This is a genomic window from Microcoleus sp. PH2017_35_SFW_U_B, from assembly GCF_020737865.1.
Classification (GTDB): domain Bacteria; phylum Cyanobacteriota; class Cyanobacteriia; order Cyanobacteriales; family Microcoleaceae; genus Microcoleus.
Map to the genome: position 1 here is coordinate 1 of NZ_JAEQDE010000045.1, position 57,671 is coordinate 57,671.

Genomic DNA, 57,671 nt, shown 5'->3' on the forward strand with positions numbered 1-57,671 from the left:
GAGGGCGGGTTTTTGAAATTGTTAGTTTTGGGGCGATTATTGTTGGTGAACCCGCCCCTACGGGAATTATGTATATAGCCCGCCAATAATATTCAAAAAGCGTTTAACTTGTTTTTCCCAAGTCCAATCGAGCATAAAATTCGCCGCAGCTAAACCCCGACGTTTCGCTTCTTCGCGATTAGTATAAACTTGCTCCAAAGCCTCGACAACTTCCTCAACATCTGACTCTCCCCAACCTTCTACACCGGGAAAATGAGCAGTCGGTTTAACTCGTCCCTGATGCGACAAAGGATAGCAAATATTGCTGTAAATCAAGTCTAAATGTCCGGTATTTGCTGATAAAATAGTAGGAATTCCGCAGGCCATACTTTCCATTGCGACTAAATTAGTGCCGCCTTCGCAGCGATTGGTGAAAACAGCGCAGTCAGCTTCTCGCAATATTTGTCCGGCGAGGTGATTGGGAATTAAACCGATGTCGATAAAAGAGTCAACTGGTAAGCCGTTAGCCGCCAACCATTGCGAAATTCCTAAACTTCCGTCGCGGTTGATATTGGGAAGTCCCGCAACATTTCCGGTTTGTTCGATTCCTAGCATATATTGAGGCCAGAAATTGTGCCAGGTTGTTAGTAGTAAAGCTTCTGGATGTTTGGCGCGAAATCGTTTGAAAGCGGCGATTACAATGTCTTGGCCTTTGCGATATTCGAGTTTGCCGCCGGAGAAGATGACGAAGCGATCGCCAAATAAGTTAGATTTAGGTGCAGGATGGAAAATTGTGGGGTCAATTCCTTGATTTACCATCGCGACGTTAGTCAAGCCGCAGCTTCTCAAAACATCGGCATTCCAGTGGGAGCCGGCGACAATGGCGCGATATTTTTTGGCTGTTTCTAGGGCTGCTGCGGTAATGCGGGTGTCTTCAAAAAAGATGACTCCTACTTGACAAGGGCTGATTAGGTGATTTTCAACTCCCGAGGATGCTAAGTTATTCCCCAAAGCGTAAAGTACAGGAAAGTTACAACTGATCTGTTTGTCGGAATTTGCTGTTACTAATTCCTGAAATTGTTTCTGCTTTTCTACTGCGGGTGACAAGAGTGATTTGTGCAGCGGATTGATGGATTCTGAGGTGATGGACGGCGGTACTAAAAGTGCAACTTCCCAGGCAGGATTTCGCAGCAGTTGCAGTGTTAAATTCATGCCGTAAATGCCCCAGCCGCTGGTGATGCTGACTGGCCAACTGATGCCGATTCCTGTTATTTGTGGCGGGGTTTCTGGGGGGATATTTTGAGGAAGAACTTCTGGATATATATTACCAGGTAGAGTCTGGGAATGAGTATTTTCTATTATTTGTAGCGGAGTTTGTGAGAGGGGATTTTCAGTTTGAGCCTCTGGATATGCGTTAGTAGGTAGAGCCTGGAAACGGGTAATTAGCTGTTCTAGGGCTGCTTTTATACGATCGCCCACGGCATCCCAATCACCCGCCTGTGACTGCCGAAACAACCGCGCAGTGGGATACCAAGGGCTGTCTTCCCGTGTCAGCATCCACCGCCAATCGGGCATGAAAGAGAGCAAAATCCAGACAGGTTTGCCCAACGCACCAGCTAAGTGGGCGATCGCAGTATCAACACAAATTACTAAATCCAGTTGCGAAATAATCGCTGCGGTGTCGGCAAAATCGACGCAATGTTCGCTTAAATCAGAGATTTGCTGTTGATTCAATAAAGTTAAATCGCCCGCCGACAAGTCTTTCTGAAGGCTGTAAAAAGTCGCGCCCCTAACATCTAAAAATTTCAGAAAATCGCTCAATTTACAGGATCGCTCGTGATTGTTGCGGTGCAGCGGCCCGCCCGCCCACACAATACCTACTTTTAGTTTATTGTTCGATCCTAGGGAAATTTTACAATCATCGGGCGGAGCTAAATAAGAAATATTTGCAGGTATGTTTTCCAAAGTCGTTCCCAGAATTCGCGGCAAACTTAGCAGCGGCGCTTGCACTTGAAAATCTAGCAAATTCTGCGGGTTTGTGACTACATTATCTACGCCTGCCACTTTTTCAAACAAACGCTTCAGCGATTGATGACAAGCAACCATAACTTTGCCGCCTTTTTGCTTGACTAAAGGTGCGTAGCGGATAAAATGAATCGCATCGCCAAAACCTTGTTCTGGGTGCAATAAAATTGTTTTTCCCTGCAAATCTGAACCATCCCAAAGCGGGTAATTGGTATATTGTTGTTCTAATTCTTGAGTTTTCCAGCGCGATTCGTACTCGGCAAAACCATGCTGGAAATTGCCAGTCAACAGCAAAGCAAATGCTAGTCTCAAACGCAAATCTGGAGATTCTGGAGATAGTTGAATTGCTTTAGTATAGCAGTCGATCGCCTCCGCAACTCTTCCTTGTGATTCCAGGGCATAACCTAAATATAAGTTGGTTTTGCCCAGGTTGGGATTGGTTGCGAGTGCTTGCTGGTAGTGCGAAACTGCCTCGGCTATTTGTCCGTTTTCCTGTTTGAGATAACCTAAATAAGTGTGGGCTTCGGCGTGGTTGGGTGAGGTGGCAATTATTTGTTCGTAGCGCGCGGCGGCTGCTTTGTTACCTTGTTTTTGTAATGCCTTTGCTATGTGAAACTGTACGTCTATTTCTGCGATCGCACTTGATGATGATTTAGCCTCAGTGGGAGTGGGAATTAACTCTTGTAAAGCGACTTTTATACGATCGCCCACGCCATCCCAATCACCCGCTATTTCCTGCCGAAACAACCGCGCAGTGGGATACCAAGGGCTGTCTTCCCGTGTCAGCAGCCACCGCCAATCGGGCATAAATGAGAGCAAAATCCAGACAGGTTTGCCCAACGCACCGGCTAAGTGCGCCACAGCGGTATCGACGCAAATAACTAAATCTAGTTGCGATATCACCGCCGCAGTATCGGCAAAATCGTTCAAATTGTCGCTCAAATCTATGACAGAAGTTTGAGTTAACAAAGTCATGTCATCCGCCGACACTTCTTTTTGCAGACTGTAAAAACTGACACCGGGAATATCTAAGAATTTCAAGAAATAGCTGAAATCGCTCGATCGCACAAAATCCTTCAAATGTTCCGAACTTCCCGCCCAGACAATCCCTACTTTGAAATTGCGATCGCAATTTAGCGAAAATTGCCAATTCGGCGGCGCCGCTAAATAAGGAACATTGGCGGGTATATTGTCTAAAGTTGTTCCGAGAATGTGCGGCAAACTCATCAGCGGTGCTTGCACTTGAAAATCGGGCAATTCTTCCACCCGCACCGCCACTTGTTCGATACCAGGAATCTGCTTAAATAAACGCTTCAGTTCTTGATAGCAAGATATAATGACTTTGCCGCCCTTTTGCTGGACAATTGTGGCGTAGCGGACAAATTGAATTGCGTCGCCCAAACCTTGTTCGCAGCGGAGTAAAATAGTTTGTCCGTTCAAATCTGAACCGTCCCAAACTGGCTTGTCAAAATTCAAGCGCTGCAATTTTTTCGCCTGATCTGTGTGCCACCGCCACTCGTATTCTGCTAAACCGCGCGGCAAGTCACCTGTCAACAGCAAGACTAAGCCTAAATTGAAGTGAGCTTTAACACAGTCTGGAGCTACTGCGAGAGCTTGATTGTAACATGAAATTGCCCGATTTACGTCTCCCAATAGTTCCACGGCACTGCCTAAATTAGTCAGGGCTTCTACATAATTTGGCTGCAAAGATATTGCTACCTCAAAGCTAGAAATTGCCTGCTCTATTTTGCCCGCAGCCAAACATGAATTTCCCAGGTGATAGTGTCCTTTAGAATTGTTCGGTTCTGCTTCAATTGCACGCTGGTAAAGCCGCCCGGCCTCCGCTGGCTGACATTTTGCTTGCATCGCCACGCCCAAATTTACGAGGGCGGGTACGTAATTGGCATTGAGGGAAAGTGCTTGCTGAAAATAGACGATCGCACTTTGAATCTCGCCCTGCTGCTGGAGAGTCGCGCCGAGATTGTTCAAAGCTTTGACATAAACGGGATTTAGGGCGATCGCCTTTTGAAAGCAAATTACTGCCTCGGCGATATTTCCCCGATCTTGCAGCAAAATACCCAAGTTATTTTGCGCTTGGGCGCAGTTCGGGTCAATTTCGATCGCGCGCTGATAATACGTCGCAGCTTCGGCTAAATCGCCTGTTTGGTGCAGCGTGACGGCTAAATTAGTAGCGGACTCGATGGAATCTGGCTGCAAAACCAAAGCATTCTTGAAATATGCGATCGCCTCGGCAAGCTTTCCTTGGGATTTCAGCAGATTTGCGCGATCGAATTGTTTCTTAGCTAACTCAATATTAGACTGAATTTCTATTGGTTGTCGAGCTTCCTGATGCTCATGAATTTTTGCTTCAAGCGCCAAAGTAGCCCGATCTAAAACTCCATCCCAATCCCCCGCTGCTGACTGACGAAACAGCCTTGCACTGGGATACCAAGGAGTATCTTCGCGCTCCAACATCCACCGCCAATCCGGCACAAAACACAGCAAAATCCACACGGGTTTGCCCAAAGCACCCGCCAAATGCGCTACAGAAGTATCTACCGAAATGACTAAATCCAGAGCCGAGATTACCGCAGCAGTAACTGCCATATCGTGCAAATTAGAGCTTAAATCTGTGACGGGCATTCGATCTAACCAAGCACGCTCGTCTGCTGTCATTTGCTTTTGCAAATTGTAAAAATCTGCTCCGGGAATCTCTAACAGTTTTGCCAACAAATCTAGCGGGAACGATCGTACCTTATTTTGTGAATGTTGAGTATTTCCAGACCACACAATCCCTACTTTCAAATTAGGAGTGTTCGGAAGAGCGCATTCCAAACCGGGTGGCGGAGCTAAATAAGGAACATTAGCTGGTATAGTGTCTAAAGTGGTTCCCAGAATGTGTGGCAAACTCATTAACCGCGCATGAACTTGAAAATCAGGCGCATCGTCGGGATTAATTATTAACTCATCGATTCCCGAAACTTGGGCAAACAACCGCTGCAAGTGCGGCAAACACCAAACAATTACCTTGCCGCCTTTTTGCTTGACTAAATCTGCGTAGCGGATAAACTGAATTGCATCGCCCAAACCCTGTTCCGGGCAAAGCAAAATAGTTTTTCCCTCCAAATCTTTGCCGTCCCAAATCGGCTGAATAAAGTTGTGGCACGGAAACTCTTTTTCTTTAATTAGGAGCCGCCATTCGTACTCGGAAAAACCGCGCTGCAACTCTCCAGACAGCAGCAAAGCCAAACCTAAATTTAGGTGAGATTCTGGGTTAGTCGCATTGAATTGAACTGCTTGACTGTAGCAGGTGACAGCATCCGCAAATTGGCCGCCTTGGTGCAACACTTTCCCCAAACCGTTGAGGGGATTCATATTACCCGGTTTCAACTCGATCGCCCTACGGTAACAATCGATCGCCTCTGCCATATTTCCGGCTTCCTCAAAAGCTTTACCCAGATTGTTCAAAGCTTCGGGAAAGTCGGGTTGCAGGCTCAAAGCTTGCTGGTAACAGGCGATCGCACCTGCAATTTTGCCCTGTTTGTGCAGCACAATTCCCAGATTGCAGCGAGCGCCAGCATGGGATGGCAACTGCTGAATTGCTTGCTGGCAGACGGCTAGAGCCTCATCTAACTTATCTTGCTGTTGCAGGGAACTCCCCAAACCGATCAGAGTTTCGGCTAAATCTGGTTGCACCGCCATAGCGCGATCGTAATAGGCGATCGCATCTGCAATTCTGCCCTGTCGGATCGAGGCGTATCCTAAGTTGTGCAAGGCGTCTACATAATTGGGTTCGAGAGCGATCGCCCGTTCGTAATTTGCGATCGCGCGATCGTAATTCGCGCCCGTTTCCTCTCCTCGTTCCTCCAAAGCAATGCCCAAATTCAAATAAGCCACAGCACAATCAGGATTGACTTGAATCGCTTGCTCGTACAACCTGACAGCCTCCCCCACATCCCCTTGCTCTTCCCGCAGCAGGCCCAAATTAACCAGCGCTTCCGCGCAATTCGGGTTCAAAGACAGCGCCCGCTGGTATTGGGCGATCGCACCTTCATTCTCCCCTGCTTCCGCCAGCGCGCTGCCCAAATTGCTCGCAGTTTCAGCCAAATTCGGGTCGATTTCTAGGGCTTGTCGGTAATGCGCGATCGCCTCTGTTAACCGCCCGCTTTGCTGTTTGACAACACCTAAATTGCTGTGGGCTGCTGCATAATTCGGATCGATCGCGATCGCCCGCTGATAACATTCGATCGCCCCGCCCAAATTGCCCTGCTGTTGCAAATCTCGGCCCAACTGCAACTCCCAATCCGCCGCCTCCGACGGCACAAATCCAGCAGAAACAGCGCCTAGAGCCTCCGCCACCCTAGCGAAAACGCCCTCCCAGCCTCCCCTTTCCCGTTGCCGAAACAGCCTTGCACTGGGATACCAAGGACTGTCTTCGCGCTCCAACAACCACCGCCAATCCGGGGAAAACGCCAGCAAAACCCACACCGGTTTGCCCAAAGCGCCCGCCAAATGGGCGACAGCCGTATCGACAGTAATTACTAAATCCAGTTTGGCGATCGCAGCAGCAGTATCAGCCAAATCACCAAAATGCGGGCTCAAATCGACGATCGGCGTTCCATTCAACAGCGCGCGATCGGCCTCTAAAACCTCCTTCTGCAAGCTGTAAAAAGTTACCCCCGAAACGTCCAAAAGCGGCAGAAACTGACTTAAACCGCAAGAACGCTGCATATTTTTGCGGTGTTTGGGATTCCCCGCCCAGACAATCCCAACTTTCAAATTGCGATCGGGCAAAAGCGCAAATTCAGCATCCGCAGGGGGAGACAAATAAGCAGTAGTTGCCGGAATTGTTTCTAGCCTTGTACCGAGAACATAGGGTAAACTCAACATCGGCACTTGCACGTCAAATTCCGGCAGCGGTTCACCTCTAACTATCAACAAATCAATGCCATCAACCATGGCAAACAAACGGCGCAATTGCGGGTAACAATCAACAATTACCCTACCGCCTCGATTTTTGACAATCTCAACGTAGCGAATAAACTGAAGCGAATCGCCTAAACCTTGTTCCGCGTGCAGCAAAACAGTCTTTCCCTGCAAGTTGGAACCGTCCCACAGCGGCCGGTATTCTCTTGCCGAAAGTGTATTTCCCGGCGCCGTCAAATAACAGGAATGGCCTGTTTTAAATTCTTTAATCTGCCAGCGCCACTCGTATTCGGCGAGGCCATTTGCAAAATCTCCCGCCAACAGCAAAGCCAAGGACAAATTCAGGTGAGCGCTAGCATGATCCGGATTCAAATGAATCGCCCGTCTGTAGCAGGCGATCGCATCTTCAACCGCGCCTTTTTCCAGAAAAGTCCTGCCTAAATTGTTGATAGCTTCCACAAAATCCGGCAGCAATTCCAACGCTTTGTGATAATACTCCAGCGCCTCTTCTAAATTGCCCTGTTCTTGCAAAACAGTTGCCAAATTGTTGTAAGCTTCCCAGCTATGGGGTTGAATTTCCAGCGCTCGGCGGTACAGATCGAGTGCCCTTAACAGTTCGCCCTTTTCTTGCAGCGCCACCGCTAAATTAATCAGTGCGGGCACGAAATCCGGTTCAGCAGCCAGAGCTTGTTCGTAAAGTGCGATCGCCTGTTCCACTTTACCTTGTTCCTCAAAAATCTTTGCCAAGTTGTAAGCTGTTTGAGGAATATTGGGAGCGAGCGCTAAAGCTTCTTGGTAATGCGGAATGGCTGCATCTAATTCCCCATTTTCGTGTTTGAGAAAACCATAATTAATTCGCGCTTGGAAACAATTGGGAGCGAGAGATATAATTTGTTCGTAAAGGGCGATCGCCTCTAGCTTATCGCCTGTTTCCATTAAATGTTCTGCTTGTTGCAATAAATCATCTACAACAGCCGAATTTTCGTCGCCCGTTGCGACAACAGATATCTCAATTCCCTGCAAATGCTTGGCTGCTGAGTCATTTCCTAAAGCTTCGCCCGCAGTCACAAATATTTGTTTGTTTTCCTCAACCAAGCTAGCGCCTGTCATTTCCAGAGGTAGATTTTTGGCAGCATCCTCAGCAGAAGTAGCAGAATTTGCGATCGCAAATAAACTCAAAGCCGCCTGCACATCCTGAAACAATTCTTGCCAACTTTCCGGCTGACTTTGGCGGAAAAGCCTTGCAGTTGGATACCAAGGATTGTCTTCGCGATCCAGCAGCCAGCGCCAGTCAGGAGCAAAAGACAGCAGCACCCAAACCGGTTTACCCAAAGCACCAGCCAAGTGTGCCACAGAAGTATCGACAGTAATCACTAAATCCAATTGAGATATAGCAGAAGCCGTATCAGCAAAGTCGTTCAGATGCGCGCTCAAATCCGGGACTAGATGCTGGTGCAACAAAGTGCGATCGCACTCCGACAAGTTTTTTTGTAAACTATAAAAAGCAATTCCCGGAACATCCAAGAATTGCATAAAATCGCTTAAACTACAAGAACGTTGATTATCTTTACGGCGCTGCGGACTTCCCGCCCAAACAATCCCCACCTTTAACTTTGCATCAGAAGCAAGTGCAAAACTGCACTCAGCAGGCGGAGCTAAATAAGGAACATTTGCGGGAATTGTTTCCAGAGTTGTCCCCACAATCCTCGGCAAACTCATCAGCGGTGCGTGAAAGTCAAATGCTGGCAAATCCTCAAAACAAACTGATAAATATTCAATCCCGACAACAGTCGCAAACAACCGCATCAAATCCGGATAGCAAGCCACGATAACTTTAGCACCTCGGCTGCGAAGCATCGGCGCGTAGCGAATAAACTGAATCGAATCGCCGAAGCCTTGCTCGACGTGGAGTAAAATAGTTTTCCCCTGCAAATCCGCACCATCCCAAAGCGGCTGTGGAAATTGTCTCGCTTCTACTTGCGAAGTGCACCACCGCCACTCATATTCAGCAAAACCGCGCTGGAAATCTCCAAACAATAGCAAAGTCAAGGCTAATTCCAGGTGTGCGATGGCGTTGTCTGGCTGCAATTCCAAGGCTCGATGGTGACAAGCAAAAGCTTCTTGAAATTCTCCTAAATCGACCAAAGCGTGGGCGAGGTTGTTAATAGCATCCACGAAGTCCGGCTTAAGTTTTAATGCTTGTCGGTAGTGGGAAATTGCTGCTTTAGTATTACCTTGTTCGTGGTAAAATGCTCCCACATTGTTCTGAGATTCGGGATTGTTAGGTTCTAATGCTATAGCTTGCTGGTAGCAGTCGAAAGCTTCGGGCAATTTACCTTGCTGCTGAAAAATTCTTCCCAATCCGATCAGAGAATATGTCAAATTAGGATTAATTTTTAAAGCGTGCAGGTAACAGGCGACTGCCTCATTTAATTGATTTTTGTCTTTTAATAAGCCTGCTAAATTGTGTGCAGTTTCCAGCAAGTTTGGATCGAGCTGGAGCGCTGTTTGATAATATGAAATTGCCGAGTCAATTTCGCCCAAGTGCTGTTTGAGCCAGCCCAAATTGTTGTATGCTAGTGCGGTATTTGGTGAAAGTTGGATGACTTGTTCGTAACTGGCGATCGCCCTTTGAGTAGCGCCAACATCCATCAAAACATGGGCTTTGTTTAAATGTGCCTCTACAAAATCGGGGTTTTGGGCGATCGCGCGATCGTAAAAGTCGATCGCCTCAGCCACTTTTCCCTGCTGTCTGACTGCAATTCCCAACAAACACAACACGTTTGCTGACTCCGGCTGCGCTTCCACAATTTGCCGGTACAAATTTTCAGCTTCTAACAAACGCCCCGCTTGATGATATTCCCAAGCTATCTTCAAAGAATCTTCAGCACGCATTTTGACGGCAGATTTTTGGAATTTTTTCTTAGAAGCCATAGTTGTCTTTGTTGTTTGTTGTTTGTTATTTGTTGTTTGTTATTTGTTGTTTGTTATTTGTTGTTTGTTATTTTTTACTCTAACAATAACCGCCAACTGCCAACTGCCAACTGCCAACTGCCTTCATCCCAACAAACAAGCTGCGGGAAAAATCAAATATTCTAAGAAAAACAACTTCCAAATAAACTGATAAAAATCAGCAATTTCTTTCTGCTCGTCCAAATCAACTTTGACACTCCAAAACCACATCAAACCCAAAGCCACCAAATGAGCAACCGTCAAAAACACTAAATTAACATTAGACAACACGACTGCTCCCGCCAAAGTAGCGCCCAAATAGCAAACCGTCAACACCCAGCGAGACAAATTAAACACAGCCTGCTTGCCCAACTCGATCGTCAACGTAGTAATATTGTATTGCTTGTCGCCCTCCATGTCAGGGATATCTTTGAAAATGGCGATCGCAAAAGTAAACACGATCACAAAAACCGTCAGCACCCAAACTTCCGCCGGAATCGCCAAAGACAGACTATTTAAGCTCCAGCCCGTAAAAACGCTTTTCGCCCTTCCCAAACCCAAAACCCAATTAAAGTGTAGAAACAGCCCTAAATTGACGATCGCCCCGCGCACCGTAAAAATGCACAGCGCCGCCCAAAAAGGAAACCGCTTCAACCGAATTGGTGGCAGAGAATAAGCAGTCCCAATCGCCAAACTAACGCCAACTGTAGCCAGCAAAAACGGGCCTTGCAAAACAGCAGTCACAACCGCTATAATTCCCGTTGCAATTACAATCAACTCCCCAGTTTTGCGAGAAAACGCTCCCGAGGCGATCGGCAAATACGGCTTATTAATTTTATCAATTTCAACATCTTCTAACTGGTTCAATCCCACAATATAAATATTGCCACAAATGCAAGCCAACCAAGCAAATGCTAGCGGCAGAAATATCGGATTCACAAATAATCGAGTGCTTTGAGCGATCGCATACAAAGCCAGTACACTCAAGGTAGTGCCGATAATCGTATGCGGCCGAGAAAACTCCCAAAAAGCGCTCACCCAGCTTTGCGGAGCCGAGCCATTTTCATCAATCCAAGACTTACCAATCGAATCGTTGCTCATAAATCCTACAAACGCACCAGAAATAATATTAAGTAAGATGGAAATTGTCCACCTTACTTGATTGAACTTGCCGCCAGAAATATCATCAACCGAACTTCTTCATTCCTTCTTCCTTCATTCCTTCCTTCTTTCTTCCTTTTTACTTCATTTCTTCGGTCAACTGTCAACTCTTCCTTCTTCCTTCCTTCTTCCCTCTTCCTTCTATCCGTTACATCCGTTACATCCGTTGCCGAACTTCCTTCTTCCTTCGGTCAACTGTCAACTGTCAACTGTCAACTGTCAACTGTCAACTGTTCCATTTATTTTACAGCACAAATCAGCCCGAAACGAATCAATCCGCTCTCATATCCCCGACTCATCAACCCCAGAGCAAGTGCAGCTTGAATAGTCGTCCAACCGCTCGTCAACAAACCCCAAATCGCGCTCGGAGTCAAAGCAGAATCGATCACCACATCCCAAAAAGGAGCCACAGCTTTTGACCAATCAGCACTGCGAATACTTGTCAGAGGCAAACTGCGGACAATCTCCTCATATTCCGGCAAAGAAATCACATAAGGCAAAGCATAAACTCGGTAAATTTCTGCCAATTCCTTCCTCTCTGCATCAGTCAATTCTCCCGCTGTTTCTCCCAGCGGGCGGTGACACCAAGTTGCCAAAATCAAAGTTCCTCCCGGCTTGAGCACGCGGCAGCATTCCTCTAAAAACTTAATTTTGTCGGGCATATGTTCCCCACTTTCGAGCGACCAAACCAAGTCGAAGGACTCATCAGGAAAAGGCATATTTAAAGCATCTGCTACTAAAAAGTTAACATTGCTTTCCAGTCCAGCAATTTTAGCGCGTTCCTTTGCTCTGTTTGCCTGTACCGGACTCAGCGTAATGCCGGTGGCTGTCACCCGATCGCCCTTTTGATTTGGTTCCGACGATCGACTAAAATCGCGATCGACCCCATCATCCGACTTTAAATTATTTTGCGCGATCGAACCAAACTTTTCGGTCAAATACAACGTGCTCCCACCAATGCCGCAACCGACATCCAGAATGCGGTAAGGTTCTGATAGCGCTCCGGCTGTCGGCACTCGGGCCCAGGAGAGCAGTTCCTCGATCAAATCTATCTGAGCCTGTCGGCGCTCTTTCTTTAAGTTTCCATCCGGGCCGTAGTAACCGTGGTGCATATGTTCGCCCCACACCTGCTCCCACAAACCGCTAGAAGCGTCGTAGAGTTGCTGAATTTGCTGGTAAAGTGTTGATGTCATCGCACGATCGCAAGTTGTTACAGGAATTCTACCGTGATTGTCCTGTTGTTGTCATCGAACTTGGCGGCGAAAGTGCGATCGACAGCCGGCACTCGCACTCGCAGAGATATCCTGATTTCGGGCCAGGCGATCGATTTGTGAGTTCCCTTTAAAATCCCAAATCAAAAATCTAAAATCGATTTGTGGGTTCCCTCTAAAATCCCAAATCCCAAATCCCAAATCCCAAATCCCAAATCCCAAAATCTCAAAATCTCAAAATCCCCAATCTAAAATCTAAAATCTAAAATCTAAAATCTAAAATCGAATGACTGTCTCGCGAACTATTTGTTTAGGATTCATCGCCGTCATTACCGCAGGTGCTCTACTACTAATGATGCCATTTTCCACAATTGATGGAACTTGGAGCGATCCAATCACAGCACTCTTTACCTCTACTTCCGCTGTCTGCGTCACAGGGTTGTCGGTTGTAGATGTCGGAAAATATTACTCTTTTTGGGGGCAACTGTGCCTCGTGTTACTGGTGCAAATAGGAGGCTTAGGCTACATGACAGCCACAACTTTCTTACTGCTGCTATTGGGCCGCCGCTTTGGTTTAAAAGACAAAATTGCCCTGCAACAATCACTTGACAAATCGGGACTAGCCGGAGTATTACAACTCGTGCAGTCAATTCTAGCAACAACCGCTTTGTTTGAATTGACTGGAGTGTTTTTGCTGATGTTAGTTTTTGTCCCAGAATACGGATTTAAAGACGGTCTCTGGTCTGCTATTTTTCACAGTGTGAATTCTTTTAATAACGCCGGATTTAGCATCTATTCAGATAATTTAATCCGCTACGTCAATTCGCCTGTGATTAACTTCACAGTCACCGGATTGATCGTATTTGGGGGCATCGGCTATCAAGTAATTATGGAAATGTACCTGTGGCTGCGCGATCGCTTCAACAAAAGCCCCATCTGCACAGTTTTTTCCCTGAATTTCAAAGTCGTTACCAGTACAACTGCTGTCCTTTTAATTTTAGGAACCCTAGCATATTTAGTGCTGGAATACAACAACCCAGGAACTTTCGGGCCTCTAAATTTTCCTCAAAAGGTGATGGCAGCTTGGTTTCAATCTGTGACGCCCCGCACGGCAGGATTTAATACAATTGACATTGGAAAAATGAGCGAAGCCGCGCTATTTTTGACCATCGCCCTCATGTTTATCGGCGCCAGTCCCGGTAGCACCGGCGGCGGCATCAAAACCACAACTTTTAGGATATTGTTTAGCTGTACCGCAGCAGTTCTCGAAGGTCAGGAACAGGTGCAGTCCTATCAGCGTCAAATCCCAGCAGCCCTGATTCTGAAAACCATTAGCGTAGTCTTCGGCTCGCTGTTAGTCGCCTTCTCATCTGCAATTTTAATTGAACTGACCAATCCCGAACTAGAATTTATCCAAGTGCTGTTTGAGGCAGTGTCAGCTTTTGGCACGGTCGGCCTTTCCACAGGGATTACAGCCAAGATTTCGGCGATCGGCAAATTAATTTTGATTGCGACAATGTACATAGGCCGGGTTGGCGTGCTGCTGCTGATGAGTGCCGCATTCGGCGACCCCAAACCCAGAACTTTTAAGTATGCTGAGGAAAGTTTGTTAGTCGGATAAAAAAATCCTGCCCAGTTGCTGATAATCTAAACAATGGGTCATATCAAATCCGGTTGCATCGGAATTATGTAGTGCGAGCGTCTCGCTCGCGATTCAGGCCGCGAGCGAGACGCTCGCACGCTCAACGATTCAAATATATAATTCCGATGCAACCGGAAACGATATCACAACCCAAATCAACTTTTACTATTTACTCAAAAATCAAAAGGAGGCAGCGCTGTCTATGCTAAAATTTGAATATCCAGACCTTCAGCGCTGAATATGAGCGTGAACCTTTCATCTTTAAGATTTTTCCGCAGTTTGCGCGCGGAAAACAAGCAGTTTGCAGTTATTGGTTTGGGACGTTTCGGCAGAGCTGTGTGCTCGACTCTCCACGGCTTGGGTTACGAAGTCCTGGGAGTTGACACCGACGAAAAAAAAGTAACTCAAGCTTTGAGCGATCGCATTTCGGCTCACGTTTTGCAGTTAGATTCTACAGAGCCTAGCGCTCTACAGGAAGCAGGTATATTTGAATTTGAAACAGTGATTGTGGCGATCGGCAATTACCTCGCCGAAAGCATTACCACCACCCTCAACCTCAAGGAAGGCGGGGTAACTCACGTCATCGCCAAAGCTTCCTCGGAAACTCACTTAAAACTGTTGAAAAAAGTCGGCGCCGATCATGTAGTTTTTCCCGAACGAGAAATGGGCTGCTCTTTAGCCCGCATTCTTACACAACCCAGCATTTTAGAACGCTTTGACCTCGACCCAAATCACAGCATTGTTGAGTTGCTCGTTCCTGAAAAATTTGACGGTAAAACCATTGCGGATTTGGATCTCCGGCGCCGGTACGGTTTGAACTTGCTCGCAGTCGGTCGCGCCGACAAGTTCGAGATCAATCCCCAGCCAAACGAACGCTTGAAAAACGGCGAGGTGATGGTAGTAATTGGTTCTAATAAAGATATCAATCGCTTGCCAATTTAACAGATCGCCATTTTACTTGCTCGATCTCTAGGGTGCGCCGCAAGCGCACCTTATATTATCTGCGATCGAGGCACCACCTGAGACTTGAATTGCAAGCCCTAGCTAGGAAATGAGAATTAAATAACTTCCACAAGTTTGTGGGATGGGCGGGACGCCCATCCCACAATAACAATAAAGATTGTAAGTTATTTAATTATCATTCCTAAATAAAAATACCAATGCTGCGGTTGCTTTGGCCGTGGCGGTTTGCTCGCAGAACACAACGGAAACCATCGCCACAATCGAAAATTTTTGAAGAAAATAGAAGCACCCAACGATCGATCGTCGCGCAAGCCCAAATCTAGGAGCGCTAGCCCTCAGAATTCAACCGACTTTCAAGATATCTTGCAAATAAGCTTTGCCAAAAACCAGCACCACCAACACTAGAGCGAGTTCAACAGGCCAAGGACAGACCGCAAAAAACCAAATTAACGAACACACCCCAATAATTGCAGCTATGGGAGCCGGAATCCCGTCTAGCGTTCTCTTGTCAGTCCCAGCAGTCACGAGTCCAGCGAGCAAGCAGAGCGTAAACGGAATCAAGCAACTTGCGATCATGGCTTTTACCTCATTAAATTTTTTTTAGATATGGCAGATGAGCATATTGTAACGATACATGAAAAATTCGGAAACGTACCAGAATCTTTGATAAAATTTAATGTTAGGTCATTGATAAGCTGTAGCCACACTTGTTTAATTTTGAGCTTCGACTCTCTCCGAAGGCAGAATTTGGGAATTTTGGTTTCGGCATTCGCGATCGCAGCCGAATACCTGGAGATGAACTGCGATGCACCCTCGATCGCACTTCTGCAATAGATTCCCGACAAAATGCGACAGTACAAAGGCTGGGCCGATTTCCGGTAGCCTGCCTTTTTGCTGTCTGTACAGACACGATGTCTGTAGAATGCCGATCGCCCCGCTAACCTTTCCCTCCATCGCAGGAAAGAAGATATTGCTGGGCGATCTTTTTGTGTTCGAGCGTGCGATCGATCTTTGCTTCCCCATCTCTCACTAAAAAATAAATTCCCAAGCCATTAACAGCCTTTTCTATCGCCATTAATTAATATAAACAATCAACAATAAATTGACGAAAACCACCCTCTATTGTATAATCGAAAACCCTCCCTATAAAAATAGCCGACACTTGACAACTAATCAACTAAAAAGTTAACTATTTAATAGATACAACTCCTACAGCAATGATGTCATACCTCATCTCATTTTTCTACGGTATTTGCCTGCTACTATCCCTCATAGGTTGGGGAAAAGTCCTCAACCACATCCTGTTTCCCAACCAGCGAATTGACTGGGGACAAAGAGCCGCTTGGGGTCTAGCTTTTAGCGTTCTAATTGGCGGCATCTTAAATGCAACCTGGACTATTTCCCAAACCACAATTCTATTTTTTTTAGGTTTGGGACTCATTTACTGTCTAGTAGATTTAATAAATCACAGACAATTAATTATTAATAATATCTGGCACTTATTTCAAGAATGCCGCAAAGATAAAGTCATCTTAGCAGCCATTGCCATAGTTAGTCTACTAATTTTAATTCAATACGCCGGATGGCTTTATACAGGTAGACACAACTTTGCAAATATGGTCTATGCTGACGGATTTAATACTAGCGACGACTACCACGGTTACTTAGTATTTCCCCACAAAATGCTGCAACTCGGTTCGATGGGTTCAGACCCTTTTAGCGAACGAAGAATAGTATCTTTAGGTGGGCAGTCATTTCTCCAAGCATTGATTTTAAGCGGACTTTCCGACACTAATCTCAACCTCATCGACCCCGCTTTGCCCCTGATAATTACTGTCGGACTAATCCTAGGATTTTTCAAAGAAAATAAAGTTTCAACCAAACGAATCGTCTTCACTATTTTATTCTTGCTTTTGATTCCACTTCCCAAAGCCAACACTACAAGTCTCATGCTGCCAGTCGCTTTATTTGTAAGTTTGTTCAGGACGCTTGACAGTAAAGAGATAGAACGCAACCATTGGGCGGCAAATGCTTGTATATTAGCTTTAATTGCAGCGGCTATTTGTGCTTTAAAATCATCGCTAATACCCGCCTGTGTCTTTCTATTTGCCACCAGCTATATTTGCTATTTAATTAGCTCCGAATCCAAACAAAAAGTTTTATTTGAATTGGTATTGACAACAGTATTAGTGGGAGTATTTCTACTGCCTTGGATGATTTCAATGTATCAATCCTCAGGCACTCTATTGTATCCTCTTTTGGGAAAAGGCTATCACGCCTCCGCCTACGGCATTACCTTCAAATCAGGTTCGACGTTATTAGGAACTGCGAAAAGCGCCATGAGAGCATTCCAAGGTATTTATGTTTTTATACTGATATTTCTCGGCTGTTTGAGCTTGAGCATCCGACCATGGAAGTTTGGCAATTTACCCGAAGAACCTTCGTTCTCGAACCGCCAAGCAGTTTTATCAATGACAATTGCAGCGGGATTGGCGACAATTGCTGTAGGTGTAATTACCGAAAATGCCGACCCTTTTCGCTATTCGTTTTCTCACCTTTTCCCAGCAATTTTAATATTGATCGCGGTAGCAATGACCGACACAGGAACATTAAACAAAAACGGAGCAGCCAACTTTTTTATTGCTGCTGTATTTTGTGCGGGGTTGGCAATTAGCTATAACTGGGCTATCACTAAACAGACTTACTCAGCTTATGTAAAAAATATAGAATTTGGGCTGACAAATCCATCATTAGTTACAGCAAAGCAAAAGTCGCAGTACGTAGCAATACAGGAGTCTGTGCCACAGGGAGAAACAGTTTTGACCAGACTAGATGCACCTTTTATCCTCGACTTCAAACGCAATCAAATTTTCCTAGCAGACTGGCCGGGGGGAGCAAGTTTGCCACCCGGTATGCCTGTATTCAAAGGCCCTGAAGCCTTAGCAAACTATTTAGTTTCAAAATCTATTCGATACATAGCTTATTCGTCTTGGAGTCTCAATCATCCCGCAGATGTAGATACTTCGGGGCCTGGATTGTCATCTTGGTTTCGACTGCAAGCAAAACTCTCTCACGATTTTCGCGATAACGTGCGGCAACTTGCAAAAAGTCGCAAAAAACTTTATGAAGACGGAGAAAATTTTGTGTTAGATTTGGGAACTAAAGCCATCTCTATGGGTTTGTAGTTCTGAACAGTTGCTAGAATCAAAGCAAGCTGAAAAAAGTCTTACATGATACGCTACTCATAGCAGTAAGGTACGCATTGCACACCCTACAATAACTTTACTCTTTAGTCCGCGGAGGCGGACTTCGTTTGTGTAGTAGCGGTTTCAACCGCCGAGTCTTAGGAATGAGAATTAAATAAGGATCGCAAATTAAATAATTTACACAAGTTTGTGGGATGGGCGGGACGCCCATCCCACAATAACAATTAAAATTGTAAGTTATTTAATTCGCGATCCTTATCTAATCAAAGGGGATTTTTAACATAAAAGAGCAGATTGGATATCAAACCGAGAAGCCGAAAATGTCTGGTAGAAACTTGAGCATCTGCTGGCAGCATCTTTAACACATCTTTCTCGGATAATAGGTTGAGATTCTCCTCTTTGGCAAAGAAGTTTTTGCCGAGCAATCTCAACAAAGCTCGAAACCAAGAAGGGGGAAACCAATGAATTAGGGGAACAGCAGTGTGGAATTCTACGGGATACCAGCGGTTGGGAGTGGTGATGCAACAAGTTTTGCCGACTCGGCAAAGTTCCCGAACAAAAGCTTTTTGCTGAGTCCTATTGCCGACGTGTTCGATTACGGCAAAACTCACGACTAAATCAAAACTTTTGTCGGGAAATGGTAAGGTCAACCCGTCGGAACGGACGTATGTTAAACCGGGATATTCTTCTTCTAAAAAGGCAGCATCTTCCATGCCGACTGCGGTTATTTTATGGGGGTATGGATAGAGTTTTTCAAAGAAATTGCAATCTTCGCGACGGTCGGAAGTTACTCCTACATCCAGGACGGTTGTGTCGTCGCTGGGATTGGCTAATCCCAGGAGCAAATCAAACATTTTTTGGCGGGCGTACCAAGATAGTTTAGTGGCGAAACCACCTAGCTTGGGGCCGATATACTCGCTGGAATTGTTTTCAGTTACTGTCATAGGATTTGAGGTTTTCGATGTACAGATTAGATGGGTGAAGTCTGATTGTTCCTGACCGCTTTAACGCAGCATTTGGACAAGTCTGTCGATTCTGAATTTTAAATTTTAGATTTTAGATTTACTCCACAGATGAATTGGGTAGCTTGAAATTTGGTCTAAAGTCTGGGGATATCCACTCCATGCGCCGACAGCCTGTATCTGTTTTTGGGCTGGTTCAAATTATCTTTGCTGACAATTGTAATAAGATTTGAGGTTGAATTATTTTACCTACGTTTTAAGCTCAGAACGCTGAGAAAAAAGCTAGACAGAACCATCTGCAAACCTACTGTCAGGCACGTGAGGGAGGGAATAACTAAACGGAGAGTTTTAGAGGAGTCTAGAGAACCGAAATCTGTTTTGCTCCAGATAGTTAATGACAAGAACGAGCCAATTATTCCGATTAATATTAGCGTGATTCCCACGATCAATCCTGTCTCTAGGGTGACATAGCGAAATATTTTGTTGAGTTTGGGGTCTTGCGGTAACAGTTTCTCGCTGATGGCGAAAATTTTGGTGAAGAAAGCGAATGTTACGGCTTGAAAACCGACGATAATTGCGATCGCAGCATACAATAGCGTATGTACATCAAAGCTGATGCTCCCGATTTTTTGAGTACCGGGCAACAGCCAAATGCCAACTATTAAACCCAACATCATCAGCCCCGTACCGGGATACAGAAACAGCCACCGGGGACTGTACAGCAGCAAAAATCGGAGGTGCCGCCAGCCATCTCGCCAAGTTCGCAGGTGTGGCGGGCGGCTGCGGCCGTCGGGAGAGAGTACGGTTGGGACTTCAGTTATCCCCAACTTGTACAGCGAGGCTTTGACGACCATTTCGCTGGCAAATTCCATACCGGTTGTTTGCAAGTCGAGTTTCAAAATTGAGTCTCTCCTGAAACCTCTGAGCCCGCAGTGAAAGTCGCCGGCGGGACTTGAAAAGAATAACCGCCCAACCCATGTCAGCACCGGATTTCCTAAATATTTGTGCAGCGGCGGCATGGCCCCTGGTTTGATGCCCCCTTGAAAGCGGTTTCCCATGACTAAATCGCAGCCTCCCCGCAATTTTTCGACAAAGGCGCCGAGGTGCGAAAAGTCGTAGCTGTCGTCAGCGTCGCCCATGATAATATAAACTCCGCGCGCCGCTACGATGCCTCCCATTAGGGCGCTGCCGTAGCCTTTGGCTGCTACGGGTACGACTCGGGCCCCCAATCGGGTGGCGATATCTTGAGAACCGTCAGTGCTGCCGTTGTCTGCTATGATGACCTCGCCGGCAATATTAAGTTCGCGCAGGGACTTCTGTGCCTTCTCGATACAGATTTCTAAAGTTTCTGCCTCGTTGAGGCAGGGCATGAGTATCGAGAGTTCGAGACTGTATTCCTCGCTGGTGTTGGTCTGTTCTGCCATATGTTTGTTCCAGGCGTTACTGGCGATCGACAATACTTACTGTTCCAGTATCTATGCTTAAATTATTAGTGGTGAAGAAAACTCAACAAAACTTAATTTAAGTTTTTCCAGTTTTTTGGAATGGCAATTTTTGCTGTAATATAGGTTACTTAAACTTATGAGTAGAAGCGTTTTTCTAGTTTTGCTCGCTGCTATTTTGTGCAGTGTTGTAGGTCAATTTAGTCTGAAAGCGGGAGCGAAAATATTAGGACCGATTGGCGCTGCTAATTTAGTTGAAAAAGTTATCGCAATGGCAACTCAGCCTTTGATAGTTGGAGGTCTGTGTTTGTATGCAGTTTCTTCGATCGGCTTTATCGTAGTTTTGTCTCGCGCCAACATTAGCATAGTCTCGCCTTTACTGTCAATTAGTTACTTGTTTACTGTTTTGGGTGGCAAAATTGTATTTGGCGAGCCTTTGCCACCGCTGCGGTTGGTAGGCGTGGGGCTAATTATGACGGGAGTAATTTTTGTACTCAGAGGTCAGGCTGGGGGAGTTACTGGCGGCAATTAACACGATTTGAGATTTGAGATTTGAGATTGAAGATTGAAGATTGAATAATTTTAGCGGTAGGGTGCCTCGCAATTAAAAATCCCTAGTATAAAATCGATCGTCTCATTGCGACGCACCTATGCCATCGCAAATTGAGCAAACCAACTCAAAAATTATGTTGTAGCAACAGTTGAGATGGTATAAGATTGATAATTGAGTGCTGAATTGATAATTTAGGTCGCAGGGTGTATGTGAGTCCTCTGTTATGAAATAATGCTGCAATATGTCTCTGTCCTCTGAGTCTATGAATCTACTTCAATTATTGAGATATCGCACCGCAGTTCTTGCTACTATGCACCAAAAAGAACGGGTGATGGCTCCCATTTTGGAACGAGAATTAGGCGTTATAATTAGCGTACCTGCGAATTTTGATACTGACGCATTCGGCACGTTCACTAGAGAAGTTAAGCGTTTAGGTACTCAAATAGAAGCGGCTCGCCAGAAAGCAGAAAAAGCTTTAGAAGTTGCGGGCGAAACTCTAGCATTTGCGAGCGAAGGTACTTTTGGCCCTCACCCAATGATGCCGTATCTGCCAGCCAACAGAGAAATTGTAATTTTATTAGATAGAGCTAACAATATCGAACTTGTCGGCGAATCTTTGTCATTGGAAACTAATTACAGTCACCAGTTAGTTGCAAGTATAGAAGAAGCCGAGGATTTTGCCCAAAAAGCGGGATTTCCCGAACACGGACTGGTTGTTGTAGTTGGCGATGCTGCACTCGGTAAGGGTGAAATTGTTAAGGGCATTGTGACAGAAAAACAACTTTTTGATGCGGTGACAGCAGGCTTAACAAAATCCTCAACTGGCAAAGTTCACGTCGAAACAGATATGCGGGCGATGTACAATCCCACTCGGATGAAAAACATCGAAAATGCAACTCTCGATTTAGTTAAAAAATTTAAGCAATTGTGCCCGGAGTGCGGTTGGCCGGGATTTGAGATTTCCCAGAGGAAAATGGGGTTGCCCTGCGGACTTTGCTATTTTCCGACTCAGCTAGTGCGATCGACAATTTATCTATGCAAAAACTGCGGTTATACTAAAGAAGAACTGTTTCCCGACGGTCGAGAGACTGCCGATCCCGGTCAGTGTCAGTATTGCAACCCTTAAAAATAAGTTACTAATGATAGCCGTAGCAACCGATCGCAACTGGAAACCCGTTATTAAAGAATTTGAGGCTGTAGTCGGCAAAAACGGCGTAGTGCAGCGCCGTGAAGAATTGATTGTCTACGAGTGCGATGGACTTGCTAGCTACCGCCAGCGCCCCGCCCTGGTGGTATTGCCGCGAACTACCGAGGAAGTGGCAAATGTGGTCAAAATCTGCGATCGCAATTCCATTCCCTGGGTGGCTAGAGGTGCGGGTACCGGGCTTTCCGGCGGCGCTTTACCTGTAGAAAACTGCGTGCTGATTGTCACAGCCCTGATGCGAAAAATCCTGAAAGTTGACTTAGAAAATCAGCAAGTAGTCGTACAACCGGGAGTAATTAATAACTGGGTAACGCAAGCAGTTAGCGGCGCAGGTTTTTACTACGCGCCCGATCCTTCCAGTCAAATTATTTGTTCGATTGGCGGCAACGTTGCCGAAAATTCTGGTGGCGTACACTGCCTCAAATATGGCGTGACAACCAATCACGTTTTAGGATTGAAATTGGTAATTCCCGACGGTTCAATTGTCGATGTCGGCGGCGAAATTCCCGAAATGCCAGGTTACGATTTAACTGGTGTATTTGTCGGTTCCGAAGGCACTTTAGGCATCGCCACAGAAGTTACTTTGCGAATCCTGAAAGCGCCGGAATCTATTTGCGTTCTGTTGGCAGATTTTCCTAGCATAGAAGCAGCGGGCGAATCGGTTTCCGATATTATCAGTGCTGGGATTATTCCCGGCGGCATGGAAATCATGGACAATATCAGCATTAATGCTGTGGAAGATGTCGTAGCAACTGGTTGTTATCCGCGCGATGCGGCAGCAATTCTGCTCGTAGAAATCGACGGTTTAGAAGTGGAAGTTGCTACAAATAAACAGCGAATTTCTGATATTTGCAAGCAGAATGGAGCGCGAAATATCACCACGGCTCACGATCCGGAAACGCGGATGAAAATTTGGAAAGGGCGGAAAGCTGCTTTTGCGGCGGCGGGTCATCTCAGCCCTGATTATTACGTGCAAGATGGGGTAATTCCGCGCACGCAAATGGCTTATGTTTTGAAAGAAATTGAGGGTTTGAGCGAGAAATACGGCTACCGAATTGCGAATGTATTTCATGCGGGAGATGGGAATTTGCACCCGCTGATTCTGTACGATAATTCGGTAAAAGGTGCGCTGGAAAAGGTGGAAGAATTGGGCGGGGAAATTCTCAGGCTGTGCGTGAAAGTTGGCGGCAGTCTTTCGGGGGAACACGGGATTGGTGCTGATAAGAAGTGTTTTATGCCGGATATGTTTTCGGAGGTAGATTTGGAGACGATGCAGTGGGTGCGTCACGTCTTTAATCCGAAAGGTTTGGCGAATCCTGGAAAGATGTTTCCGACTCCGAAGACTTGCGGGGAAGCGGCGAGGGCTAAGGTTGAAACTATGAAGAAGTTGGAGGGTGCGGAGGTTTTTTAAATCCCCAGATGCAGACGGCGGTTGAAACCGCGGCGACACAAGCGATGTCCGCGGAGGCGGGTTGAAGAGAGCAATTACCCAGATGCAGACGGCGGTTAAAACCGCGCCTACACAAACAAAACCCGCCTCCGCGGGTTGAAGAGAGCAATTACCCAGATGCAGACGGCGGTTGAAACCGCGCCTATAAAAACCTGTTAGCCTTCCCGAAGGGTAGTCCGCCGGACGCCGACGGAAAAGGGTAAAATAATTTTCATCGACTACTCTTCTCTTCAACCCGCGGAGGCGGGTTTTGCCTGTGTAGGCGCGGTTTCAACCGCCGTCTGCTGCATCTACAAACAATTTTTATTATGGCTAACCACACTAATGTGCGATCGGCATTTTGATAATAAATTCCGTGCCTTTGCCCAATTCCGAAGTACAATATAATTCTCCTTGATGTCTTTCTACAATAATTTGATAGCTAATTGACAAACCCATTCCCGTGCCTTTCCCAACGGGTTTGGTAGTAAAAAATGTATCGAATATGCGCTGCTTGACTTCCTCAGTTATTCCCGGCCCGGTGTCAGAAATTTTGATTTCTACAACATTGCCGATAACTTCGGTACAAATTCTAATCTGGCGGAAATTTTCCGGCATTTCTTGAAAATCTTCCCTAATGTTCGGATCGTCTAAAGCATCGATCGCATTGCTAAGAATATTCATAAAAACTTGATTTATCGGCCCGGCAAAACACTCTACAAGCGGCAAATTTCCGTATTCTTTGACAATTTGAATTGGCGGCATTTCGCCGTTTCCTTTCAAGCGGTGATTGAGAATTAACAGCGTGCTGTCAATACCTTCGTGGAGGTTAACTGGTTTCATTTGTGAATCGTCGTGCCGCGAAAAGTTCCGCAGCGACTGCACAATCTGGCAAATGCGATCGACGCCTACGCTCATTGAAGACATGATTTTGGGTAAATCTTCAGCTAAAAAGTCGAGATCGTTTTCTGCTGTTTCTTGCTGAATCTCAGCGACTGGATTGGGATAATTTTGTTGGTAAAGTTCTAGGAGGTGAAATAAGTCTTGGATATAATCTTTGAGGTAAGCGAGATTTCCGTGAATGAAGCTGACGGGGTTGTTGATTTCGTGAGCGACTCCGGCAATTAGCAATCCCAAACTGGACATTTTTTCGCTTTGAACTAATTGGGAATGAGTATTTTTTAGTTCGTCAAGTGCTGCTGCTAGTTGTGCTGATTGTTCTCTGCTTTGTGCTTCGGAATTTCGCAAGGATTCTTCGGCTTGTTTGCGATCTGTGATGTCTCTCTGTACGCCGATGAAATGAGTTAATTTGCCTTTTTTGTCGCGCACTGGAGAGATTGAGAAAGAATTCCAGAAAATTGTTCCGTCTTTGCGGTAATTCTTTAATATTACCTGACATTCGCTTTCGGTTGTCAAGGCTTGGCGGATTATTTCTAGTGCCTCGGAATCGGTATCGCTTCCTTGCAAAAATCGCGAGTTTTTCCCGATAATTTCTTCCCGTCGATAGCCTGTCATGCTTTCAAAGGCGGGATTGCAATAAATAATTGGATGTTCTGGATCGGTGGCGTCAGCAATGGTAACTCCGGTGCTGGTAGCAGCCATAGCCCGATCGTACAACCAAAGCATTTCTTCTGCGCGCTTGCGATCGGTAACGTCCCGCAACGTTGCTAAATAAGCCATTTCTCCCTCCCATTCTGTTTCCACCACCCGCATTTCTACTACAGCATTTGCTTTGTGCTGGCGAATAGCTTCAACTTCTGTTTGCACGACGCGCATTCCTGCTGCTTCTGTTTCTCCAACTTGGGGAATAATATCCGAGTCCATCTCAATGTCGCAAGCTGAACCTTCTACTACCAAATTGCCAAAAAATGCTTGGCCTAAAAGTTGCTCTGCTTTGCAGTTAAAGAGCGCTTCTGCTGACGGGTTGGCAAAGCAGACAATCCCTTGCTTATTGACGATTGCGATGCCGTCGGCATTTTTGGCGATCGCATTCCGAAACCGAGATTCACTAGCTTTTAAATCGTGTTCTAACTGTTCAATTGCTTCTTGCATATTTTGCATTTCGCAAATACTAATACTGTCAGATTGTCCAAAATTGGCTTCTATGCAATCATCGGCTATTTTTTGGGGTAACTCTTGACAGTCCATTCTATTGTTCATATTTTTAGAAAGTGTTTTGTGGGTACTTCTAATATTACTGACCTTATTTTCTGAATCAGCTTCATGAAAAAACATATTTAAACCTACCATTTTTTTATTAAGGTGTTGCGATCGCGAAATTTTTATTTTAATCTAGGCAGAAAACAATTTCCCTTCGATGCTAACACATTACCTTTATGATTCATCCTAAAATATTTTTGAAATTTAATATTTATCTCCATGGAATGATCTATTCCACTTGAGTAAGTAATTTCAACAACATCGGGATTTACGTAGTTGGCAAACTAACCATTAAGGCGAGAAATGGCTTCAATCAGCCTCCTAGGGGACAAAATAACACTATCGACTCCCCCTATTCTAAATATTTAGAAGCAATTGCCAAGTATAAATTATTATATGATTTTGAAGTAAGTTCGCTGGCTCACAAGCAGGCTCATGCTTTAACTCTCAGGAAATAATCACAATTACCAATTAGCAAAATATCTACCTGCGGACAGATTTGATATACAATGTAACCTGTCTATTTTTGCGATCGCAATTTCAAACCAATGGCACGTCTAGCACTTCTGAGCGTATCCAATAAAACCGGGCTAATCGACTTAGCGCGCAGTCTAGTAGAAGAATTTGAATTTGACATAATTAGCAGCGGCGGGACAGCAAGCGCCCTCAAAGAAGCAGGAATCCCTGTCACGAAAGTTGCGGAATATACTGGTTCTCCCGAAATTTTGGGCGGGCGAGTCAAAACACTTCACCCGCGCATCCACGGAGGTATTTTAGCACGCCGCGATGTAGCACAAGACCTCGCGGATTTAACGGAAAATCAAATTCGGGCGATCGATCTAGTTGTAGTCAATTTGTATCCATTTGAACAGACTATTGCCAAACCTGGAGTTACTCTAGCAGACGCAATTGAGAATATAGATATCGGCGGGCCGGCGATGCTGAGGGCTTCAGCTAAAAATCACGCTCATTTGACAGTTTTGTGCAATCCAGAACAGTACAATACTTATTTAGGAGAACTTCGGCAAAACGGCGCGGAAGCATCCTTAGAGTTTCGGCAAAAATGTGCGTTAGAAACATTTCAGCATACAGCAAATTACGATCGCGCGATCGCAAATTATCTCAGCAGCCAATCCGAGCCAGAATCGAAGCTACCACAGGAGTTTAGCGTATCGGGAACAGAGCTGCAAACACTCCGCTACGGCGAAAACCCCCACCAAGCCGCCACCTGGTATCAAAGCGGAAATGCACCGACAGGCTGGACAACTAGCACCATCCTGCAAGGCAAAGAATTGAGCTACAATAATTTAGTAGATTTAGAAGCAGCAAGGCGGCTAATTGTAGAATTTCCCGAGACTCCCGCCGCCGCGATTTTGAAGCATACAAATCCTTGCGGTACAGCCTTGGGCTCGACTATTTCGGAAGCGTATCAAAAAGCTTTTGACACGGATTCAGTCTCAGCTTTTGGCGGAATTGTTGCCCTGAATCGCCCGATTGATGCTGCTACTGCAACGGCGCTAACTAAGACATTTTTAGAATGTATTGTCGCCCCGGGGTGCGAACCGGAAGCGGAAGAAATTATCAAGAAAAAGGCGAAAGTTCGAGTATTGATTTTGCCGGATTTGAATCGAGGGCCAGCGCAAACTGTGAAAGTAATTGCAGGCGGTTTGCTGGTGCAAGAATCGGATAATGTAGTAGAAGAAACTAGCAAATGGCGCGCCGTTACCGAGAAGCAACCGACGGCGGGAGAGTGGGAAGAATTGCTGTTTGCTTGGAAAGTAGCGAAACACGTTAAATCAAATGCGATCGTTGTGACGCGCGATCGCACTACAATCGGTGTCGGCGCCGGACAAATGAACCGCGTCGGATCGGTTAAACTAGCGTTGGAACAAGCGGGAGAGAAGAGTAAAGGAGCGATTTTGGCTAGCGATGGCTTCTTCCCCTTCGACGATTCCGTAAAAACGGCGGCTGAGGCGGGGATAATTGCGATCGTCCAACCGGGAGGAAGTATGCGCGATAAAGATTCGATCGCAGCCGCCAACCAACTCGGAATCACCATGGTTTTCACTGATATCCGCCACTTCTTGCATTAGGAATAATGCCTAGCAATTCTTAATTGTGTAGCCTGTTATAGGGATATATAACGGTGTTCAGAAAGATGAGGTATGTTGTTGGGCTTCAGCCCTTCTTAGTTTAGCAGTTATATAAGCTGTCATTCATACCTCATCTTTCTGAGAAAGGCTATAATAGTGTTCATTGGTCTTAACTTAAGTCTAAAAGATTTGGATTTCTCGTTTATATCCGAGTCTAGATCCCCCTAAATCCCCCCTTAAGAAGGGGAGTAGGGGTTGACTTTGAGAATACTCTTATCCCCCATTAAGACGTGGGACTTTGATAATACTCTTGTCCCGTCTTAAGACGGGAGACATTGACACTCTTGTCCCGTCTTAAGACGGGAGGCTTTGACTCTTATCCCCTACTAAGACGGGAGACTTTGACAATACTCTTGTCCCCCCCTTCTTAAGGGGGGCTAGGGGGGATCGAGAAGACTATGAAACCAATCAAAACTGTTATATTCCTACCAATTTTCCAGTTGCGTCCTTAAAAAAATTATGACTTACAGTGAACAGCAAATTAAACCCCAAGACGTAAAAGTTAAAATCCTGCTTACCGGCGGACATCAGTGCACTATTACGCTCAAATCCGACACACCATTATTGCACAACCTTGTCAAAGCATTAGTCGATCGCCAGCAACAGACAGTAGGTTTTTCCACCTTATTCCAAATCCCCATAGACGACGGGCGTTCCAGCCTTTCGTTTCCCGCCGAACATCTCGTCGGATTAGTCACCGAACCCCCAATTTTCTTGCAGCAACCGCAACCGCAGCAGCCAGCAATCCCCCTAGAAATTATCCCAGAAATTCCCCCAGAAATTCCCGCAGAAATTCCCGCCCCTGCACCCGTAAATGACGATTTAATATCTCGCTACGCCCAAATAGATAACTTTTTGACAACCGCAGAAAAGAACAAACTAATCAAATATGTTTTAGCCAAAGAGTCAGAATTTGTAACTACCAGTACCTCAACAAATGCCGAAGATTACCGTCGCTCAATGGTGCTCCACTCCTTCCCGGAATTTTCTACACTGATGGTGAATCGCATTAAAGCAATTCTCCCCGATGTGCTGCGTAAATTAAATATCCCAGCATTTGCGCTTGGTGACATAGAAGCTCAGTTAACTATGCACAATGACAACAACTTTTATAAACTTCACAACGACAGCGGTTCGCCAGATACCGCAAGCAGATTTTTTACTTACGTTTATTATTTCAACCGAGAACCTAAGGCTTTTTCAGGCGGGGAATTGCTGATTTACGATAGCAAAGTCGAGAACAATTTTTATGTTGCAGATGAGACATTCAGAACGGTTGAACCTCGGAATAATAGTATTGTATTTTTTCTGAGTCGCTATATGCACGAAGTTTTGCGAGTTAGCTGTCCCTCTAAAGCTTTTGCTGATAGTAGGTTTACTATTAATGGCTGGGTGCGTAAAGCCGATTGAGACAAGATTTGCGGGTTAAGATAAAACGGCGGTTGAAACCGCGTCTACAAAAACAAAACCCGCCTCCGCGGGTTGAAGAATGGATGGTTAACATTACGTTTTTTCTTGACACAGCATTTTCTTCAGTCCGCGGAGGCGGACTTGGTTTGTATAGACGCGGTTTCAACCGCCGTCTGGTTGGTTTGTATAGACGCGGTTTCAACCGCCGTCTGCATCTCCCACGATGCGATTTTTACTCCTGAGCTCCGGCATTTTTGAGCAATTTCACGACAGTGGAATAACCTTTAAATTCAGCTAACATTAAAGCTGTATAATTTCCCGGATTTTTGTGATTTAACTCTGCACCAGCGGCGATTAAAATCTCTACAGCATCAGCATAACCGCGATGGGCGGCCCACATCACAGCGGTTGCGCCGGATTCATCGAGCAAGTTGACATCTGCACCTTTTTCGACTAATATTTTGACGATCGCCATATAACCGCGATCGCACGCCTTCATTAAAGCAGTTTTCCCCAAATCCGCCGGGATATTCGGATCTGCACCGCCGTCAAGCAAGGCTTTCACCGTTTCAGTATGTCCGTGAAACGCAGCTAGAGTCAAAGCTGTCTCGCCAAAGTTTTTAGCATTCAGGAAATCTGGACGATTTGAGTTTACTTTTTGCAGCAAAGCGGATACGATCGCACTGTGACCGTGAACAGCCGCCACCAGCAAAGGCGTATCGCCCAACCGATTTCTCGAACCGACATAAGCACCTCGGTTTAACAGCAATTCCACCACATCTTGACAGCCTTCAACCACGGCAAAATTCAACGCAGTTTCGTCATCTCTGTCCTTCGCGTTGAGATCCGCGCCAGCATCTAGTAAGATATGTGCGATCGGCAAATTTCCCCCAGCAGCCGCCGCCATCAAAGCCGTCCCGCCATCTCCACTTTTGACATTCGCATTAGCACCCGCAGCCAGCAAAACTCGCACCGCATCAACATTACCGCAATCCGCAGCCAAAGTTAAAGCAGTTTCGCCCTCTTTGTCGGGAATTTCCAAATCAGCACCAGCGGCTAGCAGCGTCTCGACTACCGCCAAATTGTCCGCCGTAGCAGCCAGCATCAAAGGAGTTTTGCTCCTCTGATTTTTAAGATTAACATCCGCAGCGCGATCGAGCAAAATTCGGACAATTTTAGCGCTACCTTGACTAATAGCTGAAAATAGCATAGAATTATCAGCAACAGCACCCGCATCAGCCAAAGCTTGAACAACAGCTTCGTGTCCCGACAAAGCAGCTATTTTCAGAGCCGAATCTCCATCTTTATCTCGGACATTCACATCAGCCTTAGCATCAAGTAACAGCCGGACAACATTGATATCACCTTTGAGAGAAGCCGCCATCAAAGCCGTACTTCCATCATCATTTTTAGCATCAACATCAGCACCCGCAGCCAACAACAGCCGCATAACATCAGCCTGTTTGTTAGCCGCAGCCAACATCAAAGCCGTGAGGCCAAAACGTCTGCTTGCGAGGTTGACATTAGCGTCATTGTTTAGTAAAATACGCACGATTTCCGTATAGCCCTTTTGGGCGACAAACATCAAAGCCGTCGTCCCCTCAGAGTCTTTGGCGTTAGCGTCAACGCCCTTAGCGAGTAAGGCTTGGACGTGAATAATGTTGCCAGTCTTGGCAGCTTGGATCAATACAGCGTCTTGTTTAGTGGCAGGCATAATAGTCTCTCATACCGTATATTTGTACCGTCGCACGAGACGGACTTACTGGTATGCTAAGTTTTATGAAGTATGTTTACTAATCCTGAGAACACTATGAATCTGGAAATTCCGCAGTCTGTGAAAGTTTGGAGTCAATTCTTCCACCCAGTTTTAATGTGGGTATTGCTAGCAATCTCATTTTATGCTTTGTATCTGGGAATTCAAATCCGCCGTACCAGAAGTGCGGAAGGTGATGTCAAGAAAGAGTTAATTAAGGGCAAATTCAATATCAAGCACCATCAGATGGGCTCTTTGCTGCTAGGCTTGATGGTAACGGGTGCGATCGGCGGAATGGCCGTCACCTACATCAACAACGGCAAACTATTTGTCGCCCCGCACCTAGTAGCAGGCTTGGGAATGACCGCTATAATTGCCATTTCAGCGTCTCTGACTCCGTTCATGCAAAAAGGTCAAAATTGGGCGAGATACACTCACATCGTTCTAAATGTGGGGCTGTTGGGGCTATTTGGCTGGCAGGCGGTAACAGGTGTAGAAATCGTGCAAAGAATCATCAGTAAAATGTAACGTTTAAAGTACGATTCAGGACTTGCGCGCGGGTGTCCAGAAACCGGGTTTTTCACGCGTTTACTTCGCTGTAGGCGTAAATTCTGCTAAAAACCCGGTTTCTTTAATCGTAACATTCGTAGGGTGTGTCGCGATCGACAATCTCATAGCGACGCACCTTGGTTGTTCAACAGTTGAATAAACAACCCTATCTTTTAGTCTTTCCCAACAGTCGTAAGATACATCGCGCTCAGATTATCGATGGAATTAATGAATTTTTATAATAGCGACGCACCCTAAAAAAATCAAAGCCATGCTAGAAACCCTCATCAACTATTTTGTTTGCGCCACCAAAGGCCACATTACAAAAAACCAATTAATCAAATTCTTATATTTAGCCGACCTTTATGCTGTCAAATGGACAAACAAACAACTTACGCAGCTCAATTGGCGTTATTATCACTATAGCCCTTGGAACGAAGACATAATAGTCGCCTTAAATCAAATGAATGGCAAAACAATTGTTCAAGAATTTGTGGGAGAAACTATATTTATCCGACTTGGTGCCGAAGCAGGTAATATCGATGATTTAGAATTACCTGTAGGACTAAAACTAATGCTAGAAAACATTCGGAAAGAATGGGCAGGTTCAGGACAGGATAAAATCCAGAAGTTGCTAAAGTATGTGTACAGCACTGCGCCAATGATTGAGGTTAAAGATAGCCATCAACAAGATCAAGTGGTGAGGCTGAATCTAGAGACAGAAAGACAAAAATTAATCAATGAATTAGGGTGATAATGTGGCTGGAAAAACACCTCGTCAAGGTTGGATTTATTTAGTGAATCCCCAGAAAGTATCTCTTCGTTGCCAACACAATCATAATCACATTTATGATTTAAGTCAACCAGACGAGATGGAATGCAAGACAGTTGATTGTAAACTAATAGTTAATTATAGTAGGGTTTTGCGGGGAGAGCATCATTATCTCTTTTGGGAAATCGACCAATTTCAAGATAAGTCTGAATGCTTACAAACTTTTACCGTGATTCCCTTAACTTTCCAAGAAACCTGTAAAGGTTTGCCAACAGCGTATCCGATTAACTCGACTAGCAAAAATGGTCTCGATCGCAATTCATTGGCTTTAGTGCATCAGATATGTACTATTGATGCTAATTGTTTTAAGGACTCCCAAGGGAATTGGTTTGAGCGAGTTGGACAAGTGGATAAAGGAGATAAGGAGTCGATAGAAGAACGTTTAAAGTATTTTTTGAATCTGGAGAATGATTCTAGTGATGATTGGTTGATCGAGAATGTGTCTGTGGAAGTTTTAGAGAAAGTTTTTGATTATTTGCCGAAGGACATGACGAAAAAGATTGATTTAGAAAAAGTCATAAGCGATCTAGAATTATGGTAAGATTAATTATCTCTGAACTTGCACTTAATATAGCCATCAGAATATAGTCCCAACCACAGAAAGATAAAACTTCTTCATTTCTGAGAGAAGAGCATTAACCCAACCGTATTGAGTTATCAATTGTCATTGCGAGGGACGAAGCAATCGCAATATCTATTTTTCATGGGTTTTCCCTGGGTGCGGAATGGGGGCTATAAACCCTAATACAATTGGTTTGATCGTTGGGAATGCGAGTCCTCTGATTGATGCGGACTTGCATTCCTCACTACGAACCTTTGAGTCTTCTGATTGATGCGGACTTGCATTCCTCATTACGAACCTTTGAGTCTTCTGATTGATGCGGACTTGCATTCGTCACTACGAACCTTTGAGTCTTCTGATTGATGCGGACTTGCATTCCTCATTACGAACCTTTGAGTCTTCTGATTGATGCGGACTTGCATTCCTCACTACGAACCTTTACTTGAGGTTGGGCGTTGTGAACTTTGAAAACCAGCGGTTTTTCAGTTTCTTTAAGTGCGATCGCCTTAAATTATCCACCAACCGCCGCAACTGATCCAAATTTCCCGCTTCGCCACCGTACTTCCACCGCACGTAAGCTTGCGAAACTTCCTCAATTACCTCAGCTTCATCGGTTGCATGATGGCCGCGCATTGCCTCAGCATACTCCAAAGGCGTTTGAGCTTTCTGCTTGGCAAATCCCCGACTCGCCAAATCCTTCAACATTTGCTGATAAACCCCCTCTACCGGCGGTAACTTACCCAGCCAACGCCGATAGCGCCACTTGCGCCACCCTTGCCAAATTAACCAGCCAATGAAGCCAAAGCCGATCGCACCAATCAACCCAGTAAACAACCCAACCCAACCCTTAGCAAACTGTCCCAGAAACCAGCCCAGAATCAAAGTGATCCAGCCAATTACAAAACCGATAACCGAATCCAGCCCGCTTCTCAGAGGCGTCGGTAGCCAACCCGCGATCCACTTCCAAAACCATTCCAGCGCGCTAAAAGTCTGGTTGTCTTCCACCGAAGCCGGCATCAACGGATAACCTGGAATCGGATTAAAACCAAACCAGCCGTAATTGGGAAAATATACTTCCGTCATCATGAAAGCGTCGGTATTTTTTACCACATACAAACCAGTAAACGGGTTGAACTCCCCCGTATCGAAACCGCCAGCCACTCGCGCCGGAATCCCGATCGATCTGAGCATAATTGCCAGTACCGTCGAAAAATGGTCGGGATATCCGCCTGTAACCTTTTTGCCGTCTTGCGTGTTTTGATAGCCAAACAGAAAACCCTCGACTAAATCTTCTGTTTCTTGCAAGTAAGGCAAAGCTTTTACAAGTTTATAATTCGGGTTTTGCTTCAAATATTGAGCTAAATACAAAGCTTTTTCGTAGGGAGAATCGATCGCCCTGTCTGACTTAGCTACTCTAGTTCTCGCCAACAAAATTTCTTCTGTTTTTTCTCGCACCTTGGCGGCAATTTTCGGCGGCACGTCCAAATAGAACTTGCGAATATTTTTCGGATAATTAGTACCAGTTTGCCCCAACCCGGAGCGATCGCGAACAGGTACATTAGAAATCACCGTATAAGTCAAACCTTCCCGCAATTCCACAGGCGATCGCAAACCGCCCTCCGCATCCACCGCCACATCCATCGTCGGAAAATACAGTTCCTTCGGCTTAGCCAAAGCCGGAATCAAATTCGGCAACTGAGCAATAATAGTATAACTTTGAATCACCTCTTGAATCCGAGGCGCATTCGGAAACGGATTCAGATAAAATTGAAAAGACCACCTAGGTCTATTCACCTTTTGAGCTTGTTCGTTGCGAGAAATTTCCCAACCCTGACCAGTGTACTTGTCAAAGCCCAACACCCGCCAAAAACCCGCCGCTTGCGATCGCACCCGCATCACCACTTGGGGTTTCATTTCCCCCCGCAAATTCTGATTGATGCGCTGGTTGAAACCGTAATAAAAAGTTGAGTCCACCTCTCCTGGCCCTTTGTCTGGGTTTCTCCCCCTTCCTCCGCCAGTCCCTTGTTCATTTCCCCCTCTGACATACCCCGGATTTAAAATGCTGCGCGAGTCAAACTCCCCCTGATATTGAATGGGAGCACTGACAGGAAAAGTCCGCAACTGATAGCCCGGGAGGCGCGGCAAAAACGCAAAAATAGTCAGCCCCAACCCGAGAGTTATCGCTAGCAGCCAACCAAAATACTTGGGGGATAGAGTAGCAGCAAATAGTGACCAGTTCTTATTTTTGGCTGCACCTTCTACTTTCTGCTTGCTATCGTCTGCCTTGGAAAGTCCCAAGCGCGATCGATAATCCAACACCAAAGTCGGCAGCGCTAAAGCCAAAAACACCACTAGCAACGGCCCAAAAGTCAGCGTTTGACTGATAGTCGCCGCTACACTCAACAAAATCAACCCGATGACGATCGAATAGCCCAAATCTTTGCGGCGGGGCAAATCGAAGCTGTGTAACACTTGAATGTGAATTAACAGTTGCGCCAAAACTAACCGGGTATCGTTCAATTCCCCTATCAAACGGGTAAAAAAAGCCAACAGCGCCACCAGCATGGCAATAGCTATGCAGAACTTAGCAGCCACATTGCGATCGCGGCGGCGGTACCAACTCCAAGTTGCCCCCACAATGCTAACAGGCACAGCCCACAGGTTCAGCGCTTCTTCAGCAGCAACGTCTGTCGCCACAATGCCCACAATTACCAACAACTGAACCAGGATTCGCAGCAGCAAAGAATCCTCAATCACCGGCGGAGGCATCGCCTCAATCTGCTCCCACAGCTTACCCAAAACAGGTATCTTTCGCAGGTTATCAGTTGTCATGTGCACCCATCCAACGATTTTAGATTTTAGATTTTAGATTTTAGATTGAATCCACAGATAAATCTGAGAGGGCTTTAACTAAAATCTAATTTTTTTTGCTTTTCACGAGCGAGGTCGGGGGATTGAATTTGTTTGTGTGTGAGGTCAAACCCTAGAGGAAAAACATACATTATTTACTCTAATTTTACCAGAAAGACTTGGCTTAAAGCCTCTCCCTTGTAGGGATAAAATAAAATTAGAGTATTCATTACTCCAATCTTCTTCATTCCAGGTAGAGGTAGCTGTCAACTGTCAACTGTCAACTGTCAACTATCAACTGTCAACTGTCAACTAAACTTTCTAGTTGCTATCTTGTCCTGACAAAACTGGACGAATAGCAAACATCAGAGGTCTAGTCTCGAAGTTTTGGAATCGAACTTCTAAGGCATAAATCTTATCCGGTTGCGGATCGAACAACTCCACACTTAAATGCCCGGAATTCGGACGATGTGCAGTTGCTTCGGCATCTCCTCCCTTGAGTTCCAAACTTCCTCCCCCAGGAAATTCGCATTCAACTCTTAAACACGGCCTTGGTGGTTCTGTATTGCGGTTGGACAGGTATTGAGCTTGCAGAGTCAGCGAACCCAAAGCTGTCAACCATTCTCGGGAAACCGGCGGCTGATTTACAGGACAATCCAAAGTTAGAGAGTCAATGATTTCTCGGGCGGCCAACAGCGACATGAGCATTTGTTGATCGGTAGTTGCCACTTCGTAATTCGGTAAATCTTCTACTTCTGAAGCTGTAATTCCTCTTGTCGCACCCAGAAGTACCATACCAGCTAATTCGTTAAGTTCCTGAGACTGGTCTGGAAACAAGCTATCTACAGCGCGGACTAACTTTGCTCCTTCCCGCAGTGACAACATTACCAATTCCTGACAAGGTTCTAGCAGTTGAGCAAAAACCCCTTGGGCGATCGGAATTGGCAGGCGACCCCATCTAATATTTTGTAGTTGGGGAGTCCAGATGTGTAGGGGGGGAACCCATTGGGGGGCTACATCGTCTGGGTAGTCGTGGTCGTAACTTTTAATTTCTGTTTCCCAGGGGAACAGAGGCGGGTTGGATTCGATTTCGGCTCTAAGCCTTTCTTTTAACAAGGTCTGAAAACGGTCTTGCACGGTCGGTATATCTCCAATAGTCAGCGGTTGTGCGGGTGCATTGCTGTGCCCCCTCACTTGATAATCCAGCGGGTCTGGTTCGTCCCATTCCCAGTATTCCACCCCAGAATTGTCTTCGTTGCCCCACTCTTCTGAAGAAGGGGGCAGATTGAAGTTCTCCTCATCTTCGCTAGAGGCATTCTCGATCGGCGCCTGCAATACCCAGTCTAAGAAATGGCGCTCGAAAGCCTCTGCATCCCTGTTCGTTTCGTTATTCATCACTAGATGCCCCTTCTCCGGAATCTGAACGATTTCGTAATTCCCAGGCAAGTTCGAGTAATTTAAACCACCGTTTCTGTACCTGGGCTACCGTGCTGCCGAGGGTTTGCGCGATCGCTGACTCCGACAGACCCTGTTGCTTCAACTTTAACAAACGCTGCCCCTCTGGCCCGATTTGGTCGCCAAATATCTGCCACTGGGAAGGCAGCAAACCCAGATTTTTATCTAAGTCTGCTTCCAGCCACTGGTGAACCAGTTCCCAGCGGTGCGACATGGCAAACCTGAGCAAATGGTACTTAAAGCGTTGCTGCAAATAGTCTCTTTGACGGGGAGTTATGTTTAGAAGCGACTCTATTTCATTAGTCGGCAAGTCTTGCAAGCGCAATATGAAATAATCAGCGCATTCTTGTTGGTTGCGCTCTTTCAAATACGCCACTAATTCATCAATCACATTTTGCCGCAGAGATTCTGACTCTTCGCCTTGAGGGCGAATTGCCGAGGAACCCTGTCCTGCCATCGCTTCCCGCACCGAGTGCACCGACGTGTCGTTCCAAGTTTGGTCGGAATCTGAAGCCCCTCCATCGGCGGCTTGTTCCATATCCACGGAGGTTTCTTTGGGTTGCTGCTGGGAAAAAGTTTGGGCCCGCAAAATAATTAGTTGCTGGCTCCGGTTGCGAGGCAAGGGAATGCGTCGCTTGCCAAAACGCTCTACAAAGGCCATGTACTCTGCTAGTTCTAAGCGAGTGCGAGGACTGTAGGTAGGTGGCAGTTCGGTTTCCCGCCGGAATGCCTTTAAAGCTTCCAGATAAAATCCTTGCAAGAAATCTTTGATCAGTTCTACTCGCGCCTGATAGCTAGACTGCACCTGTGGAGGGGTGATGTAGCGATAGACGATCGCGCTGAGGGTACTGTGCAATTCTACTCGCCCGGGCCCGGAGCCTAAAGTGTAATAGTGGAGGCATTGTTGCAAGCGGTGCTGAGCTAGACTCTGGGCTGAACCCTCTATGTCTCCCGAGTTTTGAATTCTCTGACTTTCTGTGCATATCCTGTTGACTTCTGCTGCGAGTCGCCCTGCTACATCTTGGCAATTCTGCTCAGACGCGCGAGTGGACTTTTTGAGTTCGTCTAACAGCAGTTGAAATATGGTTTCCACGCTCTGGCAGATTTCCCGCATGATTGTTTACAGCTCACATTGAAATTAGCACAGTTATGTAGCAGTATGGAGATTTTTTTTCTACCGCTACTTGCTCCGGTATTTCCGGCACAGGACAAACTGCAATGTCCTCGATCTCCTGTTCTACAAAAATACTGACGACTGCTTTTTTTGATGTGTCCCGGATGTACTATCCGCCACCAACCAGGTTTAACCAGGGGGTTTTGGTTGTGAACACGAGATAATTTTTAGGATAAACCGTTTTTTTTATTCCCTCAGTATAAATTTTGCATCAGCCACCGACACCCGGAGCAATTAAATCGAGCATGAGGCACGATAGTTTTAGACTTGAAGGGTAAAGCGTGAATTGGTCTAAAAAATGCAGAATTTTTGCTAAAAAAGGCTATATTTGGGTATATGTTTCATATTTATTAATCAAATTTATGGGACTTCAGATTTCGCATTTTAGCTTAATATGGGGCAGTGCTAGGTATCACATACTTGCACCTGCACCTGTTACCCTGACATTCTTAAACTCAAATCTCAAATTAACTGACTGATGGATTTAGATCTACAGATTCAAGCACTAATCGAGCAAGCTCCACCTGACGGTTCGACGCCACAAATCTTAGAGGCGATCGCCCCGGCGCTGGTTTTAATTGCCCAACAGCTACAACACCTCGAATACTCGATCCTGCAATCGGTAGACGAAAGTTGGGCGATCGTGGTTTTGAGCAATCTCAAGCAACCGGGACAGGAGAAGAAGGTGATTTATGCTTTTCCCACTCTTAAAGATGCGTCCTCCGCTGCCGTGGCTGGGGGCGGGAGCGTCAAGCCCGTACAGTTGCCTGTCACTCACATTTTATTTCAGATGATTGCTCTTGAAGGTCTCGACAGTATTGTTTTTTTTGAAAATCCCGGCAATCAGGAAGTCGGGACGGAAATCCCTCGCCGACAAGTGCAAGACTTAATCAATGTTTACTTGCAACAGTATCGATCGGCTCCACCGCCAGATATTGCCTAAATATAGCCTTTCTCAAGGGAGCATCTCAGTTTTGCATTTAGATAGTGCGAGCGTCCCCGCTCGCGTATCGTATAATACGCGAGCGGGGACGCTCGCACTATAAGAAAAAAATGCTTTTTACAAAAATGAGATTCTCCCTTTCTCAATGGCAGTGAAGTATGTCAGGGAATCGGGAATCGGGAATCGGTAATAGGTAATCGGTAATATTTCATTGCTTGCGCTCTCGGGAACTCACTTAGGAATGAAAATTAAATAACTTCCACAAGTTTTATGCTTCTTCTGGCCCATCCCACAAATATGTGTAAATTATTTAATTCGCCATCCTTAAGAAGCGCGATAATTAAATTTCTGATGAATTGGTAATAGGAAATTCCCCATTACCAACTCCCCATTACCAATTCCCCTACCGTGCAACTTTTTAACCTCTAATACAGCCGGCTCAAAACGTAATCTGCTAAATCAATCAAGGCTTGACGGGATTCTGAATGGGGCAGCGCAGCTAAGTATTCGACAGCTTTCTGTGCGTGATTTGTTGCTAGTTCTCGCGATCGCTCTATACCTTGAGAATCTGCTACCAGCGCCAGAGCCTGCTCTAGATCTCCTTCTTGGGCGAACTCGCGTTCTATTAGAACTTCCAAATAAGGCTTTTCTTCTAGGGCAAATAGTGCTGGTGCTGTCAAATTACCACTAATCAGATCCGAGCCTGCGGGTTTCCCCAAAGTTTCCGTTGAAGCAGTGAAATCCAATATATCATCTACTATTTGGAATGCTAAACCAATGTTGCGACCGTAGTTGTACAAATCGTCTGCTATTTCTGCTGAAACCTCGCTCAAACAGCCCGCTGCTTTAGAACTGTTGGCAATTAAAGACGCTGTTTTGTAATAACTTTTTTCTAAGTACGCTTCGATCGACAAACTGGTGTCAAATCCATTTAGTCCCTGTTGAATTTCGCCCTCAGCTAAATCCATAATCACTTCTGAAAGCAGTTTGACTACTGGCAGGTTGTCCAGATTTGCCAAGTGCCACGAAGATTGAGCAAACAGAAAATCTCCCGCCAATACTGCCACTCGGTTGTTAAACCGACTGTGTACTGTCGGTACTCCCCGCCGCAGATCCGACTCGTCCACCACGTCGTCGTGGACTAGACTGGCTGTGTGGATCATTTCTGTGATTTCCGCGAGGCGGCGGTGTTTTTCGGTGATTTCCCGATCGGGCATCGTCGCCTTGGCCATCAACAAGACTATTGCGGGTCTCACCCGTTTTCCCTTTGTGCCGAATAAGTATTCTGCAGCCGCGTACAAGATGGGATGACGGGCACCCACTAACTGTTTTAAGTTTTCTGTCAACAGTCGCAGGTCTTCTTCAACCGAGGAAAATAGGAGAGTGCTAGAGATCATGGATACGCCGACTCAAGCCGTAAAGTAACAAAATTTTACATATCATATCTTTATTTTAAGACAATTCTCTGCAATAGGGAACAAAAATCTAGGCGATCGGCAGTTATTTGTGGTCTGTCGCCAGCGAGGACTCGCCCAACTGCCAGAGGCGAGTAGCCTGCTGCCAGAGGGGTTGCTCCTATTGTATCGAATTGTTAAGCACACTGCCAAAAAATAACTAAATCCCAGAAACGCTGTGTTATTATAGGTATTAAGGATTTAAACAATTCTATACATTAAGTACAGGCTGTAATTGAGCCTGGCTGGCAGGTAGCTTTCAGATGCCTGTAAGAGTTTCGTAGAGCCAGCCTTGTTAGTCGATCGCAGCGAAAATTTCTGGGACAGATTTTTAGTTTCTTGTGGCTAAAAATTTTCAGGAGTTAAGACTAGCGCATGAGATGTGCACGGTAGCTCAAAGCAGCTAAAGTGGATGGTTTTACGCTGTTCAAGCATCTGTAAAGCAGTAAATCATTATTGACCTCGCCCAAAAACGGGTAGAAGCCACGACAATTGTCGTGGGTAGCCCAAAATTTTAGATCTTAGTTGAAGCTCCCAGATTTATCTGCCGAGTAAATCTAAAATCGAAAAATGGAAAATCTCAAATCGACTCACCGGGAACGCCTAAGTTTTTCGGCAAGCCTGATATGGAAAAGTAGCCTTCAGAACCAAGGCATAGTCTTGCGTGCTGAATTAATGTAGTAGGTCTTGAACTTGTCCCGTCCTCCTCCTCGTCCTTGACTTTTGGTTCTAATTATGATTTATCGCGATATTCCTCTAATTATTCCCATTCTAGCCGCCGGTTATGTAATGACTATTTATATAGTGCTGATGTTGGCCGAACGTAGCTCTAAAATAACTCGATTGGGCGAGTAGTGCAACGCTTGGCAGCCGAATCCGGCCTCGCCCGCCATGGACTACTCGCTCAGAATTCCGAATATTCCATAATAACCCTGCCTTGAATGCTTGCACACAAAGGCAGGGTTATTTGATTTTAGATTTTAGATTGAAGATTTTAGATTGAGGATTTTAGATTGAGGATTTGCGATCGATCGAGCTCGTGGTTGAGAGCTTACAGGCAAGTCTGAGAATATTTGTGGTGGTAGCGATTAACACATATCAGTGGCTACACTAGGATAAACGCTGCTGCTCTCTAAGATTCTGCGGTTATGCTCCACTTTCCAGGCTACAAAATTTTCAGGAAAATCTATGAAAGCGATCGATCTCTAGTTTACCGGGGCGTGCGATCGACCGACAGCCAGCACGTAATCTTCAAGATACTCAAGCAAGACTACCCCACTCCGGCTGCACTCGCCCGTCACAAACAAGAATATGACATCATCCGCAGCTTAAATCACCCAGGAGTCATCCGAGCTTACAGCTTAGAACAGTACGATCGCACTTTGGCGATCGTACTCGAAGACTTCGGAGGAGAATCTCTCAAAAGGTTGATGCACTCTCGCCCCTTTACTCTATCCGAATCTCTGAGCTTCGCCATTCAAATAGCCGACATTTTGGGCGACATTCACAGCGCCAACATCATACACAAAGATATCAACCCTGCCAACATAGTTTTCAATCCCAGCACCAACCAACTCAAAATCATTGACTTTGGGATAGCCAGCGTCTTCGCGCCCGACAAATTAACCGAACAACCCACCCTCAAGCATCCCCATATTCTAGAAGGCACTCTCGCCTATATCTCTCCAGAACAAACTGGCAGAATGAACCGCAGCCTAGATTATCGCACCGACTATTACTCTCTCGGCGCAACTCTCTATGAAATGCTGACGGGCCAACTGCCGTTTGAAACCAGGGTAGTGCCCTGAAGGAAAGGATCGGAGCAAGCTATAATTAGAGAAGTGTTTGCCATAGCGTGATATGACATTAGAAATTAATTGTTGCCCTAATTGTGGCTCAAAAGAAGTTAGTCGGAACGGTAAAACTCGGCATCAGCATCATAAACTTTCATTATAAATGCCGAGAATGTGGTCGTCAATTTGTTTTAAATCCGGCATGGAAACCTATTACAAAAGAACAAAAGGAATTAATGTCACGGATGCTACTTGAACGTATTTCTCAGGCGGGAATTGCTCGGGTACTACAAGTGTCAGAAGATACAGTGCAGCGATACGTTAATAGCCAAGCGGCTGCTGTTAAGAAGCAAGTGGAAGTGACTCCCAAGGAAAAAAAGCGCTTGAATGTTCAGATGGATGAGTTATGGTCATTCGTTGATAGTAAAGGAAATCAGCAGTGGGTCTGGCTGGCATTGGACGCCGAGACTAGGGAAATTGTTGGTGTACATATTGGAGATCGTAGCGCAGCATCGGCGAGCGCTTTATGGGATTCAATACCACCAGTGTACCGTCAATGTGCAGTAATTTATACCGACCACGTTTTGTGCTTATGATTCTGTATTACCCAGCAAACGTCATCACGCCGTGTAGATAAAGATAGTGGTTTGACTAGCTATATCGAGCGCTTCAACTGTACTATTCGACAACGAGTTTCTCGACTGGTAAGAAAGAGCTTAGCCTTCTCTAAAAAATTAGAAAATCATATTGCTGCAATTTGGCGGTTTGTCCATCATTACAATGCTAATTTACAACTCTAAATGCCTACTTTTCTTTGAATTCAGTTTTATTCGGTCGATCCTTTCCTTCAGGGGACTACCTGAAAATTCACCGCTTTCTGCCTTTTTCTACGCAGCTTGGGGCGTAGTTATGAACTACGAATCTCAAGACATTGAATCGGCAAATAAGTTAGGGGAATTGGCTTTAAACTTAGCATCAATGTTCAATGCAAAAAACCTCAAAGGGAAAATATTATATATAGTAGCAGCTTGTATCGCTCACAGCAAATATCATGTCAGGGAAACCCTGCCAATGTTCCGAGAAAGCTATCAAAGTGCACTCAAAAACGGAGATTTTGAGTTTGTCGCTTATTGTGCCAAACAAAAATCTCAATATGCTTATTTGGTAGGGCAAGAACTTACAAATCTAAAAGTCGAAATTGCTGAATCTAGCAACCTGCTGGCTCAACTCAAGCAATCAATCAACTTGCAGTGCAATCAAATATTTCATCAAGCGGTGCTTAACTTGCTGGGTGAAGCAGAGAATCCTTGCAATTTATCGGGGACAGCTTGCGAAGAAGAGCATCTGCTACCGTTGCTGGCGAAAGCGAACGATCGCACGGGAATACATTACTTTTATTTGCACAAGCTAATACTGTGTTATTTATTCGGGGATTTGTGCCAAGCACTGGAAAATGCAGGTAAATTTAGACAAGGTTTAATGGGAGGAACTGGTTTTTTAACTGTGCCGGTGTTTCATTTTTATGATTCTTTGGCTGCACTAGCTGCTTGTTCTGAGGCGGATGTATTGGAGAGAGATGCTGCTCGAAAGAGTAGGAGAAAACCAAAAGAAAATGCAGACATGGGCTGCACGCGCCCCCATGAATCACTTGCACAAATTTCATCTGGTTGAGGCTGAGAAATATCGGGTTTTGGGCGATAATTTTCAGGCAATGGAGGAGTACGATCGCGCGATTGGTTTGGCGAAGCAAAACGAATATCTTAACGAAGAAGCTCTCGCTAACGAACTTGCAGCTAAGTTCTATATCGGTTGGGGAAAAGAGAAGATTGCACGAGTTTATTTGGCTGATGCTCACTATGGTTACACTCACTGGGGAGCTCAAGCTAAAGTTGAGGATTTGGAAACACACTATCCCCAATTTTTAATCAGAATTCCAGTGTCAACTAGCATTGCCAGCGACAGCGCTACAGTTACTAATATTTCCAGCAGCCACGATTCGGGCCAAACTTTTGATTTGGCGGCAGTGATGAAAGCCTTTGCTGCGATCGCTAGCGAGATTGTGCTGGACAAGTTACTGGCGAAGTTGATGAGAATTATGCTGCAAAATGCGGGGGCAGAAAATGGTTTTTTGATTTTGGAAAGCCGAGGTAAGTTTTTGGTAGAAGCTTCGGGAAAATTAGATGGCGATCGCGTGGATGTTTTGCAGTCGGTTCCTGCTGAAAAGTGCCTGCCTGTTTCCATTATCAATTATGTCGCTCGGAGGAAAAGAAATGTTGTAGAAAGTGACGCAGCTAACAAAGGAAGATTTACGCGCGATCCGTATATTGTCAGACATAATTCTCAATCTATATTGTGCGCGCCCTTGCTGAATCAAGGTCAATTAATTGGGATGGTTTATTTAGAGAACAATCTCACTACGAGTGCTTTTACTGATGACAGGGTAGAGGTTTTGCAACTGTTATCGACGCAGGCTGCTGTTTCTATTGCTAACGCTAAACTTTACGCAGAAGTGCGGGAAAGTCAGAGCAAGTTGACGCAGTTTTTAGAAGCTTTACCTGTGGGAATAACGGTACATAATCCCCAGGGTAAGGTATCCTACATCAATGAAACTGGACAGCGGTTGCTGGATCGAATTTTGGCGCCGTCAGCTACAGGTGAAGAGTTGATATCAGCTTCTGAAATTTATATATCAGGAAAGGAAAGCCCCTGTTCTGAACAACAACTGCCGGCTTGGCGAGCTCTCAATGGCGAAAGTGCGATCGCCGATAATTTAGAAGTCCGCAGATCCGGGAAGATTGTGCCTTTGGAAATGCACTCGCAACCTATTTTTGACAACAAAAACAATATTGTCTATGCGATTACTGCTTTCAGCGATATCACCGATCGCAAACAAGCTGAGAAACTGGTAGCAGAGTACAACAGAACCTTGGAAATGCAAGTAGCCGATCGCACCAGAGAACTCTCGGAAGCCCTGCAACACCTGCAAGCAACGCAACGAGAGCTGATTCAATCGGAAAAAATGGCAGCATTGGAACAGCTAGTTGCTGGTGTGGCTCACGAAATCAATACTCCCCTGGGTGCGATTCGATCGTCTGTCGAGAATTTAGCCGATTTTTTCAATCAAAATCTGGCCCAAATCGCGGATTTTTTCCACAAAATGTCCCCAGAAGGTTACTCTGATTTATTGACGCTGCTCCCCAAATACCAGTCGCAGGCGATGCTCTTTTCCAACCGAGAAAAACGCCAGTTTAAAAGAGCTTTGATTCAGCAGCTATCAAACAATTCTGTGGCAAATTCAGAAACAGTAGCAGACACCTTAGTTGATATCGGCATTTACGACAATATCGAATCAATTTTGCCTTTGCTGCAAGACCCCACTAGCTCGGATATTTTACAGCAAGCCTATCAATTTACTGCTTTGCAAAGAAGTACGAATACTATTATCACAGCTACAGATAGAGCTGCAAAAGTAGTTTTTGCTTTAAAAGCATATTCTCGCTCTAACTCTACGGGAGAAAAGGTTATTGCTAATATTACTGAGGGAATTGAAACTATATTAACTCTTTATTATAACCAACTCAAACACGGAGTAGAAGTTGTGAGGAATTATCAAGATGGAGTGCCTGAATTGCTGTGCTATCCAGACGAACTCAATCAAGTTTGGACAAATCTGATTCACAACGCCCTGCAAGCAATGAACAATTGCGGAATTTTAACATTAGATGTCAGAGTAGAAAATCAGATCCTGTTGGTGGGCGTTACGGATAACGGCACAGGAATTCCCCCGGAAATTTTGCCGCGAATATTTGAACCCTTCTTTACCACAAAACCCGCCGGAGAAGGCAGCGGCTTGGGACTGGATATTGTTAAGAAAATTGTCGAAAAACATTCGGGTAAGATAGAAGTAACATCTGCGATCGGTCAAACGAGCTTTATCGTGTCAATTCCGATCGCCGTTTAGCGCTATTACAATAAAAATTAGGGAGCATCTCATTTTTGCTTTTATAGTGCTGTCCCGGCTCGCGTATTCTATAACTCGCGAGCCGGGACAGCACTCAAAGAAAAAAAATGTTTTTTACAAAACTGAGATGCTCCCCAAAATTATACCGAGGCGCGACCAAAAATACAACTTTAGACGGATGTCAGACTTCGATCGCGGTCAGGGTGCAGTCATTGTCAAAGCTCAAAGCTAAAATGGCATTAATTGCCGGTTCCACCTGCATCTCCCCCTTGATTTGCCCATGTCAATAACAGTTTCTGATAGCCAAAGCTTCTTAGAACAGGCGATCGACCGCAAACCGCCGGTACTGCCTCCAGATACACCCTTGAAAGTCGCGATCGCCGCCATGACTCAGGCGAGGGCTAGTTGCGTTTTAATCGCGTTTGAGCGGCAACTGATCGGAATTTTTACGGAGCGCGATGTTGTGAAAATAACTGCGAGCGAAATACCGCTAGCAGGGCTGATAATTGCTGAGGTAATGACTGAAAAGCCGATCGCGATTTCCCTTGATAAAGCGGGGAATATCTTCAGAATATTGAGTATATTGCGATCGGCAAAAATCCGTCACTTGCCCGTTACAGACAACAGCGGAAACTTGCTGGGCGCCATCACCGGAGAAAGCATCCGTCAAATCCTGAAACCGGGCGACTTGCTGCAAATGCGGCGCGCCGAAGAAATTATGACCGCAGAAGTAAGAATTGCCTCAACTAACACCTCAGTTTTAGAAGTGGCAAAACAGATGGCAACTGAGCGCAAAAGCTGCATAGTCATTTGCAATGAGTGCGACAACAAAAATCAGAAACCAGTGGGCATAATTACAGAACGGGACATTGTTAAATTCCAAGCTACCGGACTCGATTTCGCTGGCACTCGCGCCGCCGCCGCGATGAGTTTTCCCCTGATGCCGTTGCAGGCAAAAGCCACATTGTGGGAGGCTCACCAGTTCATGCAGGATCACCACATCCGGCGCTTGGTGGTGGTGGACGAGGGAGGATATTTAGCCGGAATTGTCACCCAAAGTAGCCTGCTGCACGCCTTAGATCCGGTAGAAATGCACGCGAATGTCGAGCTTTTGCAGGAAACAGTTGCCGAAAATATCCTGGAGTTAAAAAAAGTGAACGAACAATTGCAAAAAGAAGCGCTTCGCAGAACCGAAATAGAGGAACAGTTGCGGTTATTAAATGAAAATCTAGAAGAGCAAATTAAGCTGCGTACTTTAGAATTAATTAACACGAACAGTCAGTTAAAGAAGGAAATACAAGACCGCGCCACCGCTGAAGCTGAAGTCCGCCGCCTCAACACCGAACTGGAGCAGCGAGTTCGAGAACGCACGGTTCAACTAGGAGCCAGCAACCAAGAATTACAGCAAGAAATTAGCGATCGCAAATTGCTAGAAGAAAAATTACACTTTTCTGAAACCAAAGTTCGTGCAGTTTTTGAAGCGATGACAGACATCGTTCTCGTACTAAATATTCATGGCAACATAGAGGTTTTGCCGACTAATACGGCGGCAGTTTATGAGCCGGATTGCGATCTAGTCAGCCTGACGGTCGAACATTTTTTTGACGACGACAACCCCGATGATTGGTGGATGCTAGTTCAGCAAGTGTTAGAGACGCAACAAACCCTCAATTTCGACTACAGTTTAACAGTTGGCGATCGCGAAATTTGGTTTTCCGCCTGTATTTCTCTGTTCTCAAAAGATGCAGTGATTTGGGTTGCCCGCAACATCAGCGCCCGCAAACTAGCAGAGTCAGCGCTGTGCAAAAAAAATGTAGAATTAGCTCATACCCTAGAAGAACTGAAGCGCACTCAACAAGAGCTGATTCAATCAGAAAAAATGGCAGCCCTCGGACAGTTAATTGCCGGAGTTGCCCACGAAATCAATTCTCCTTTAGGGGCGATTCGCTCTTCGGTGCAGAACATCGCCGACTTCTGGGCCGAACAATTGCACCAGTTACCGATATTTTTCAAGCAACTATCCCCGGAACGGCAGCAGGATTTCTTTGCCCTGCTGTACAACTCAAGTAAGGAAACAGACAACTTATCTAGTAAAGAAAAACGTCAGTTGAAAAAACTTTTGCAGCGGCAATTAGAATCAGAAAAAATTGACGACGCTGACAGCCTTGCTTGTACCTTGTTAGATATTGGTATTTGCAATAATTTAGAACGTTTTTTACCTTTGTTGAAAGACAGCGCAAGTCCAAATATTTTACAAACCGCTTACGAATTTGCTACGGTACAAAAAAGCACTAAAAATATTGTTACTGCGACAGATAGGGCAGCCAAAATTGTTTTTGCCTTGAAAAGCTATTCTCGTTACGACCAGTCGGGTTCCAAGGCGATCGCCAATATTACCGACGGGATTGATACTGTTTTAACGCTTTACCACTACCAAATCAAACATGGTGTGGAAGTCGTCAGGAATTATGTTAATGATTTACCCTCTATGCTATGCTATCCTGATGAACTAAATCAAGTTTGGACAAATTTGCTTCATAATGCTTTACAAGCGATGGGCAACAAAGGACTGTTAAAAATTGAGGTCAAACACCAAGATAACGCAATATCAGTCAGTATTACCGACAGCGGCCCCGGCATTCCTCCAGAGATTATGCCTAGAATTTTTGAGCCATTTTTCACTACTAAACCTCCTGGAGAAGGCAGCGGCTTGGGATTGGATATCGTTCATAAAATCATTAAAAAACACCAAGGTAAACTGCAAGTAGAAAGCGTGCCTGGTCAAACCAAATTTACTGTATCCTTGCCTATCGAAATCACTGAGACCAATAATTAAAATTTGGCTCAATCTGCCCGTTAATTTTAAAATCAAAAAAGAGTAAAATTTTATGCCAAAACCAGTAATTTTGTGTGTTGACGATGAAGTTGTAATCTTAAACAGTTTGAAGATTCAACTGAAAAAAGAATTTGGTGATGATTACCTCTATGAAGTAGCAGAAAATGCCGATGAAGCTCTCGAAATTATTGAGGAAATTCAAGGAGAAGAGGAAAGCGATATTTTGGTCATAGTATCTGACTGGTTGATGCCGGGTCTTAAAGGAGATGAATTTTTGATCCGGGTTCACCAAAAATATCCCAATATTGTGAAAGTTATGCTGACCGGGCAAGCTGATGAAATAGCAATACAACGGGTGAAAGAGCAGGCAAACTTGCACCGCTGTTTGTACAAGCCGTGGGACGGTCAAGAATTAGTAGAAACTATAAAATCTGGTTTAGCAAAAATATGAACAATAAACCTGTGATTATTTGCGTGGATGACGAACCGATCATCCTTGAAAGTTTGAAGATTGAGTTAAAAAAAGCCTTGGGAGAAGAACATTTATTAGAAACAGCCGAAGGCGGCGAAGAGGCTTTAGAGTTGATAGATGAATTGCTGGAAGAGGGTTGCGAAATCGTGGCTGTGATTTCCGACTACCTGATGCCCAATATCAAAGGGGACGAATTACTGAAGCAGATTCACATAATTTCACCAAAAACCATCAAAATCATGCTGACGGGGCAAGCAGACCTCGAAGCTGTGGCGAATACTATTAAATATGCTAAATTGTACCGCTACATATCTAAGCCTTGGCAGTCAGAAGATTTGAAGTTGACCTTAAAAGAAGCGGTCAACAGCTATTTTATGGAGAAGCAATTAGGGGAACAAAATGCTCAACTCCAAAAGCTGAATCAAGAATTGGAAACTTTAGTTGAGGAGCGGACTGCACAACTGAGCTTGTCTGAGGAAAAGTTTGCTAAAGCTTTTCGTTCTTCTCCCAACCCGATTACTATTGCCAGACTTAAAGACGGTCGTTATTTAGAAGTCAATGAGGCTTTTTGTCAGACAATTGGTTATTCGATAGCAGAAATTATCGATCGCACGGCGCTTGATTTGAATCTTTGGGAAAGTACACAAGCCCGCGCCAAGTTGTTTGCAATGTTAGACGAACAAAAAATTGTTCGTAACTACGAATTTGATTGGCGCACTAAAACTGGGGAACTCAGAACCGGGCTGGTGTCTGCTGAAATCATTGACATTCACGGCGAAACCTGCGTGATTTCGGTGATTCAAGATATTAGCGATCGCAAATTGGCAGAAGAAAAACTCCGGGCTCTAGCTGCATCTTTAGCCGCAGCGCAGAGAATCGCCCGCGTCGGCAATTGGGAATGCGATTTTTCTGCCAATACAACTACTTGGTCGGAAGAATTATCTCATATTTTCGATCTCGATGCAACCGAGGCTGCGCCAACACTAAGTGAATTTGCACAATACGTGCATCCGGACGATCGCCAAAAATGGCAAACAACGATCGACGCTGCTATTGCTAGCGGCAAATCCTACAGTTTGGAATATCGCATCCTGCGCCCGGAATCGACAATTGCTGCGGATACTTGCCCGTCACAGACAAGTGAAGGCGGCTCGATCCGCTACATCGAATCCAGAGGAGAAGTAGTTGTCAACAAACAAGGGCAAGTGACTAAACTCTTCACAACTTTGATGGACATTACTGCCCGCAAACTGGCGGAAATAGCATTAGCAGAAAGCGAAGAAAAATACCGTCATTTAGTTGAAACTTCCCAAGATATTATCTGGTCTTGCGATGCCCAAGGACACCTGACTTTTGTCAACCAAGCTGTCAAACAAATCTACGGTTATGACCCGGAAGAAATGCTCGGCTATTCTTTTAGCGATTTCTTAGCACCAGCACAGATAGACCGGAACCGAGAACTTCAGCAGCGCTTGCTGACGGGAGATGCTGTGTTTCAGTACGAAAGTATAGTATTAGGGAAAGACGGCAGGCAGATAGATGTCAATACAAAGGCGATCGCGCGATTGGATGCAGCAGGAAATATCACCGGCACCACAGGCACTGCCAGCGATATTACTGAGCGCAAACAAGCAGAAATATCGCTGCAAAAAGCCAAAGAAGAAGCCGACAGAGCGAACAGGGCGAAAAGTGAATTTTTATCGAATATGAGCCACGAATTGCGAACTCCCCTCAACGCGATTCTCGGTTTCACTCAACTGCTGGCGCGCGACGCAGCCTTCGGTAGTGACCAACAGCAATATTTAGGAATTATTAGCCGCAGCGGGGAACATTTGCTCGATCTGATCAACAATATTCTGCAAATGTCAAAAATCGAAGTCGGGCTGGTGACACTCAATAACAGCACCTTCGACTTGCACAGAATGCTAGAAAATACTGAAGATATGCTGAAGCTGCAAGCCGAAAAAAAAGGGTTGCAGTTAATTTGTGATGCTGCGCCCAACCTCCCTCAATATGTAGAAACAGATGAAAGTAAGTTGCGTCAAGTATTAATTAATGTGGTGGGAAATGCGATCAAGTTTACGGCGGAAGGTGGTGTCAACTTGAGAATCAAACATGAGCTGTTGTCAAATAGAAATAACGAAGAGATTCCGCCGTTAGCGCAGCCCTCGAAGAGGATCGCAAATTGCTGCTTGCTCTTTGAAGTGGAAGACACGGGGGCGGGAATTTCTGCCCAAGAAATGGATAGTTTGTTTAAGCCTTTTGCTCAGACAGAAAGCGGGAAAAAAGCTCATGAAGGAACTGGTTTAGGCTTGCCGATCAGCAAACAGTTCGTTGAGTTAATGGGAGGAGAAATGACGGTGACAAGCAGCGTCGGTAACGGCAGCATTTTTAGATTTGATGTTAAAGTTTCGCTCCCTAATGAAGTGGAAATTCAGGTGGCTCAAACAACTCGTCGCGTTGTGGGCCTGGAACCCGGACAGCCGGAATACCGCATTTTAGCTGTGGACGATCGCCTGGAAAGCCGTTTGTTGCTGGTGAGAATGCTGTCATGTCTCGGTTTTACTGTGCGGCAGGCTGAAAATGGCGTTGAAGCTTTGTCCATGTGGTCGAGTTGGGAACCTCATTTGATTTGGATGGATATGCGGATGCCGGTGATGGATGGCTACGAAGCTACTAAACAGATTAAAGCGCATTTGAAGGGTCAAGCAACGGTGATTATTGCTCTGACGGCGAGTGCTTTTGATGAAGAGCGATCGGTGATTTTGTCTGCTGGGTGCGATGATTTTGTCGCGAAGCCTTTTCGGGAACAAGTCATTCTGGAAAAGATGGCTAAGTATCTGGGTGTCCGCTATGTTTACGATCGAGAAGCTTCGCTAAGTTCTGATGCTGTGGCTGGTGGTGACGTTTCGGCGCCGACTGTGACGGCTCCTTTGCCTGTTGCGCTGAATTCTTCATTTTTTGAAGCTATGCCTCCCCAATGGGTTGATGAGTTGTACGAGGCGGCGGATTCGGTTGATAACGAGGAGATTTTTCGGCTGCTGTTGTCGATTCCTCCTGTTGATGCTCCTTACCGCAGCGCGATCGCCGATTTGGCGAATAACTTCCGGTGCGATCGGATTATTGATTTGATTGAGGAATTTAGAAATGTTTGAGGGAAGAAGGAAGAAGTCATTAGTCATCAGTCATCAGTCATTAGTCATCAGTCATCAGGAAGAGGGGGGAAGGGAGAGGGGAGAGGAGAGGGGCGGGCTCAGGATTATTGATGGTTGAGGTCGATCGACTATTGCTAAACTTGCTCGTGGGCGATCGGCTAAACTATCTTTGATGATTATTTAAATCAGTATAAAGGTGGACGAAGAAACTGGGTTTTATAACGAAAATATCTCGTTATACCAGTTACACAAAAAAAGCAACTGCTTTGCCAGCACTCCCAACCCTGATGGAATCATTCATTCCCCATCTAAAATCGTATTACCAGAAAGAATTGGTTGAAAGCCCGCCCGCCTTCGAGGGAGAAATTAAAATCAGACTATTCATTACTCCAATCCTCTTCTTTATAGGTAGAGGTCGCTCTCAAACTGTCAACTGTCAAGCGGTCAACTGTCAACTGTTGAAGGCTCTCTATCTTGGTTGAAAAAACCGGTTTATCGTTTTTTTGTAGGTAAGTTCTGTAAATATAGAAGTAGTTGATGCTGGAGCGAGTGCTATAATGACGATTTAATCGGTTTTCATAATTTCAGCAATTATCAATTTAACAAAAAATACCATCGATGACCACCAATAAAACAGAAAATAATAAAGGCAACATATTAATTGTTGACGACACTCCCGAAAATTTGCAAGTTTTATCAGCAACGCTGTCGGATCGCGGCTACAAAGTCCGGGGCGTAATTAACGGCAAAATGGCAATCAGAGCAGCGCGTTCAGGTTCTCCAGACTTGATTTTGCTCGACATCAAAATGCCGGAAATGGACGGCTATGAAGTCTGCACGCAGCTCAAGCTCGATCCGAAAACATCAGAAATTCCAGTTATTTTTATTAGCGCTTTAGATGAAGTATTAGACAAAGTAACCGCCTTTAAAGTAGGAGGAGTAGATTTTATAACCAAACCGTTTCATGTAGCAGAAGTTTTAGCGAGAATCGAACATCAACTGACCATCCAAAGACTGAAAAAACAATTGATCGATCGCAATACCGAACTGCAACAAGAAATAATAGAACGCAAAAAAGCCGAAGAAGCCGCAGCCGCTGCATCCCTAGCAAAAAGTCAATTCGTTGCCAACATGAGCCACGAATTGCGGACTCCCCTGAACGCCATCCTGGGTTTTACCCAAGTCATGAGCCGCGACTCTTTACTCAGCCACGAAAATATTGAAAATCTCCGAATTATCAACCGCAGCGGTCAACATTTGCTGGAACTAATTAACGATGTTTTAGACTTGTCCAAAATAGAAGCCGGGATCATTGGCTTAGATGAACGCAGCTTTGACCTTTATCAACTCCTCGACACTCTCGAAGAGATGTTTCAAATCAAAGCTGAAACCAAAAATTTGCAACTAAGATTTTCCGTGCAGCCGAATGTTCCCCAATACATCAAAACTGATGAAAAAAAGCTGCGCGTATGTTTAATTAATTTGCTGGGAAATGCCCTAAAATTTACACCAAACTGCGGCAGTATTTGGCTGCGCGCTGTGCAAGCCAACCACCAGCCCGCAAAATCGGAGGTTTATCCTAATTCTACTTCGGACGATTGCTATTTTATTTTGTTTGAAGTTGAAGACACGGGAGTTGGCATAGCAACAGCAGAAATTGACAAGTTATTTGAGGCTTTCGTGCAAACAGAAGCTGGCAAACAAGCGGCTGACGGTACGGGATTGGGTTTGACAATCACTAAAAAATATGTAGAGATCATGGGCGGAGATATTGAGGTAGAAAGTGTTTTAGGTGAGGGAACCATTTTTAAATTTAATATCCGAGTATTTCCCGCTACTTCATCTGAAATAACAGTGGCGACATCGCAGCGGGCGATCGCACTACAACCAGATCAACCGATTTATCGGATTTTAGCAGTTGACGACAATCAAGAAAATCGGCTGCTGCTGGTGAAAATGCTGCAACCAATTGGTTTTGAAGTCCGAGAAGCGGAAAACGGCTTCCAAGCTCTTGAACTTTGGGAAAGTTGGCACCCTGATTTAATTTGGCTGGATACGCGAATGCCTGTAATGGACGGTTTTGAAGCCGTCAGACAAATTAGAGCTAAAGAGAAACCATCTGAGCGTCGAACTGTAATTATTGCTCTGACTGCTAGCACCTTTGAGGAAAAAAAAGGCGAAATTCTTGCCGCAGGTTGCGACGATTTTGTGCGGAAACCTTTTCAAGAGCAAATGCTCTTTGATAAGATCGCTTCTTACTTGGGAGTGCGCTATATCTATCAAGAATTGCCCGCGCTCCCTGTCGGGGCTTTACGGCGTTATTTTGTGAGCGAAAAACCAGATTCATTTTTCTCGCCGCTGCTCGCCCAGATGCCTCGAAGTTGGGTGCAGGAACTCTACGACGCAGTTAATGATGTTGATGAAGAGCTGGCGATTCAAATTGTCGATCGCATTTCGGAAACTCATCCAACGTTAGCTGAGGCTTTAAAAGATTTGCTGGCAGATTACCGACTCGATAGGATAATGGATTTAACTCAATCTATTTTAAAATAAATGGAGCATAGTGAAATTAAAGTATTGGTGGTTGACGACCAACCGAGCAATCTGCGGTTCTTATCCGAGCTGCTAACTGCCCAGGGGTATCAAGTTTGTCGAGCTATTTGCGGTAAACTGGCGTTGAAGGCTGCGATCGCCCATTGCCCCGATTTAATTTTGCTCGACATCAGAATGCCGGAAATGAACGGTTATGAAGTTTGTCGGAGACTGAAAGCTACACCGGAAACTGAACAAATTCCGGTAATTTTTTTAAGTGTATTAGATGAGATTAATGATAAATTACAAGCTTTTCGAGTGGGCGGCGCCGACTATATTCTCAAGCCATTTCAAGTAGAAGAAGTTTTAGCGCGCATCGACAAGCAAGTCTGCTTGCAAAAACTGCAACAGCAACTAAAAGAGCAAAACACTGAACTGCAACAGTCGCAGTCGCTGCTTGCTAGCGTCTTAAATAGTTCCTTAGACGGTGTGGTGGCTTATTCTGCCGTCCGCAACAGTCAGGGAAAGATTGTAGATTTCCTGTGGCTGTTAGTCAACCCTGCTGCCAACAATATTTCTGGTCGGCCATTAAATGCGATAGTTGGCAATCATTTGTTGGCAGAAATTCCCGAAATTCGCAATAATGGGTTATTTGATTTGTACGTTTCTGTCGTAGAAACCGGAGAAATTTTAGACCAAGAATTTTATTACGAACACAATTCAGAGACAAGTGCTTGGCTGCACATTGTCGCGGTCAAATTAAACGACGGTCTGGCAGTCACATTTCGCAATATCACCGATCGCAAACGAGGAGAAATTGCCCTGCGAGAAAGTGAAGAACGTTTCCGCGCGATATTTGAGCAAGCAGCAGTGGGCATCGCTAAAACTACACTTTCAGGTGAATTTTTGCGAGTAAATCCCGGCTTTTGCCAAATTGTCCGCTATGCAGAATCGGAATTGTTGCAGCTTGATTGGCAGGCAATTACTCACCCTGATGACATCGAAGCTGGCAGAGAATACGTGCGGTTGCTGTTATGCGGGGAAATTCAAACTTTTTCTCGGGAAAAGCGTTTGATCTGCAAAGATCGGGAAGTGCGCTGGGCGAATGTTACTGTTTCGGTAATGCGCGATGCTGAGGGAACCGCGCAATATTTGATTTGTGCGATCGAGGATGTTTCCGAGCGCAAGCTGGTACAAGAATTGCTGCAAGCAAGTTTAGAAACTCAAACCCGTTATGCTGAAGAACTGACTCGTTCTAATGCCGAATTAGAACAGTTTGCCTACGTGGCTTCTCACGATTTGCAAGCACCTTTGGGCACGATTGCAGGCTACGCTCAACTATTAGAACGGCGTTATCAAAACCAACTTGATGCCCAGGGGAATAAATTTGTCGGCAATATTGTTAATTCTTGCGTGCGGATGCAGGCGCTGATTGATGACTTGCTGGAGTATTCGCGAGTCGGTCGCAGTCAAAAACCTTTTGAGCTGATAAATTGCAATCAGGTTTTTGAGGATGCTTGCGCTAATTTGCAGTTGGCAATCCGCAAGCATCAAGCTACTGTAACTAGGGGCGATTTGCCAATGGTAAGAGGTGACTGTTTTCAACTGTTGCAACTGTTTCAAAATTTAATTGGCAATGCCATTAAATACCGTAGCAGCGAGGCGCCGGTGGTACAGGTGGGCGCTTCGCTTCAGGGGGATAACTGGGTGTTTGCGGTGCAGGACAACGGTATTGGCATTCCCGAACAGCACCATCCACGAATTTTTCAGATTTTTCAGCGCTTGCACACCCAAAAAGAGTATTCGGGAACAGGTATCGGTTTAGCGATTTGTCAGAGAATTGTCGATCGGCATGGCGGCCGGCTTTGGGTAGAATCATCACCTGGTCGAGGCTCGACTTTTTATTTTTCTGTTCCTGTTACACATTGAAATCAGCATTCTGCTTGGATCGGTGAGCAGTCATTTGCTTAAA

At 45.3% G+C, this 57,671-nt stretch carries 32 protein-coding genes and 2 pseudogenes; 21 read left to right on the top strand and 13 right to left on the bottom strand.

The window, feature by feature from the left end; translation table 11 throughout:
- Positions 1-66 precede the first annotated feature (66 nt).
- From JGK36_RS12865 to JGK36_RS12875, 3 genes are all read right to left on the bottom strand, one after another.
- Positions 67-9,864: a tetratricopeptide repeat protein gene (locus JGK36_RS12865; RefSeq protein ID WP_293197063.1), complete on the bottom strand. Its 9,798-nt coding sequence runs from the start codon at positions 9,862-9,864 to the stop codon at positions 67-69.
- A 123-nt stretch (positions 9,865-9,987) separates the two neighbouring features.
- Entirely contained in the window at positions 9,988-10,983 is a 996-nt protein-coding gene (locus JGK36_RS12870) for a homogentisate phytyltransferase (protein ID WP_293197062.1), read from the bottom strand.
- 299 nt (positions 10,984-11,282) lie between these two features.
- Positions 11,283-12,236, bottom strand: coding sequence for a methyltransferase domain-containing protein (locus tag JGK36_RS12875; protein ID WP_293191414.1), 954 nt, complete (start codon positions 12,234-12,236; stop codon positions 11,283-11,285).
- A gap of 304 nt (positions 12,237-12,540) precedes the next feature.
- Between JGK36_RS12875 and JGK36_RS12880 the strand changes: the two genes are divergently transcribed.
- Both JGK36_RS12880 and JGK36_RS12885 read left to right on the top strand, forming a co-directional pair.
- Positions 12,541-13,875, top strand: coding sequence for a TrkH family potassium uptake protein (locus JGK36_RS12880; RefSeq protein ID WP_293181791.1), 1,335 nt, complete (start codon positions 12,541-12,543; stop codon positions 13,873-13,875).
- Between the two features lie 267 nt (positions 13,876-14,142).
- Positions 14,143-14,838: a TrkA family potassium uptake protein gene (locus tag JGK36_RS12885; RefSeq protein ID WP_293181801.1), complete on the top strand. Its 696-nt coding sequence runs from the start codon at positions 14,143-14,145 to the stop codon at positions 14,836-14,838.
- Between the two features lie 363 nt (positions 14,839-15,201).
- Here JGK36_RS12885 and JGK36_RS12890 read toward each other — a convergent pair whose 3' ends face one another.
- Both JGK36_RS12890 and JGK36_RS12895 read right to left on the bottom strand, forming a co-directional pair.
- A complete protein-coding gene (locus tag JGK36_RS12890) occupies positions 15,202-15,435 on the bottom strand; it encodes a hypothetical protein (RefSeq protein WP_293151796.1) in 234 nt (77 codons plus the stop codon).
- 135 nt (positions 15,436-15,570) lie between these two features.
- Entirely contained in the window at positions 15,571-15,882 is a 312-nt protein-coding gene (locus tag JGK36_RS12895) for a hypothetical protein (protein ID WP_293197061.1), read from the bottom strand.
- A gap of 194 nt (positions 15,883-16,076) precedes the next feature.
- Between JGK36_RS12895 and JGK36_RS12900 the strand changes: the two genes are divergently transcribed.
- The gene (locus tag JGK36_RS12900; RefSeq protein WP_293197060.1) at positions 16,077-18,044 is read left to right on the top strand and encodes a hypothetical protein; all 1,968 of its coding nucleotides are present in this window, start codon (positions 16,077-16,079) and stop codon (positions 18,042-18,044) included.
- 284 nt (positions 18,045-18,328) lie between these two features.
- Here JGK36_RS12900 and JGK36_RS12905 read toward each other — a convergent pair whose 3' ends face one another.
- Both JGK36_RS12905 and JGK36_RS12910 read right to left on the bottom strand, forming a co-directional pair.
- Complete coding sequence (locus JGK36_RS12905; RefSeq protein WP_293181785.1) at positions 18,329-19,009, bottom strand: class I SAM-dependent methyltransferase; 681 nt, start codon at positions 19,007-19,009, stop codon at positions 18,329-18,331.
- Positions 19,010-19,272: 263 nt separating this feature from the next.
- Positions 19,273-20,451: a glycosyltransferase family 2 protein gene (locus tag JGK36_RS12910; protein ID WP_293191420.1), complete on the bottom strand. Its 1,179-nt coding sequence runs from the start codon at positions 20,449-20,451 to the stop codon at positions 19,273-19,275.
- A gap of 157 nt (positions 20,452-20,608) precedes the next feature.
- Between JGK36_RS12910 and JGK36_RS12915 the strand changes: the two genes are divergently transcribed.
- The 3 genes from JGK36_RS12915 to glcD all read left to right on the top strand — a co-directional run bounded on the left by JGK36_RS12915 (position 20,609) and on the right by glcD (position 23,637).
- Positions 20,609-21,001 carry a transporter gene (locus JGK36_RS12915; protein ID WP_293150051.1) on the top strand — a complete coding sequence of 131 codons (393 nt, stop codon included), beginning with the start codon at positions 20,609-20,611 and terminating at the stop codon, positions 20,999-21,001.
- A gap of 283 nt (positions 21,002-21,284) precedes the next feature.
- Positions 21,285-22,148: a DUF6671 family protein gene (locus tag JGK36_RS12920; RefSeq protein WP_293197059.1), complete on the top strand. Its 864-nt coding sequence runs from the start codon at positions 21,285-21,287 to the stop codon at positions 22,146-22,148.
- A 13-nt stretch (positions 22,149-22,161) separates the two neighbouring features.
- Positions 22,162-23,637 (top strand): glycolate oxidase subunit GlcD, encoded by a 1,476-nt coding sequence (gene glcD / locus JGK36_RS12925; protein ID WP_293181779.1) that lies wholly within the window; start codon positions 22,162-22,164, stop codon positions 23,635-23,637.
- Positions 23,638-23,997: 360 nt separating this feature from the next.
- Here glcD and JGK36_RS12930 read toward each other — a convergent pair whose 3' ends face one another.
- A complete protein-coding gene (locus tag JGK36_RS12930) occupies positions 23,998-25,815 on the bottom strand; it encodes a PAS domain S-box protein (RefSeq protein WP_293197058.1) in 1,818 nt (605 codons plus the stop codon).
- Positions 25,816-26,363: 548 nt separating this feature from the next.
- On the opposite strand from JGK36_RS12930, the gene purH reads away from it, so the two are divergent.
- Entirely contained in the window at positions 26,364-27,908 is a 1,545-nt protein-coding gene (gene purH, locus JGK36_RS12935; protein ID WP_293181775.1) for a bifunctional phosphoribosylaminoimidazolecarboxamide formyltransferase/IMP cyclohydrolase, read from the top strand.
- Between the two features lie 519 nt (positions 27,909-28,427).
- Entirely contained in the window at positions 28,428-29,378 is a 951-nt protein-coding gene (locus JGK36_RS12940; RefSeq protein ID WP_293181773.1) for a 2OG-Fe(II) oxygenase, read from the top strand.
- A gap of 232 nt (positions 29,379-29,610) precedes the next feature.
- On the opposite strand, the gene JGK36_RS12945 is transcribed toward JGK36_RS12940, so the two are convergent.
- Entirely contained in the window at positions 29,611-31,092 is a 1,482-nt protein-coding gene (locus tag JGK36_RS12945) for an ankyrin repeat domain-containing protein (RefSeq protein ID WP_293181771.1), read from the bottom strand.
- A 96-nt stretch (positions 31,093-31,188) separates the two neighbouring features.
- On the opposite strand from JGK36_RS12945, the gene JGK36_RS12950 reads away from it, so the two are divergent.
- The 3 genes from JGK36_RS12950 (at position 31,189) to JGK36_RS12960 (ending at position 33,053) form a co-directional block, all read left to right on the top strand.
- Positions 31,189-31,659, top strand: coding sequence for a DUF4079 domain-containing protein (locus tag JGK36_RS12950; RefSeq protein ID WP_293181769.1), 471 nt, complete (start codon positions 31,189-31,191; stop codon positions 31,657-31,659).
- Between the two features lie 292 nt (positions 31,660-31,951).
- Entirely contained in the window at positions 31,952-32,434 is a 483-nt protein-coding gene (locus JGK36_RS12955; RefSeq protein WP_293181767.1) for a type II toxin-antitoxin system antitoxin SocA domain-containing protein, read from the top strand.
- A 4-nt stretch (positions 32,435-32,438) separates the two neighbouring features.
- Positions 32,439-33,053, top strand: coding sequence for a type II toxin-antitoxin system PemK/MazF family toxin (locus tag JGK36_RS12960; RefSeq protein ID WP_293181765.1), 615 nt, complete (start codon positions 32,439-32,441; stop codon positions 33,051-33,053).
- Between the two features lie 459 nt (positions 33,054-33,512).
- Here JGK36_RS12960 and JGK36_RS12965 read toward each other — a convergent pair whose 3' ends face one another.
- The 3 genes from JGK36_RS12965 to hetZ all read right to left on the bottom strand — a co-directional run bounded on the left by JGK36_RS12965 (position 33,513) and on the right by hetZ (position 38,493).
- Positions 33,513-35,906: a transglutaminaseTgpA domain-containing protein gene (locus JGK36_RS12965; RefSeq protein ID WP_293197057.1), complete on the bottom strand. Its 2,394-nt coding sequence runs from the start codon at positions 35,904-35,906 to the stop codon at positions 33,513-33,515.
- Positions 35,907-36,245: 339 nt separating this feature from the next.
- A complete protein-coding gene (locus JGK36_RS12970) occupies positions 36,246-37,319 on the bottom strand; it encodes a hypothetical protein (RefSeq protein WP_293181761.1) in 1,074 nt (357 codons plus the stop codon).
- Positions 37,312-38,493, bottom strand: coding sequence for a heterocyst differentiation protein HetZ (hetZ, locus tag JGK36_RS12975; RefSeq protein ID WP_293181759.1), 1,182 nt, complete (start codon positions 38,491-38,493; stop codon positions 37,312-37,314). Before hetZ ends, JGK36_RS12970 begins: the two co-directional genes overlap by 8 nt.
- Positions 38,494-39,031: 538 nt before the next feature.
- On the opposite strand from hetZ, the gene JGK36_RS12980 reads away from it, so the two are divergent.
- Positions 39,032-39,496, top strand: coding sequence for a hypothetical protein (locus tag JGK36_RS12980; RefSeq protein ID WP_293197056.1), 465 nt, complete (start codon positions 39,032-39,034; stop codon positions 39,494-39,496).
- Between the two features lie 425 nt (positions 39,497-39,921).
- Here JGK36_RS12980 and sds read toward each other — a convergent pair whose 3' ends face one another.
- Positions 39,922-40,893, bottom strand: a complete 972-nt coding sequence (gene sds / locus JGK36_RS12985) for a solanesyl diphosphate synthase (RefSeq protein ID WP_293193419.1) — start codon at positions 40,891-40,893, stop codon at positions 39,922-39,924.
- A 1,205-nt stretch (positions 40,894-42,098) separates the two neighbouring features.
- Here sds and JGK36_RS12990 point away from each other — a divergent pair.
- The 9 genes and pseudogenes from JGK36_RS12990 to JGK36_RS13030 all read left to right on the top strand — a co-directional run.
- Positions 42,099-42,743 (top strand): annotated as a pseudogene (locus JGK36_RS12990) (serine/threonine protein kinase); the annotation flags it as partial.
- A gap of 98 nt (positions 42,744-42,841) precedes the next feature.
- Positions 42,842-43,492, top strand: a pseudogene (locus JGK36_RS12995) (IS1 family transposase); the annotation flags it as partial.
- Between the two features lie 160 nt (positions 43,493-43,652).
- Complete coding sequence (locus tag JGK36_RS13000; RefSeq protein WP_293193420.1) at positions 43,653-44,414, top strand: hypothetical protein; 762 nt, start codon at positions 43,653-43,655, stop codon at positions 44,412-44,414.
- Positions 44,383-46,704: an ATP-binding protein gene (locus JGK36_RS13005; protein WP_293200957.1), complete on the top strand. Its 2,322-nt coding sequence runs from the start codon at positions 44,383-44,385 to the stop codon at positions 46,702-46,704. Before JGK36_RS13000 ends, JGK36_RS13005 begins: the two co-directional genes overlap by 32 nt.
- Positions 46,705-46,984: 280 nt before the next feature.
- Positions 46,985-49,540 carry a CBS domain-containing protein gene (locus JGK36_RS13010; RefSeq protein WP_293197054.1) on the top strand — a complete coding sequence of 852 codons (2,556 nt, stop codon included), beginning with the start codon at positions 46,985-46,987 and terminating at the stop codon, positions 49,538-49,540.
- A 52-nt stretch (positions 49,541-49,592) separates the two neighbouring features.
- Complete coding sequence (locus tag JGK36_RS13015) at positions 49,593-49,991, top strand: response regulator (RefSeq protein WP_293186045.1); 399 nt, start codon at positions 49,593-49,595, stop codon at positions 49,989-49,991.
- Entirely contained in the window at positions 49,988-53,167 is a 3,180-nt protein-coding gene (locus tag JGK36_RS13020; protein ID WP_293186047.1) for a PAS domain S-box protein, read from the top strand. The genes JGK36_RS13015 and JGK36_RS13020 overlap by 4 nt, the downstream gene beginning before the upstream one ends.
- A gap of 618 nt (positions 53,168-53,785) precedes the next feature.
- A complete protein-coding gene (locus JGK36_RS13025; RefSeq protein WP_293186050.1) occupies positions 53,786-55,720 on the top strand; it encodes a response regulator in 1,935 nt (644 codons plus the stop codon).
- Complete coding sequence (locus JGK36_RS13030; RefSeq protein WP_293197053.1) at positions 55,721-57,628, top strand: ATP-binding protein; 1,908 nt, start codon at positions 55,721-55,723, stop codon at positions 57,626-57,628.
- Positions 57,629-57,671: the final 43 nt, after the last annotated feature.

What these genes read in the sequence shown, in the direction of transcription:
- purH (WP_293181775.1), top strand. Translation starts at nt 26,364, where the DNA reads ATGGCACGTCTAGCACTTCTGAGCGTATCCAATAAAACCGGGCTAATC.
- JGK36_RS13015 (WP_293186045.1), top strand. Translation starts at nt 49,593, where the DNA reads ATGCCAAAACCAGTAATTTTGTGTGTTGACGATGAAGTTGTAATCTTA.
- JGK36_RS13025 (WP_293186050.1), top strand. Translation starts at nt 53,786, where the DNA reads ATGACCACCAATAAAACAGAAAATAATAAAGGCAACATATTAATTGTT.
- hetZ (WP_293181759.1), bottom strand. Translation starts at nt 38,493, where the DNA reads ATGCGGGAAATCTGCCAGAGCGTGGAAACCATATTTCAACTGCTGTTA.
- JGK36_RS12915 (WP_293150051.1), top strand. Translation starts at nt 20,609, where the DNA reads ATGAGTAGAAGCGTTTTTCTAGTTTTGCTCGCTGCTATTTTGTGCAGT.
- JGK36_RS12930 (WP_293197058.1), bottom strand. Translation starts at nt 25,815, where the DNA reads ATGAACAATAGAATGGACTGTCAAGAGTTACCCCAAAAAATAGCCGAT.
- JGK36_RS13000 (WP_293193420.1), top strand. Translation starts at nt 43,653, where the DNA reads ATGAACTACGAATCTCAAGACATTGAATCGGCAAATAAGTTAGGGGAA.
- JGK36_RS12905 (WP_293181785.1), bottom strand. Translation starts at nt 19,009, where the DNA reads ATGACAGTAACTGAAAACAATTCCAGCGAGTATATCGGCCCCAAGCTA.
- JGK36_RS13030 (WP_293197053.1), top strand. Translation starts at nt 55,721, where the DNA reads ATGGAGCATAGTGAAATTAAAGTATTGGTGGTTGACGACCAACCGAGC.
- JGK36_RS12875 (WP_293191414.1), bottom strand. Translation starts at nt 12,236, where the DNA reads ATGACATCAACACTTTACCAGCAAATTCAGCAACTCTACGACGCTTCT.
- JGK36_RS12870 (WP_293197062.1), bottom strand. Translation starts at nt 10,983, where the DNA reads ATGAGCAACGATTCGATTGGTAAGTCTTGGATTGATGAAAATGGCTCG.
- JGK36_RS12945 (WP_293181771.1), bottom strand. Translation starts at nt 31,092, where the DNA reads ATGCCTGCCACTAAACAAGACGCTGTATTGATCCAAGCTGCCAAGACT.
- JGK36_RS12970 (WP_293181761.1), bottom strand. Translation starts at nt 37,319, where the DNA reads ATGAATAACGAAACGAACAGGGATGCAGAGGCTTTCGAGCGCCATTTC.
- JGK36_RS13020 (WP_293186047.1), top strand. Translation starts at nt 49,988, where the DNA reads ATGAACAATAAACCTGTGATTATTTGCGTGGATGACGAACCGATCATC.
- JGK36_RS12920 (WP_293197059.1), top strand. Translation starts at nt 21,285, where the DNA reads ATGAATCTACTTCAATTATTGAGATATCGCACCGCAGTTCTTGCTACT.
- JGK36_RS12895 (WP_293197061.1), bottom strand. Translation starts at nt 15,882, where the DNA reads ATGGGGAAGCAAAGATCGATCGCACGCTCGAACACAAAAAGATCGCCC.
- JGK36_RS12865 (WP_293197063.1), bottom strand. Translation starts at nt 9,864, where the DNA reads ATGGCTTCTAAGAAAAAATTCCAAAAATCTGCCGTCAAAATGCGTGCT.
- JGK36_RS12880 (WP_293181791.1), top strand. Translation starts at nt 12,541, where the DNA reads ATGACTGTCTCGCGAACTATTTGTTTAGGATTCATCGCCGTCATTACC.
- JGK36_RS12900 (WP_293197060.1), top strand. Translation starts at nt 16,077, where the DNA reads ATGATGTCATACCTCATCTCATTTTTCTACGGTATTTGCCTGCTACTA.
- JGK36_RS13010 (WP_293197054.1), top strand. Translation starts at nt 46,985, where the DNA reads ATGTCAATAACAGTTTCTGATAGCCAAAGCTTCTTAGAACAGGCGATC.
- JGK36_RS12890 (WP_293151796.1), bottom strand. Translation starts at nt 15,435, where the DNA reads ATGATCGCAAGTTGCTTGATTCCGTTTACGCTCTGCTTGCTCGCTGGA.
- JGK36_RS13005 (WP_293200957.1), top strand. Translation starts at nt 44,383, where the DNA reads ATGAATCACTTGCACAAATTTCATCTGGTTGAGGCTGAGAAATATCGG.
- glcD (WP_293181779.1), top strand. Translation starts at nt 22,162, where the DNA reads ATGATAGCCGTAGCAACCGATCGCAACTGGAAACCCGTTATTAAAGAA.
- JGK36_RS12980 (WP_293197056.1), top strand. Translation starts at nt 39,032, where the DNA reads ATGGATTTAGATCTACAGATTCAAGCACTAATCGAGCAAGCTCCACCT.
- sds (WP_293193419.1), bottom strand. Translation starts at nt 40,893, where the DNA reads ATGATCTCTAGCACTCTCCTATTTTCCTCGGTTGAAGAAGACCTGCGA.
- JGK36_RS12950 (WP_293181769.1), top strand. Translation starts at nt 31,189, where the DNA reads ATGAATCTGGAAATTCCGCAGTCTGTGAAAGTTTGGAGTCAATTCTTC.
- JGK36_RS12910 (WP_293191420.1), bottom strand. Translation starts at nt 20,451, where the DNA reads ATGGCAGAACAGACCAACACCAGCGAGGAATACAGTCTCGAACTCTCG.
- JGK36_RS12955 (WP_293181767.1), top strand. Translation starts at nt 31,952, where the DNA reads ATGCTAGAAACCCTCATCAACTATTTTGTTTGCGCCACCAAAGGCCAC.
- JGK36_RS12965 (WP_293197057.1), bottom strand. Translation starts at nt 35,906, where the DNA reads ATGACAACTGATAACCTGCGAAAGATACCTGTTTTGGGTAAGCTGTGG.
- JGK36_RS12940 (WP_293181773.1), top strand. Translation starts at nt 28,428, where the DNA reads ATGACTTACAGTGAACAGCAAATTAAACCCCAAGACGTAAAAGTTAAA.